Here is a 57671-nt window from a genome sequence, read left to right as displayed (position 1 = left end):
GAATATTTGCCGCTCCGAAAGCATATCATACATCATCTTTCGCCGTTTACTCAAGGATTTAGGGATTTTTTTACAGCGCCATATACCTTTGACATTCTATAAACCTAAAGACTTTTGATGATGAAAACGCTTGTTTTTTCGCTGTTATTGATGCTTACGTCCCTGACGGCTGGGTGGGCTCAGGATTGTATGGGCATGACGTTTAAAGCGGGCATGGGGTTCGAACTGAGCCATTTTAGTGCTAAAGATAAGCCTACAGGTAAGGTCATCTACCTTGTCAAGGATGTTCATAAAGAAGGGGGGGCAACTGTGATGGACATCACGGCGCAGTTTGAAGATGAAAAAGGTAAACAACGCACACCTTACTCCATCCATTACACCTGTACGGGTACCGAACTTGTGGCCGACATGTCGGGGATGATGCAAGCCGTGCAAACCAACGGCCCGAAGGATATGGAGATGAAACTCAAATCGAACAAGCTGGTTTACCCCGGAAAACTCAGCGTAGGGCAGAAACTGAGTGATGGCCAGATGGAAGCCGAGATGACCAGTAACGGCAACACCATGATGAACATGAATATGGTCATGGCTAACCGACAGGTAGAGAGCAAAGATCCGATCACGACCCCGGCTGGTACGTTCGATGCCTATAAAATTTCATCGGACATGAGTTTCGAAAATAAAGTTATGGGCATTCCCATCCGTAATAACATGCGTGTTGTCAGCTACAGAGCTGACAATCAGATTTTTGACATAAAGTCGGAAACCTACAACAAGAATGGCAAATTGATGGGGTACTCCGTTCTGAGTAAAGTGTATTGAACTGCTTCTATATGATATCTCAGCCAGGGTAGGTCTTTTACCTAACTAATTCGCAACTTTGTTGCAAAAAAGTGGGTTACGGAGAAGTACGTTTAGCGAAAGCCCCGTATTTTTGCAGTCATCCATGAAAACAGGTATTCTTTCCCGCAAAGCTGATTACATCGGCATTACTGGCTCCGTGCTGTGCATTATTCATTGCCTCATAACGCCTGTGTTGTTGCTAACGACCTCACTCATGCAGGATACCACGCTTCGAGTGGGCTATTTGAGTCTGGATTACGTTTTTATCGGGGTAAACATCGTGGCCGTTTATTTTGCAACGCGGCACTACGCTCCTCCCATCATTAAGCGCAGTCTGTGGGGTTTCCTGGGTTTGTTCACAATAGCCCTCCTGCTCGAAGATACTGATCCTGCTTTTGAATACCTGGCCTATGCCGCATCGGCCGGTCTGGTCATCACCCATTTATTCAACATCCGGCAACATCGGGCAAGTCACACGCACTGAACCGCATGGGCGGCCCCGCAGGATTTTTGTGATTTATTTGACCGACTATGATTTCTGTATTGAACTTTCTGCGAAAGTAAAATCAAAGTCAGTCAGTAAAATCAAAAAAATCCTGGTTCGGATTAGTTGGCGCTGAACGCCCGGTTGTTGATGAACGTATTGTCGGTCAAGGTTAGCAGAAAGGCGATTACCTGCTTCTTTTCCGTGTCCGACAGGGCGATGCCGAGGGCACCATTTACTTTCAGGGCAGGATCGAGCGAAGGGCTGTCTTTAACGCCAGTTGTGTAGTGAGTAAGCACCTGCTCCAACGTAGTGAATCGCCCATCATGCATGTACGGGAAGGTTTTTTCAACATTTCGCAAACTTGGCACCCGAAATTTCAGCCGGTCGGCTTCGTTCAGCGTGATCACGTAGCGACCCTGATCATTGATGGTACTGACTGGCAGGCCATTGTTGCGGTAACTCCGATCGGTAAATAAATCGGTAGCGTGGCAAGTTGAGCACTTCTGCTGAAACAACGCAAGGCCCGCCAGCTCATCGGGACTTAAATCACCCCCCGCTTCTTTCCTGACGTATTTATCGTAGCGCGAATCCGCCGACACAAGGGTCAGCACAAACTGCGAAATGGCTTTCAGAAAACGCGCCGTCGTCACCGTGTCCGAACCAAAAGCAGCTTTGAACAGCGACGGATATTTAGGACTTTTCTGAACCCGACTTAGCGCCGTAGCGAAGGCTAGATCCATCTCGACCGGATTCTTGATGGGTGATATGGGCAACTCATCTAAACTGGTCACGCCCCCATCCCAGAAGAACTCACGGCTCCAGCCCAGATTTTGCAAACCCGGTACGTTACGCGGTCCAAACTTGCCATCGATACCATGACTCAACGGATGGTCGGAATGGCCAAAACCCGCAAACTGCTGATGGCAGAAACCACAGCTAATGGTGCTGTCACGCGAAAGTTGCGCATCATAGAACAATGTCTTTCCTAACGCAACCCCTTCAACCGTCAGTGGATTCTGGGTTAAATCATACACCATATCCGGAAAATTGGCAGGCTTCTTAAATGAATAAGGTGTTGTTTGATACACCACTCCGCCCCCACCCGATGTACCAGGACCAGGCGTTGGCTCAGTGCTGCTGCTGGATTGACACGAAACCGCCACCCCAAACAAAACCACACTGGCTGCCAAGCCAATACGTTGTAGCAATATCGTATTGAGCCGTATCATAAATTGGCCTGAACCCCTTTGTAACTTATCATTTGCGCGTAGTTATTGGCGATGTTCGTCGAATAGGTTTCAAACATTACCGACGAATGCTGGGCAATACTCAGCTGCGTTGAGCCATTGAACACCTTCAGGGCATCGGTTGTGAGTCGGACAATTGGCGTAACACCCGTTTGAACGCTGGCAACGTCGCTCCCAAAAGGCAGCGTGACCGTACGTAGATTATTGATCGTTTTCTTGCCGTCATAGCCCCCGCCAAAACCACCGACGTGATAAAAGAACGTATTGTTCTGGGTAGCCGGGGCCAAAGTCGATATACCTTCCAGCTTCATGAAAATATAGCCTGAGTTCCAATCCCAGTACATGCCATCATTAATACCAGGATCGAGCACACCCGTTCGCTTGCTGATGTCGGCCAGGCTACGCAAACTGTCTACGCCAATTGTAAATGTCAGGCCCGTATACCTGCCGATCGGTATGTTGTTTAAGGCAATCGTCTGGGAAGTGGGACTAGCCTCCTGAACCAGAAAATAGCTGCTATCCTGCGGCACTACGTAGTCGGTGCCGTCGTCTTTCCGAAGCCGAATATTACTGACGAAATAGTTGAACTTTGTGACGGTAAACGATTCGCCAGCCGCATTTTGATACGTACTACTATTCAGTTTCAGGTCCGACGAGCCTACTACGTTATCGAAGGCGATTCGCATCTGCCCACTCTTTGTCACAATTATGGGATTCTCATCGGAAGTCTCGCAGGCAATAACGGTTAAGCCAATAACCAGCAGTACTAGTAAACCGGCAGTAATGGTCGTTTTCATGGTCGTTTCGTTGTACCTTCTGTCGTGTAGCGGATATAAGGATACGCTATTACGTAACGAACACGATCCCAATTTCATGTAAAAGGTTGGTATTAAATAAGGGTTAGAGACGGATTAGCTCAGGCTAAATCAATCCGTCTCTAACCCTTATTCAATCAGGTTTATTTACGCTTACAAACTCTTCAGATACGCTATACTCTTCGGTACCTGCTGTTCAACATCTTTGCTTTCATCTTCGATATAAAAGTGCTCAATCGACGATTTATTGGCGGCTTTAAGAACAGCAGGCCAGTCAATTTGCCCCGTTCCCAAGACAACTGATTTCTCATTCGGCATCCCTCCTTTATCGCTGTGTTCTACATCTTTCGCTACGTCTTTCAGGTGAATGAGCCGAAAGCGTTTTGGATATTTCGTCAGCAATGCCGCCGGGTCCTGTCCTGGCAAAAAAGTCCAGGTAACGTCCATCTCGTAGCTCACGTAGTCGGGGTTGGTTTCCTTCACCAGGTAGTCGAACAACGTACCGCCTTCGTAGGGCTGAAACTCAAATCCGTGGTTGTGGTAGCAAAACATCATTCCTTTGTCGTGCGCCTGTTTCCCAAAGCGATTGAACACGGCAGCGGCTTGCTTCATCATGTCCAGCGTAGCCGCAGTCTTGTGCGGGATCGAACCGATACGTATGTACTTCACGCCCAATATTTTGGCATTGTTTAGAATCGAATCCGGCTTTTGATCAATCGCGTCATAACTCACCCCGTAGCTACTGGCATGCAGCCCGCGCTGGTCAAGCAGGGCCCGTAGTTCAGGGGCCGTTTTACCGAACAGGCTCGAAAATTCGATGTCTGTAATGCCCCAGGCTTTAATCTTGTCCAGCGTACCGGGAACGTCCTTCCCGAAACTATCGCGCAGGGTATAGGAAACAATGCCGGGCGTTTTCTTGACGAGTTTGCCAAAGGGTTGCGCCTGACTGACCGACGTAGCGATCACGGATAAAATCAAAAATGCGGCTGTACGTATCATCTGGAGTAAACGAGGATTATTAAACGGAGGAATGTGCCCCCTATAGGCTGATCTATAATGAACGCTAAATTACGTTGTTGATACACTCATAAGGAATCAGTCATTGGGTTTCTACTTCATTCACTGCCTTTTCATAATGACAGGCGCCACAGAAGGCGAGTACGAAAAGATTTTTTCGGCCGGTTGCTTCCCTGATCAATCGCTATTCCGACTAAAGTATTAATCATGCTTCGGCCCCAGAAATTGGTCTGGAGCGCTACGTCCTTTTTCAGCTTAACGACTAAAATACGATGATAAAATACCAAACAGCACGCAAATCCAAGTTGTTATTGATAGCTTCAGTACTTATCAGTCATGCAACGCTTGTCAAACATCGCTCTTTCTTTGGCTGATGGCGGCTCAGTTTCTGGGTAGTCAGAGCCGTTGGCAGTTCCAAAATGGCTATTTGTAGTCCACTGAGTTGGGCATGTTCACTACGTTTTATAGTATGCCAGTTGCACCGAATCCGTCAGCGCAAAAACCGGTTACTGGTTCAGAAACCGCTCTTTCTGAAGGCTGATTCGGCCGTCTCTTTCTGAATTCAACGCCCATGAATAACTTAGTGGTTTCGGCACAGCAAGCCTATGTTGATGCTGGTACGTTTTTGTCTGCGATCCATATTTTGCTATGATTAAATCGGTCCTCCTCGTAGTTCTGACGGCAGGCAGCCTTATGGCTGTCGCCCAGCAAGTTCCAACATCAACAGAAGCGCCATTACTGGAACTGAACAAACCTATTGGACGCGATCTGAAAGCCGGTCAAACTCATACCTATACCATTAAGCTTAGCAAAGGGCAATTTCTGGGGGCGACCGTCAACCAGCAAGGCATCGACGTACTGGTACGCGTTTTCGAGCCAGATGGGACAAAAGTTGCGGAGATCGACTCGCCTAATGGCGATCAGGGTGATGAACCCATTGGGCTCGAAGCAAAAAATACGGGCTTATACCGCATCGACGTTAGCTCATTCGAAAAAGAGGCAAAACCCGGCCGTTATGAAATCAGAATCAATGAACTGCTTTCGCAAAAGGCCTATGCGGCCAGGGTTGTCGAAACACTCCGCAAGCAGAAAGCCGTAATTGGCTGGCTAAAAACCAACGCTATTCCGCTAAAAACCGTTGAAGCCGGCGCTGATTTTACGGATTTGCAACCGCTCAAAAAAACGTTTCAGGACGTACGATTTGTCGGTTTGGGTGAGGCAACGCACGGCACCCGCGAGTTCTTTCAGGTCAAACATCGACTACTCGAATTTCTGGTGCGCGACATGGGCTTTCGCGTGTTTGCCCTCGAAGGCAGTTACGCGGCCCTGCAACTTATCAATGCTTACGTAATGGGCACAAGGAACGACGGCGCCCAGGCCCTCGACAGTCAGGGTTTCTGGACCTGGAATACTGAAGAAGTACGGTCGATGATGGATTGGGCACGCCATTACAACGCCGATGCTCCGGCCGATAAGCGAGTCAAATTTGTTGGCTTCGATATTCAGTTTAATCAACCCGGCAAAGACAAATTACTGGACTATCTCAGGCGGGTTGCCCCAGAGCGCGTTGACACAACGGCCACCTTTTTCAGGACGAATCTTGACTCATTGAATTCCGCGCTTAGCACGTCCATTCAGCAGGAGAAGATGCAGAAAACGCTCAAGGAACTGCAAACCAATTACAATGATTTATTTGTATTTCTTGAGCTGAATGGACCGAATTTGACCGCAAAATCCAGCCCGGCCGAATACGAACAGATGCGGGAATATGCCCGCGTCTTGACGCAATACGTCGACTCATACAGTCGGCAGACTCCCGCAGGTGTTGCCATGCGTGATGTGTACATGGCCGATAACTTCAGGCGACTGGTTGACCGCGAACCGCCGGGCACACGCTTTGTGCTATGGGCTCATAACGGCCACATTGCGACAGACAACAATGGCCTTTTTATGCCCATGGGCGCTTATTTACGGCAATTCTACGGCAACGACTATTACGCGCTTGGCTTTAGTTTCAATCAGGGTTCGTTTCAGGCGCGGGAAGCCCAGCCGCGCGATTCGACAAAACGAATGCTTATGTCCTTTACGGCCAAACCCGCACCCGACGGGTCAGTTGACTGGTATTTTACCCAAACCGGCCTCAAAAATTTTATCGTTGACTTCCACCAAACACAAAAAAACGCCGACGTCAACGGCTGGCTCACAACCCCTTCTCCGATGCGCAGTATCGGTTCAGTATACGCCCCCCGTGCTGAGGAAAATTTTTTCTATCCCGTAACCATCGGTCAACGGTTCGACGGCCTGCTGTTTATCAACACAACAACACGGGCGCGACCGAATTCATCGGTCAAAAACGTGGCGGGCCGGAATGACAGGTAACGTATCGACCAGGCTAGATAATGTGTTTATTCTTATTGTAAGGTCCAAAAATCTGTATCTGCCATCACGCCTTACGCGTTACAGGTATATGAATTTATTTAATTTCCTTACAAGTGACATTGCCATTGATTTAGGCACAGCGAATACGCTGATTATTCATAAGAACCAGATTGTGGTAGACGAGCCATCAATTATTGCCATGGATAGAATCAGCGGTAAGGTGCTGGCCATTGGCCACAAAGCCATGCTCATGCATGAGAAAACCAATGAGAATATCAAGACCATTCGTCCCCTGAGAGACGGCGTTATTGCCGATTTCACGGCCGCCGAACTGATGATTCGGGGTTTAATAAAAATGCTCGAAACCGGCAGTAAATTGTTCTCTCCCTCCCATCGGATGGTGGTGTCCATTCCCTCAGGCATCACGGAGGTGGAGAAGCGAGCCGTTAAAGATTCCTGTGAGCACGCCGGGGCGAAAGAAGTGTACATGGTGTATGAACCGATTGCAGCCGCTATTGGCATCGGCATTGATATTACCCAACCCAATGGAACGATGATCGTTGATATTGGGGGCGGCACGACCGAAATTGCCGTCATTGCCTTGTCGGGGATTGTCTGTGAACAATCCATTCGAACGGCGGGCGACGTTTTCACCCGCGATATTGTGGATTACATTCGGCGCGAACACAACCTGTTCATTGGCGAGCGGTCGGCTGAGCAAATCAAACTGGTGGTGGGCTCAGCACTTACGGAGCTGACGAATCCCCCATCGGATTACGAAGTGCGTGGTCGCGACCTGATGACGGGCATTCCCAAAGAAATCAAGGTAACCTACAGCGAAATTGCCTATGCGCTGGAAAAATCAGTGTCGAAAATTGAGGAAGCTACCATGAAAGCGCTGGAAATGGCTCCACCCGAATTATCAGCTGATATTTATACCAACGGCATTCACCTAACGGGTGGCGGAGCGCTTCTGCACGGACTGGATAAGCGGCTGGCGTTAAAGACTAAACTGCCTGTTCATATCGCCGAGGACCCGCTCAGGGCCGTTGTGAAAGGCACGAGTGAAGTGATTAAAGATATGGAAATGTATCATTCCGTTCTGATCAGGTAGCGGTTATTGGTCTGATTAATAGTTCTGGTTATTATATTGTTTCCAGTTATTCAGGCCAGCACGACTAACCAGTATCCATACCACTTCCCTTTTTACTGAAACCGATGCGCATCCTGCCAGAACGGGCGGGGTACCAGCTAAGCTGGTACCCCGCCCGTTCTGGTTTACTACGTAATTTCTGCCCTACAATCGAAAGTCCTGCCGCTTGCTAAATACTTGAAAATCGTTCGATCCGCCTATACTACCTTTCTAGCCGAAAACCAGTTGAGCCCATTACGTCTAAATTAGTACACTTGGTTAATTTATTTTTTAATCACTCACACTCCTTTTATCATGTTCCACAAAATTACTTTCTCTCTTTGCCTGCTGGCCGTATTTTTAGTAACAGGTTGTCAGGATCATCAGATAGTTGCCCCAAGTGCATTCACGACAACACCCTTTGCAACGGGTCTGCTGAGTCCAATTGGCGTTGATACAGATCCCAGCGGACGTATCTGGGTAACGGAGGGCGGAACCGGCAACAACGACGGCCGGGTTTCGATGGTCACGCCCGATGGGGTGGTGCATCCTGTTATTACCGGCTTCGATTCGGAAATATTTCAGGGTGAGCCGAATGGATTAAATCACCTGCTCTTTGCCGATGGGTGGCTGTATATCCTTGGATCACACAGCAAATTCTACAAAGTCAATGTCGCTAATTATAAAGTCGGTGATCCAACCATCTCGGCCCAAAGTCTTCCTGTTGAAGACAAAAAACAGTGGATACTTGACTATAAATTTCCTGCAGGTCAGGATACAGAAGACACGCACCTATACAATATGACCATTGGGCCTGACGGCGATCTCTTCTTTACCGATGCCGGTGCCAACGCTATCATCCGCCGAACAAAAGCAGGTGTGTGGAGCGTCTTTTCGATTCTGCCTCCAGTTGCCAATCCAGCAGGAACAGTGCCTCCCATTCCGTTTAGCGAGAGCGTACCAACCGGAATCGTTTATGATGGGCAGAAACTCCTGGTCAGTACGCTTGTGGGTTTCCCATTTGCCGAAACATCATCTGTCATTTACCAGGTAGATGCGTCAGGCAATGCGTCTGTCTTTAAAAGCGGTTTTACCAGTATAGTTGATATTAATCTGGAGACCAATCTGGGATTACTGCTGCTGCAGCATGGCGTATTTGGTATGGGATTCGCTCATTCTACAGGTAAATTAATTCAGGTAGCGGGCAACGGAAACTCAGTGTTAGTCGATAAGCTGGACCTGCCCACCGACCTGAAACAGACCAGCGCCAACACCTATTACGTAACTGTCCTTGGGCCAAATGCTACCAGTGGTTCTTTATTGAAAGTTACGCGCTAGACACGTAGTAATTCGCAACGTTCATCTATTCGGGGTTAGTTTCAGCCTATTAGCGCTGACGCTAACCCCGAATCTTTATTTCCGGATAACGTTCTGATAGACAGTACGTCACGGGGCAACTTATCCGTAAACTAACCCAACTGCGCCATTCACTCAATAAACGAGTGCATTCCCTGGAAAAAATCTGACTCTTGTTCATTCTTTAGTCTAAGGAGCGCTCTAATACACTACTAAATCCTAAAAATGAACGAAGATGAATCCGAACAAAGCATTGTGGGAGAAAGGGGACTTCACCAGAATTGCCGAAACCATGCGGGAAAGCGGTGAGGCTCTAGTTGCTCAACTAGGCATCACCAAAGGTATGAACGTACTGGACCTCGGCTGTGGAGATGGTACTACGGCCATACCGGAAGCCAGACTTGGCGCTACCGTTTTAGGGGTTGATATTGCTAGCAATCTCGTTGAAGCGGGCAACCGTCGGGCCAAAGCGGAAGGGCTTACAAACTGCACCTTTCAGGAAGGTGATGCGACCGATTTGCAGGACTTGGAAGACGAGCGTTTTGATCTGGTCGTCAGCATATTCGGGGCCATGTTTGCCCCGAAGCCATTTGATGTAGCCAGAGAAATGGTCCGTGTTACCCGCCCCGGCGGACGTATCATCATGGGCAACTGGATACCGGGCGACCCAACGCTGGTGGCACAAATTTTAACGATCAGTTCGGCTTATACACCGCCACCACCAGAAGGTTTCATTAGTCCAATGCTGTGGGGTGTCGAGCGCCATGTGATCGAACGATTTGAGAAAGCCGGTGTGGCCAAAGAAAACATAACGTTTGTTAACGATGCCTTTACCTTTAACGCACCGTATACCCCATCCGAATTGGTCGACACGTTCAAAAACTATTACGGCCCAACCATGAATGCGTTTGAGGCCGCGGAAAAGAATGGCAAATCTTCGGAGCTACAGCAAGAATTAGAGGCATTGTTTACCAGTCAGAACAAGAGCTCCGACAAGAATACGACGTCTATATCCGCTACGTTCCTGCGGGTAACTGTAGTACGTTGACTGGAGGTCATGAAGTGCGTTCCCGTAGCTGCTTCGCGCTGGTTGCTACGGGGATGCTAAAATATTTCTTACTTGGTCTGAAAACCCCTAAATCCCCTGAAGGGGACTTTGTTAGAGAGGGAGAAAAGTCCCCTTCAGGGGATTTAGGGGTTTTCAGACAGCGCTAAGGTTTGGCATGACGCATTTCCAGTCCGACCGACATGCGGGGTTTGAAGCCGGTCCAGGGTCCGGTAGCGTCGGTTTCGGGGAGATCGAGGTACTTCGCATAATCGAGTTTCTTCAAATGAATCCCTAAAAACGCCGTCACAAAGTGCTGGTTGATATTGTTGATTCGGTGTTCGTTCCAGGCTGGCTCAGCATAGTGCATGTATTCATCAGCCGACACGCCGGGCAGAAGCGACGCCATCGGGGGCGGATTGGGCGCTACGTTGTGCCGGGCATTGACGTAAGTCAGCAAATGCCGATCGGCATTAACGGCCCCGTCATAAATAGCTTTTATACCTTTTTCGTAGCCCGATACGTCGTCTTTACTACCCGCCACAAACAACGTTGGCAACGTTAAACCCGCCAATCCAGTAGCATCCCAGACACCTCGTTCCATGCCCCAGGGCGCAAAGGCAACCACCGCCTTGATCCGGGGATCGAGGGAGGCTTTGTAGGCTGGTGAATCCATTGCACGAACAGCAAGAGCCGTACTCCCCCCGGCTGTTTGCCCGAACAGTTTTATCGCCTGAGGACTGTAACCGGCCCCTGCTACGTTGAGCGCTCCGTAGCCACCCATCGAATAGCCAATCAGGGCTGTGTTGTCGGCATTTAGCAATCCGGCCAGGAAGGTATTGCTGGTTTTAGCACCCAGCCGGGCCATTTCGTTTAGCACGAACAGGTCATCGAGCGAACGATTCAGCAACGTACTAGGAAATCCGGCCGCATCCCTGTATGTCGATTCGGTATGGTCAATGGCAACGACAACGTAACCTTTCGAGGCCAGATTCTCGGTCAGGTAGGTCAGCAGAAGGCGCGATCCGAGGTAACCATGCGAAACAATAACCAGTGGATAGGCCCCTCCGCCAGGATCTGGTTCGGCATCACGACTGGCTCGCCCGATGAACGTAAACGGAATAAGAGGTCGCTTGGGATCGTTGGCCCGGCCAAGGACGGATTCATACGTAACGATAGCTGGTTTGTTGGCCTCGCTGCGAGCTGGATACCAGATTTCAACGGTCAACGGGCGGTCATACAGCGGGTGCTTGCCGTCTTTCGTGTGCAAAACATCCACCTGCGCCGGGTGCACCAGTTTCATCGTTCGTACCCCTACGCTGTACGTTCCCCGAGCCGCCAGATCGGGGGAATTAGGCAACAGATCACCATTCGCAAAGGCATCGCCCGGTGTTTGGGCTACAGCCCGGATTACTGTCCCTGCAATAAACAGCAGGATAAATACGTAGCGACTTGAACTGATTCTCATGGATTTGAGGGAGCAGGGCTGTTCGTTGAATTACAGCACGAAAATTTAGACAATTAGATTGCACGGCTGTAAATAACGTGAATTTGGAATTGATTTGAGTGGGTTTTGGCCCGTTAGGTCGGCCGACCGATGCCGCCTTACCAGTGAAGCGTTGTCAATACGTTAGTCGCCGTTGAGTGCGAAGTACCAGAAGGTTTCCATGCCGCCCTGTGTATGGCCTGATTCTTGGACCCGCTTTGGGTTTTGTGCGCAGCTTTTTACCCATTCAGCCACTATCATGTAGCTGTGTCTGTAGTCTCTACCAAACGTGTAGGGCCGATCGAATTCAAAAACCGGAGCAGCCGAATTGATACGTGTTTCGGGCCTTGGACGGGCCCGTTCGGTCACAGAAGGACGAATAGGGGGAGAAATCGTCCTGCTACACTTTGCGGGCCGTGTTGATCACATTCACGCCGTTGAAGCGAGCCGTAGCACTCCCGTGCGACACGCAGCTTAGTTGGGGAGGTTGGCCTTTTCCATCGAAAAACGATCCTTCAACCCGGTAGTCGCGCTGGTCGCTTACCTTCACGCACGAATTCCAGAACTCCTGCGTGTTCGATTGGTAAGCCACATCTTTGAGCATACCCGCAATCTGGCCATCTTTGATTTCGTAGAATAGCTGACCGCCGAACTGAAAGTTGTACCGCTGTTGGTCAATTGAATACGATCCATAACCAATGATGTAAATCCCTTTTTTGACGTCCTTAATCAATTCATCCACCGACAATGGCTGAGCGCCGGGGGCCAATGATACGTTGGCCATGCGCTGAAATTGAACGGCGTTCCAGCTGTCGGCGTAGCAACAGCCGTGCGATTCGGTTTCGCCCAGCATGTGCACCTGATCGCGAATGGCCTGATAATTAACCAGAATACCATCCTTGATAAGATCCCATTTTTTAGTCTTTACGCCTTCGTCATCCCAGCCAACCGCGCCCATCGAGCCGGGCTGCACTTTGTCGGCAAACACATTGACCTGCGGGCTGCCGTACTTGAAGGTTTTTGATTTCCACTTATCCATAGTGGCGAAGGACGTACCAGCCAGATTGGCTTCGTAGCCCAGTACGCGATCCAGCTCCGTAGCATGCCCCACCGACTCGTGAATCGTCAGTCGAAGGTGAGACGGGTCCAGCACCAGATCGTACTTCCCCGCTTCTACTGATTTCGCCTTCACTTTTTCCTTGACCTGTCGGGCGGCTAACGTAGCATCGTCCATCATGTCGTAGTAGTTATTGAACAACGTCGTGGGGCGACCCGTAATGCGATCAGGCGGTGTGGTTTGCAGGTATTCGTAGCCCATTGCTTTGGCCGTTCCCAGTGAGTTTCGGGTTTGAAACTGGCCGGTTGCGCGGTCAATGCCGGTTACGGTAAACGTAGGCCAGATGCGATGAATATCCTGATCGATATACGAACCGTCGGTTGAGGCAAAGTATTTCTGCTCGTTGACCATGAACAGCACTGAGTTGACAAAGCTGGCGCCGTTGGTCATGGCAGCCCCATTCACCGACAGCAGTAAATCGACTTTCTCCTTGATCGGAATCTCGAACAGATTTTTCGTGAAGGGGGTTTTATAGCTTACGTCTCCAAACCCTTTTTGTGGTGCCAGTTGCACTGGTTCATCCAGTAAGGCTATGTTGGCTTTGGCAACCTGCACCGCCATTTCAGCCGTTTCAGCGACCTGCGCTTCAGTGCTGGCGTCGCCCAGGGACGCAAATCCCCAGCAACCGTTCACGAGCACCCGAACACCAACGCCAAACGATTCCAGGTTAACGATGCCCTGCACCTTGTCTTCACGCGTTGTCACGAATTGGTTGAGGTAGCGGCCAATTCGAACATCGGCATACGTAGCACCTTTCGCTTTGGCGGCATTCAGGCCAGCATCTGCCAACCGCTTTTTTACGGCCAGATCAAGACCAGGGTCCAGAAGCGCTTCAGCCGCAATGACTCTCCCACCGGCAGCCATACCAGGCAAAAGTAATACACCAGCACCGGCACTGGTAAGTTGAATAAAATCTCGACGATTCATGTGTTTTAGTCAAGAGTCTAAAAATAATTAGTCAAGAGTCGCTAGTCATAAGCCTTAAACAATTGACTAACAACGCTTGACTAGCGACTTTTAAACGGCATCAGATAAGCTGCTAAAGGTGAAATCACGAATTTTCATCGGAGGGATCAGGCTGCCATTTGTTCGGACGGCTTTGCCCATTGCTTCGATGTTATTGAGCATAACGATCGGGCTTTCGTTGAAGCGAAAGTTTTTGACGGGAAACTTGATCTGGCCATTTTCGATGTAGAACGTACCATCCCGCGTTAGACCCGTATACAGCAGTGTTTGCCGGTCAACATCCCGGATGTACCAGAATCGGGTAACCAGAATGCCGTTTCGGGTGCTTTTGATGAGGTCAGCCATTGATTCGTTGCCCCCCTCAATAATGATTCCATCGGGAGCCGGGATGGCTTTAACGCCTTTTTTCTCAGCCCAGAAGCGCGAATAAAACATGTTTTTAACCACGCCTTTGTCAATCCACACCACTTTTTCCTGGGGCCGCCCGTCGGTGCTGCTGCCACCTCCTCCGCCCCCACCCAGCAGATCGCCGTAACCAGGTCGACCACCGCCCGAAACAAACGGCGTTCCTGGAATCTCGGCATTCATGGGGTCGGAGTAAATGGTGATACGTTCGTCGAATAGTTTCTCACCAAGTCGCGTTCCTCCTCCTTTTTTACCAAGAAAACTGCGTCCTTCCTCGGCGCTGCGCGCATCCATGTTCGACATCATATTGCGAATCAGCTCCTGCGCGGCTGTGGGCTCCAGAATAACCGTATACTTGCCGGGTTCCAGCGCCTGCGCCTTGGCAGAAGCGATCGCTTTTTGAACAGCTACCTGCGTGAGCGGCCCGCTATTGAGTTTAGAAACATCATTATAATCCCGCACTACGTAGCCCGACCCTTTACCATCATCCGTCCTGACCGTTACCGAGAAATCAATGGATGTCGATTGATTGTATCCGAAAAGGCCCTTGCTGTTCCCTATGGCCGTAAAACCGGTAGAGTTTTCCAGAAACCCCGCCGAGTTGACCGAATTCTTTTTGCAGATGGCAATGCTATCTAACGCCAGTTTGGCCCGATAAGCAGGATCGATGGCGGCCGTTGCTTCGTTATACGTCTGGGTTTCGAGGTAGGTCTGCGGTCCCAGGAGCGGCACGTACTCCGGATTTTCGGGGGCCAGCCGCGCTACTTCTTCCGACCTTCTTACTGTTTTTTCGAGCGACTGGTCATCAAACACGTTGATCGTAGTGGTACCCGAACGCTTACCAAATATCGACGTAACAGCCAGCGACAAATTAGCCGATTGGCCACTGGTGCTTACCGAATTTCGTGCATAGCGAATGTTCCCTCCTTTGTCACCACTGATGCTGACACTCATTTCATCAGCTTTCGAAAAAGACAATACCCTGTCAATTAATTTCTTCGATTCTTCTTTCGATAAAATGGCCATTGATCTGCGGTTTGACTACCCTCAACAAGTATTTCGTAAAGTAAAGCCGAACGCTCAAATTCACAACTATTATTGGCCAAACTAACTAAATTCAATAGATTTATCCATCGCCAAGCAAATTTGACATTAGAAAATTCCGACTTATCGCAGGCAGAAAACAGTAAATAACTGTATGCCAGTGCACGTACTCAACAATGTCGAGACCTAACCGCAGCCTAACGAAATGCCTTTTCCTGAATTTCTCAAAAGAAGGTTGGGTGCGTTTTTAGTTGATCAGAAAAGGAATAACTATTTCTCGATCAACTCAACCGTTATGGATAGCATCAATCAACAACAACCCGAAGAAAATCACAAAGACCTGGCCGGCACTGAAGCCGGAAAGAAAATTAAAGAGCTGGTTGGCAAAAGCAATACGTGCTATTTCTGCACGAAGATTACAACCGGGGAGCCGTTGAAAACGAGGCCCATGTCGGTGCAGAAAGTAGATGAAGAGGGTAGCTTCTGGTTTTTGAGTGCCAGCGACAGTCACAAAAATGCGGATATACAAACCGACAGCCAGGTGCATCTCTTATTCCAGGGTTCGGATTATTCTAATTTTTTGAGCGTTTATGGAATGGCTACTATCTCCAAAGACAAAGAACTCATCAAAGAGCTTTGGGAACCGATTCTAAAAACGTGGTTTACGGAAGGAGTTGATGATCCACGTATTACGGTAATAAAAGTAGACACGCAGGAAGGCTATTACTGGGACAACAAACATGGCAACGCGGTGGCGTTTGTCAAGATGGCTGCGGGGGCTATTCTGGGAAAAACCCTGGATGATTCGATTGAAGGCAAGTTAACCGTGTAGTACTTCTTCCTGGCGCGGGTAAGTCACTGACATTGCCAATGACTTACTCGCGCCGAATGGCTTCTACGGGGTCGAGCCGGGCCGCTCGCATGGCCGGATACGTACCGAAGATGACGCCTATCAGCATGGCGATGACCAGAATGACGCTAAATGTATTCCAGGTATAGGCCATCTGAAACGGAATGTCGGTCAGGGCTTTTACAATCGGCACGAACGCCATTGTACTTAACAGTCCCAGCGCCAGACCAAGCAAACTGCCAAAGGTTGAAATGGTGATCGATTCCGACAGAAACTGCCATAAAATATCCCGTTTTTTGGCGCCCAAGGCTTTGCGAATGCCAATCTCGACTGTCCGCTCAGTCACTGAAATAAGCAGTACGTTCATCACACCAATACCGCCAACCAGCACCGAAATGCCAACGATCATGCCCATAATCAGCCGGAACAGCAGGAAACCTTTCGCCACCTGACTGACGCGCTGCTCGTTGGTGATGATCATAAAATCGGCGAGTTTCGTTTTCATATTGGCTTTCAACCAGGTTTCGATCTGCGTTTTAAGGACTGGCACGTCTTCTACGTTCCCGGCCTCAAGGACACACACGGGCGGATTTGCCTTGACGGTACTATCAGAAAATACCGTAATCGGCATCATTAACTGACCAACCTTTGCGTCCTTATCAGCGGAGATACCAATGATTTTCAGTACGTTCCCTTTATAAACAACTTGCTGGTTGATAGCGGTTTTCTGCGGCCTCTTACCCACCAGTTGTTTCGCCAGCCGCTGGTTGATAAAGGCCACATGACTTCTGTTTTTCAGATCAGTTTCACTAAAGGCTCTGCCATACAAAAGCTGTATGTCTGGATGCAGCGGCAGGCCCGTTCCGGTAACGATCGTGCCAATAGCTCGATTGGTTGCCTTCCCAGTAATTTCATCGGTCTGCCGGACGTAGAGATAACCCGTCGCCGGTTTCGTCAGTGACGACCGCATCCTCAAAAAGTCATTGTAATTTAAATAAGCATACGCTTGCTTCCGCACCCCTACGTCGTTTACAGATTTGTAGAGATTAGGCTGTATTATAATAGCTTTCAGCGAAGTCGTTTTGGTAATTTGTTCGCGGGCATACTGTTCCATGCCGTCAATCAACGACAGCATGGCCACCAACGCGGCTACCCCGATCACAATACCCAGTATCGACAAAATGGTGTGAAAAAATCGGGCACGAATGTTTTGCAGGGCATTCGCAAAGGAGAGTAGGATTTTCTTTCCCATAACAGTTTGGGGATGGTGAGTGATGGCTAGCAGTAACGGAGAATGCACAAGTTAGGGCACATTATCACCAGATTACACCACTTATGTGATAAGCGGACATACAAGGAGAAACCAGTCAGAATTCCGCTTCTCGACAGCGGGTATTTCCCCCAACTGATCTTGTCGCTGGCCCATTCGGCTCAGCCTGCTGGCTGGTACTGATCGATTGAACGGCAAGTTCATTCGTGGAGAAAACCTTGTCCTGATTCAACCCTATTGCGGATTCAATTGAGTTATGGCGTCTTCGGGATGATTTCCCCTAAAGCGCGGTTCTAAAAACATAAACTGAGCCTTTGGGCTTACTATACATGAGCCTATCGGATTAATTAGGGTCACCAGACAGCGGATCCGGATTGGTTCGTTTTGACAAATAACAAGCAACATATCGTATGACGAAAGCCATTTACATCGCGTCGGTAGAGTCCTATACCGGTAAATCCTTAGTAGCCCTTGGCCTGGTGAACTGGTTGCTGGGAAAAACAAAAAAGGTAGGGTATTTCAAACCCATCATTACCGAGCAACCGGCGGGTCAGAAAGAAATCCATATCGAAGCCATTCTGGATTATTTTGCTTTACCCATTCCCTACGAAGCCACCTACGCGTTCACCCGGCAGGAGGCTCTGCAACATATGGAATCGGCCGGGCGGGGCGACATGCTCAATACCATCATCAGCAAGTATAAAATCCTGGAAGAAAGCTGCGATTTTACCGTTATCGACGGCAGCGATTTTCTGGGCGAGGGCATTGCCTTTGAATTTGAATCGAATGCCGCCATTGCCAAAAACCTCGGAGCGCCCGTACTGATCGTCATTAGTGGCGACGCAAAATCCACGGCCCAGATCGTCAGTTCAGCCCAAAGTGCTTTGCAAGGATTTGTGAGCCGGGATGTACAGGTGCTGGGCCTGGTGGCCAACCGAGTGAAACCTGACCAGGTGGAAGACGTTCAGGCACTCCTCCGCATGCAGCTACCGGCCGATATTCTGCTCACGGTCATTCCCTGGGAAAAACAGTTGCAAAGCCCGACGATGAAAGAAATCAGGGACGCGCTGGGGGCCAAAGTCTTGTTAGGAGAAAGTCTGCTGGCTAATCCTGTCGACAATTTCGTTACGGGGGCGATGATGCTGCCTAATTTCCTGAATTACATCAAGGAGAACGTACTGATTGTCACTCCAGGCGATCGGGGCGACATCATCATCGGCGCCTTACAGGCTAATCTGTCAACGAACTACCCGAAGGTGGCGGGCATTGTGCTGACGGCCGATACCGTACCGGATGAGCCCGTTACCCGGCTTATCTCGGGACTCCAGACGGTATTGCCCATCCTGACCGTCAAACAGGGCACCTTCGGTACGACCACAGCCATTGGTGCGATCCGTTCCCGCATCACCGCCGATAACAAATCCAAAATTGAGCTGGCCCTGAACCTGTTCGAGGCCCACATGGATATGAAAGCCCTCGATGATCGGATTGTCACCTTCCACGCCGAAGGCATTACGCCACACATGTTTCAATACCAGTTGGTCAAAACGGCTAAGAGTCAGAAAAAGCACATTGTTCTTCCCGAGGGAAACGATGACCGCATCCTGACCGCAGCCGTCCGGCTTCTGGCGCAGAACGTAGTCACGATCACCTTGTTAGGCGACGAAACTGAAATTATGGCGTCTATCAAGCGATTAGGCCTTCTGGTGGATATGACAACCCTGACCATCATTAATCCGGCCACGTCGCCCCAGTACACGTCCTACGTTGAAACGCTGTATGAACTGCGCAAAGCCAAAAATGTGACCATCGATATGGCGCAGGATCTGATGCTGGACGTATCCTACTTCGGCACCATGATGGTCTACAAAGGGCATGCCGATGGCATGGTTTCCGGAGCGGTGCATACCACGCAGCATACCATCCGGCCCGCCCTGCAGTTCATTAAAACCAGGCCCGGTGTTTCGCTAGTTTCGTCCGTCTTTTTTATGTGCCTGCCCGACCGGGTTTCCGTTTTCGGCGACTGCGCCGTCAATCCCAATCCAACAGCTGATCAACTCGCTGACATTGCCATTTCCTCAGCCGAAACGAGTGCCCGCTTCGGGATTGAGCCCCGCATTGCCATGCTGTCCTATTCATCAGGTAGTTCGGGCGAAGGCGAAGATGTGGACAAAGTTAGGCAGGCAACGGCCATCGTGCGCCAGAAAAGGCCCGACTTACACGTGGAGGGACCCATTCAGTACGATGCCGCAGTAGACCCCCTGGTAGGCCATCAGAAACTACCGGACTCAACGGTAGCGGGTCGAGCCAGCGTATTGATCTTTCCGGATTTAAACACGGGGAACAATACGTACAAGGCCGTGCAGCGGGAAACGGGGGCGTTGGCCATCGGCCCTATGCTACAGGGACTTAATAAACCCATCAACGACCTGAGCCGAGGTTGCACCGTGGATGATGTGTTCAATACCGTCGTCATCACAGCCATTCAATGTCAGCAAAATCCGTAGCAGACACGCTACCAGCCAACTATGTACATTCTCATTATTAATGCGGGTAGCAGTTCGCTAAAGTATCAGCTTTTCGACATGCCCGCCACAGAACCCTTATGTACAGGATTGATCGAACGTATTGGTACGGATCAGTCCTTTATTCGCCATACGGTATTGAATCGACCGGCTAAGCCGGTCATTGAGCGCCGTGAACCGATTGCCACGCACGCCCAGGGCTTTGCGCAACTGGTGGCGCTACTATCGGATGCGGAAGTTGGCGTTATTGAGCAGCCGGACGAGATCCGGGTCATCGGCCACCGGGTAGTGCATGGCGGAGAAAACTTTACCAGGGCTACCCAAATCACCCCGGCGGTCAAAGAGAAAATCAGGTCGTATTTTCCACTGGCGCCCCTGCATACAATCAACTACGTGTGCATTGAAATTGCAGAACAAACTTTCCCCAACGCCAAACAGATCGCCGTTTTTGACACCGCTTTTCACCAGAGTCTGCCTGAATATGCTTTTCGCTATGCCATTCCAGAGGCCTTATACCGGCAGGAGGGCATTCGGGTTTACGGTTTTCATGGGACGTCCCATAAGTACGTCAGCGAGAAAGCGGCCGCCTGGCTGGGCAACCCGGACGCTAAACTCATCAGCATTCACTTAGGCAACGGGTGCAGTATTACGGCTGTTCAGAACGGAAAATCCTTGGATACGAGTATGGGATTTAGCCCCCTGGCGGGTCTGATGATGGGCACCCGGTCGGGCGATATTGATCCGGCTGTCATTTTCTATTTGATCGAGCATGGATACAGTCCCGAGCAGGTCAATACGTTGCTCAACAAACAGTCAGGCATGGCGGGCTTCACGGGGTTTAGTGATATGCGGGACGTACGGAAATTGCGGGAAGCAGGCGATCCCACCGCCGAATTAGCGACCGAGTTGTATGCTTACCGGGTTAAAAAGTACATTGGTGCCTATAGCGCTGTGTTGAATGGGTTGGATGCGCTGATTTTTACGGCGGGTGTAGGGGAAAACGATTCAGACGTGCGGACGCGAATCTGTCAGCACCTGGACTATCTGGGCATTCACCTTGACGCCGATAAAAACGCGGCCTTTTCACCCGGTATCCGGGCAATCAATTCGACCGGGTCACCGGTCAAGATCCTGGTGGTACCAACGAATGAAGAGCTGGAGATTGCTCAACAGAGTTATACCTTGCTACAGGCCGGATAGATTGATGGTAGCTGGAATAAGAAGCTGCTTTTGGTTGAACCAACCACTCATGAAACCGTCCGATTCTGACTAAAATCGAGTCCACTAATCTCCAGTCGGTATCAATTTCCGTCACTGCCCCACCGATTACCTACCGTTCAGTACAAACGGTTCACGAAAGGCCCAGCCTGGTTTTCCTGCTTTATCAATTGAGCAGGAAAACCAGGCTGGGCCTTTCGCAACAAAGCAAGATTAACGCTACTTGTTCCTTACATATCAGCGATAGAACCCTGCACCATTTTTTCTTCGCCCGATACGTGATCGGCGGTCAGCACTTCAGATTGGTCTACAATCGATTTGACAAGTTGCAGGGGGACGCGCACCCAATCAGGTCGGTTGTTGAGTTCATGATTTAAATCTGAAATGGTTTTTTCGAGCAGGTATGTTTCCAGCATCATTTGCAGGTCGTCAGGATTGTCGGGAATAAATGAGCTACCCTGAACCGTTTCCAGATAGGCTTCCATAAAAAAGTTACTCATACAGTGCGCCCAGAATCCAGCGTAAGGGAGCAATTGAGTGGTCGTGTCGGCCTGCACCTGATTGGTCGTCAAAAATCCCTCATACCCTACGTAGTAGAATGAGCGGATCATGGAGGCTACGTCGCGCAGGGGCGAGCGCTTGAGCCGGCGTTCGCTGTAGCTTCGGCTGGGGTCGCCACCGAAGTCCTGGATGGCGATATCTTTGCCGGTCAGCAGAATCTTTTCCAGTTGCAAATCGCCATGAATCCGGATTTTCGTCGTGTTCAGCTTTTTGCGGTAGATTCGCTTGAGCAGGTTCAGTACGTCATCTTTTCGACCCAACATCTGCTCAACATCCTGCCGTACGTCCTCAGGAAGGCGTTGTAGGTTCCGTCTCTGGCTCTGATAGCTTTCGCGAACCAGCGACTGAAAACTCGCAAACAGTGAACGCTGGTAGTGCAGCGAGAACTCTTCCGGCGCAAAATCTTTATGCATCGGATCAGAAGCCAGTGCCTGGTGCATCTGTCCGATACGTATGCCCAGAAGCCGGGCCTGTTGAGCGGCCCGATGCCCCACCAACTCCTGGGTTTCGAAGGGTAACGTACTAAACGAAACCGGCTGGCTCCATGTACCAAGCGCTACTTCCGTTGCCTGAGCTAATTGAACCTGATCGCGGGCCAGAATACGTTCGATAAAATTGTTGATCCGTTCCAGGACGTAGCTTTTTCCGTCGCCATGCTGACCAACCATTTCCTGCATGACACCCAGTATGATCGGCTCGCCCTTCGACGTCATTTCTACCGATCCGGCAAAGGGAGCAACGTTCGCAAAGCCAGCCAGATCGGAAAGAAACCGCGTAATTTCCGTATCTGGGTTTATGGCTAGATCGACCTTCCTATATAATTTGAGGAGATAACAGTGATCGTAGGAAATAGTGGCATAATCAGGTCTGGAAGCAATCAGCCTGGGTTTTATGCTGCTATGTTCCCGAACGTAATCCGCCAGCGCCGGTTTACTTTGAAAAACCAGATTGCCTTCGCTATGGCCACTTTCCTGCGCCACTTTTTGAAACAATGCCTGTTGAACGTCGGACAGATACAGCCCATCGCAGAGCAAGCCAGACTCATTGCCCAGTTTCAGCGTAGCCAGCACCGCCTGCGGACAACTTTGGCTAAGTTTAGCGGCCTGCACCTCATCTGCAAAGGCCAGGATCAACTGAAAGATTTCGGGTAGCCCCCGTTCATACGATACCTCAAGCAGGAGGATGTAAGCTGATCCAACCGGGAGTGTAAGGGGGGCCTGGTTCAATATGGTAACGCCCCGCATCGTCTGCTTCTTCTCACTGAACCAGTCGGATCTGAGCAGATAATCTGGCAACACCCTTGTTTCCAGCCGTTCGCGGGTCCCTTTGTTCATAATCTGCCCCCAGAGGTTTACCTGAATTTCAGGCAGTTGGAGCGCAGGCAGTACGTCTGTATGGGTTTTCTCTAGCACAAACCACTGGTAATCGTGCGGAGCCAGGGTGAAAAAGTACGTTTCATTTTCCGAAACCGCCGGGAACGAATTCTGGCTGAATGCTTCGACCGGTACGTAGCCGTTGAAACCTTTCAGTTCAATCTCGGCGGGCTGCGAATATTTCGACAGGTTAATAACGATCAGCAGGGTTTCACCTTCATAAGTGCGGGTGAAGGCCAGCACTTTAGGATTTTCGACGTTCAGGAATTTCAGATCGCCCCGGCCAAACGCTTTAAATCGCTTCCGCAGATTAATCATCCGCTTCATGAACCAGAACAGCGACGACGTATTGGTTCGCTGGGTTTCTACATTGACCGATTCGTAATGATATTCCGGATCGAGAATGGTTGGCAGGTAGAGTTTGTGTGGATTCGCAGACGAGAAGCCCGCATTCCGGTCCGGCGACCACTGCATGGGGGTACGAACGCCGTCGCGGTCGCCCAGGTACACGTTGTCGCCCATACCGATTTCATCCCCGTAGTAAATGACCGGGGTGCCCCGCAACGAAAACAGCAGACAGTTCATCAGTTCGATTCGCTTCCGGTTATTGCCCAGCAGGGGGGCCAGCCGATGGCGGATACCGAGATTGATGCGTGCTCTGGGGTCTTTGACGTAGGTTTTATACATATAATCCCGCTCCTCGTCGGTGACCATTTCCAGCGTTAATTCATCGTGGTTACGGAGAAAAATCGCCCACTGGCAATTTTCGGGGATGGCCGGTGTCTGGTCGAAAATGTCGGTGATCGGGTACCGGTCTTCCATTTGCAGCGCCATAAACAGGCGGGGCATCACCGGAAAATGGTAGTTCATGTGACACTCGTCGCCATCGCCAAAATAAGACGCTGAATCTTCGGGCCACATGTTGGCTTCGGCCAGAAACGCTACGCCAGGAAAATGGTCGTCAATGTGTTTGCGCAGTTTTTTGAGAAACGCGTGGGTTTCGGGCAGGTTTTCGCCGTTGGTACCTTCCCGCTCAAACAGATACGGTACGGCATCTAGCCGAAAGCCATCGACACCCAGCTCGCACCAGTAATCAATCATCCTGAACACTTCCGCCTGAACCAGCGGATTATCGTAGTTCAGGTCGGGCTGGTGATGAAAAAAGCGGTGCCAGTAATATTGCTGCGCTTCATGGTCCCAGGTCCAGTTGGATCGCTCAAAATCCTGAAAAATAATCCGAACATCCCGGTACTGGGTTGGATCGTCGGTCCAGACGTAGTAGTCCCGTTCGGGCGAGCCTTTAGGCGCTTTCCGCGCACGTTGAAACCAGGGATGCTGATCAGACGAATGGTTGATGACTAACTCCGTAATGACCTTCAGATTCCGCTGGTGGGCTTCGACGAGCAGGGTTTTAAACTGCTCGATGGTTCCATACGACGGGTTTATGGTGTAGTAATCGGCAATATCGTAGCCATCATCGCGCAGGGGTGATGGGTAGAAAGGCAGCAGCCAGATGGCTGTAACACCCAGTTCCTGCAGGTAATCTAACTTTTCGAGCAGCCCCTGAAAATCACCAATTCCGTCTCCATTGCCATCGCAGAATGCTTTTATATGAAGTTCATAAATAATGGCGTCCTTGTACCAGAGAAGCTTATCGTCTTGTTCTATCATATTGTCTGTCATGATTATCTGTGCATAAGGCGTTTTAATTTCCGGCCAGAAGACTACCCGTAATATGGTGTTGCTTATCTGGCAGCACTATCGAGCACCAATAGTGCTGGCGACTTACTTAACGTATCGTATGCGATTGAGTACGTTTAGTAGGTAGTAACCTGTTTTCACCAGTAGAGTTTGGGCATCAGGACAGAAGTTAGCGAAATCCTCCCATACGGCTTAGCCCATTTCGTCTACTCTTTTGGAAACCTGGCCTTGTCATAAATGCCTTCTTTACGAAGTACGCCCCGATTCCGTTACGGTAGAGGTTCCCAACAACGGCCTTTTTGTCAAGAGCAGTGGGCCAATCATTCAGGTGCAACCGTTCCAGATACGGTTGCCTATCCTGTTGGCTGGAACTTGTACAATTCTGTCCTGACTCAGCAGCTGGGCTATTGACAATTTTACTTTTTTAACGAACGACATGACGCGAATTACCCTGATTTTATCCGCATTGATGACCCTGCTGGCATTCAGCTGGAGCTGCCAAAAGCCATTGTCAACGAGCGCTGATACGCAGAAAAAAACGATTACAACAGGGGCGCCGGAATTTCACCGGCGGGGTGGTCTGCCGAATTTCTTTCAGAAAGTCAAAGAAGGCAAGGAAGTTAACGTAGCGTATATCGGTGGCAGCATCACCGAAGCCTCCGATGGGTGGCGTAGTATGACCTTCAATTATTTACGAGTTAATTACCCACATACGTCGTTCAACGAAATCAACGCTACGATCGGTGGAACGGGCTCAAATCTAGGCGTTTTCCGGATGGACCGCGACGTATTGGCCCTTAAGCCCGACCTGGTATTTGTGGAATTTGCCGTCAATGATTTCGGGCGAACGCCCCGGCAACTTTACCAGTCGATGGAAGGCATCGTTCGGAAAACCTGGAAGGCGTACCCCACCACCGACATCTGCTTTGTGTATACGCTGGCCGAAAATGTTTTGCCTGATCTGGTGAACGGGACGTATCAACCGTCGGCCAAAGCGATGGAAATTATCGCCGATTACTATAAAATTCCGTCCATTCATATGGGTGTGGAAGTAGCCCGGCTGTATAAAGCAGGCAGCCTGATATTCACCGGAAAGCCGGAAGAGAACCCTGGCAAAATTGTGTTCACTACGGACAAAACGCACCCGCTGTCGAAATCAGGGCATCCCGTTTATGCCAGCGTAGTACGTAAATACCTTGACGAAATGGCAAACGTCAGCGGGAACCAGCCCCATATGGTGCCAAAACCGTTCGTGGCCGATAATTGGGAAACGGCTCAGCTAATTTCCATTCCCGAAACGACAGCATCGGCGCACTGGCAGAAGCTACCGACCGATCATGAACTGGTCAAAAGCTTCTCCAAATTCATGCCCGCTCTCTACCGGGCCATTGCGCCAGATGCCGTCTTACGGGTCAGGTTCACCGGTACTACGTTAGGCTTTTATGATATAGTGGGGCCAAGAGCGGGCCTGCTGGAGGTGACACTAGATGGAGAGAAACAGGAGTTCCAGCGCTTCGACGCCTACGCTCACTATTACCGCAAGAGTAGCTTTTACCTGGAAGGGCTCAGCGATGGCCCCCACGAAGTTACGGTACGGGTGCCCGGAACGGCATTCGACAAAGCGGCCATTCTTCAAAAGAGGAACATTAACATAGACGACCCTGGCCGCTACGCCGAAAACGGCTGGTACCTCAGCAATCTTCTGGTAGTAGGAAAAATAACCTCTCTCCAATTGGACTGATTTACTTTTTTATTACATCAACTCATCACAAGCAACTTCCCCGACGTAGCTGAGCAAAGCGCCCCCCTTGCTGGCATAAATACAGTGCGTTACAGAGGTCTACCTGACTACTCTGGCCGGTCAGATAGCCGACCGTGGGCATGTGCCAGCCTTCCCTATTTAATCCTTTTGGCTTATTTCACATCACTGCCGCAAGGTCTGTAGTACTACCCGAAAAGTCTGTCAAGGCCACCAAACCTAGTTGGACACTTTACAAATCTGTATTATCTTTGTAACTAAGATACTTAGGTGATAAGATATAAAAATGGAAAACGAGGTGATCAAACGAACAAGAAAACTGAGCCAGTTGTATGCTTACACCTCTATACAGATGCACGAAGCCGTTGCCCGAAAGGCAGGACTCTCAGGAACAGACCATAAATACTTAGGATTTTTAATAGAAAAAGGGCAAATGACGGCCGGGGAGCTTTCAACGTTAACGGGTCTAACGACCGGTGCCGTTACTGGCTTAATCGACCGATTTGAAAAGAAAAACCTGGTTAAAAGACGGTTTGCTCAGGACGATCGGCGGAAGGTTATCATCGAACCAAACACCGAAATTATACTGGCGCTTTTGGTGCCGCTGTACGAAGAATTCCGAAGCAAGTCAGCAGAACTTATGGCTTCGTTTTCAAACGATGAAATCAAGGTTATCGAAACCTACTTTTCGAAAGCAATTGACATAATGACTGAAACAACCCATAAGCTCAACGGCAAGCAATCGTAAAAATGAAAATTATGAGCGCCTACGTACTTGATTTTCAAACTATTGACAAAACAAAACTCCAGCTTGTCGGGGGTAAAGGTGCCAACCTGGGAGAACTCACCCGAATTGAAGGAATCCACGTACCGGATGGCTTTTGTATAACTACGGACGCGTTTAAACGGATCCTGGAGGAAACGCCGTCGATCAATGAATGGCTGGATCAGTTATCACTGCTGAAGGTGGAGGATCGGGATAAGATCGGCGAACTTAGCGGTAAAATTCGTAGTGTCATCGAACGGATCACCATTCCTCAGGACATTTATTCAGCCATTACCCACCATATCGAACAATTTGGTGAACGAAATGCGTATGCTATACGCTCCAGCGCCACGGCGGAGGACTTACCGACGGCATCTTTTGCGGGCCAGCAGGATACATTTTTGAATAGCATCGGAAAGGAGGCCATCCTGAAGCATATCCGCCAATGCTGGGCGTCGCTGTTTACAGACAGAGCAGTAATTTACCGGTTGCAAAATGGATTTGACCACCACAAAGTCCAGCTCGCGGTGGTTGTTCAGAAAATGATTTTTTCGGACGTAGCGGGGATTATGTTTACAGCCGACCCGGTTACGTCAACTAGAAACATACTATCCATTGATGCCAGCTTCGGACTTGGGGAGGCCATGGTCTCCGGTCTGGTGAATGCGGATAACTACAAAGTACGGGATGGCAAGATCATCGACAAGAAAATATCCGCCAAGAAACTGGCTATTTATGCGGTGGAAGCGGGCGGTACGAAAGAACAGGCAATTGAGTTTGCCATGCAGAACAAACAGGCGCTGACGGATGAGCAGATTTTGCAGCTTGCCCGCCTGGGCCGAACAATTGAAGCCCATTTCGGCTACCCCCAGGATATCGAATGGTGTTTGGTGGACGATACGTTTTCCATTGTTCAGAGTCGGCCAATCACTACGTTATACCCCATTCCCGGAGCGGATGACGAGGAGAATGCCAGGCATGGCCAGGCCGATCGCGGCCCGCATATTTACGTATCCGTCGGTCATCAACAAATGATGATTGATCCCATGAAACCCTTAGGCCTGTCTTTTTACCTGATGACGACCCGGGCCTCGATGCACACAGCGGGTGGGCGGTTGTTTGTCGATGTGGCCCCCATGCTGGCTTCACCAGTCGGCAGACAAACACTAGTGGACACCCTCGGCAAGTCCGATCCGCTTATGAAAGACGCTCTTACCACCCTCATTGAACGGAACGATTTTATAAAACCAACAGTGGATGATGCCCCCCCCAAAGGCCATTCACTGGCGGATTACCAAACCCTACAGGACTACGATCCGACGCTTGTCAGCGATCTGATCAAGCAGAATGAAACATCGGTAGAGGCATTAAAACAAGCTATTCAGACGAAATCAGGTCTGGAGTTATTTGATTTTATTCAGGAAGACATCCTCCAGCTAAAGAAGATCATGGCTGATCCTCGGAGTTTTGGCATGATTATGACCGGTATGAATGCTTCCCATTGGATTAATGCCAACATGCAGGAGTGGTTAGGTGAAAAGAATGCAGCCGATATACTTTCACAATCTGTGCCGAACAACATTACGTCGGCGATGGGGCTGGCACTGATGGAAGTCGCCGATGTTCTTCGTCCTTATCCGGAGGTGATTGACCATCTACAACGGCACCAGGACGCCGGAGCAGGCCATGCGCAGGTTACAGTCGACACCTTTCTGCACGAACTAACGAAGCTGGAGGGTGGGCAGGAGGCCCACGATGCTATCCAGGCTTTTCTAAACAAGTACGGAATGCGCTGTGCCGGTGAGATTGACATCACAAGAACCCGCTGGAGCGAAAAGCCAGGTGCGCTTATCCCGATCATTCTCAGTAACCTCAAAAATTTTGAGCCGGGTGCCAGCAAGCGGAAATTTCAGCAGGGTCGGCAGGAAGCCATACAAAAAGAGCAGGAGTTATTGGATCGATTGCAACAGTTGCCCGATGGGGCACAAAAAGCCAAGGAAACCAAACGAATGATCGACCTGATCCGGAATTTCGCCGGTTATCGTGAATATCCAAAATATGGCATGATCAATCGCTACTACGTTTACAAGCAGGCTTTACTGAAAGAAGCGGAACAGCTCGTGCAAGCCACGGTCATCCGTGAAAAAGAGGATATCTATTACCTCAGTTTTGACGAATTTCGCGAAGTCGTACGCACAAATACACTGGATTACTCGCTTATCAGCCAACGAAAAGACGACTACAAACTCTATGAAAAACTGACTCCCCCACGGGTGATTACGTCGGATGGTGAGATCATTACGGGTGCCTACAAACGGGAAAATCTCCCGGCCGATGCCATTCCAGGCCTGGCTGTTTCTTCGGGGTTTATCGAGGGGCGGGCACGGGTCATCTTAACCATGGAAACGGCTGATCTGGAACCTGGCGATATACTAGTCACCTCCTTTACTGACCCCAGCTGGACACCCCTGTTTGTCTCCATAAAAGGCCTGGTTACCGAAGTAGGCGGCCTGATGACCCATGGCGCCGTTATTGCCCGCGAATATGGCTTACCAGCCGTTGTCGGGGTAGAAAATGCAACCAGGCTGATCAAAGACGGACAGCGAATTCAGGTGAATGGAACAGACGGATATGTAGAAATCCTGTAACAGGAAAACCACAACCAATAGAGGACACTCCTACGAATCGATTACAAGATCTGTACGATCTGAATATGATTGCCGCACGTATCGTCGAGTACGGCCAGCTTTGCCGGACCCATCTGCGTTGGTGGCATACTAAACGTAACTCCCAGCTTCATGAGCCGCTCATACTCCTTATCAACGTCGTTAACATGGAACATTGCCAGGGGAATACCAGCCTCAAAAAGGGCTTTTTGATACGTTTGAGCAGGTGCAAATCCCAGCGGTTCCAAAAGTAGTTCAACGCCATCCTGTTCTTCGGCGGATACAACTGTTAACCACTTGTGTTCGCCCATCGGGATTTCAGTTTTCTTGACAAAACCCAGGATCGTTGTGTAGAAGGCAAGGGCTTTGGCCTGGTCATCGACCATTACGCTGGTGAGCTTAATTTTCATTCGACGTCTTTTTACGTGTCGCCGGCAAATCTCCGCAATGATTTTTTGTCTCAATTCTTGAAAATTGCTTTTTTCTATCTCTATACACAGCGGGCGTTACACTGGTCATTTTTTTGAATAGGCTGGTGAATGACGTAACGCTTTCGAAACCCACCCGGTAGCAGATGTCGGCAATAGGCGCATCTGTTTCCAGAAATTGTCTGGCTGCTTCCATTCGTACCGAAATTAGGTGCTGATGTGGCGTCCTGCCATAAAGTGCTTTGAAACACCGGATAAAGTGAAATTTTGAATAAAAGGCTTCCAGCGCCATCGCATCCAGGTCAATAGGATCGGCGAAATGACGATCCATGAACTGTTTCGCTTTTATAACCTGCTGAATTATGTGGTCCTTCGGATACCAATCCCGACTGATTTTCGCTACTGTTTCGGCGTAATAGGTCATTTATTTTAAGGAAACTATTTTTTCATTATTCGGCAACGCTCACGCATAGCGGCTTCTGACCAGTACAGAAAGCTTTTTAGGTGCTACCTCGCAATAGGCCATTGCCAGAGCATCGACGAGTGTTTCTTCAGGCACTTTATGCAGGTTGATGAGCGTCCATCCCTGTTTGCCCCACTTGTTTGGAACAGGGTAAATAATGGATGTATCGAATGACGAAAAAACATCCTGATCTATTTCGGAAAGTTTAACGCAGACCCGATTCTCCTTTCCGTTATACGTAGCAAATATCTTTTTACCCACCTTGAACGAAGGCTTGTCAATATGAGTTTGCTCACTCGTTTCGGGAAGCGACAGTGCCATGTGGCGAATGGTTTCCAGGTCAATCATGCGTGTTTGTTCTAATTACGGCGATGTTGTTAAGATACGACTTTTTGCTGACGTACTTCCTTTAGTCGTTTCCTCAAGATTCATTGAACGATTCGATCAAGTTCTTGCACTAATCAATAAACTGTTGACTTTTAACGGTTTATTAACAAAAAACTTATCTGATTATAATCTTGTACCCGCAGGTTTGCTTCTGCGAACAGGCCATTATCAGGAAAACGAATGAAACACGAATACTAGTAAGCAGTCATATTCATCCCTTTACAATCAAGGCTGCGCACCCGTTTTTTTATTCATTTTTTGTTTCACTAATTCGTTCGATTCTTATGAAAACTATCATGCTGGTAGCCCTGGCTGCGCTACCTTTTTCGGCGCTCGCTCAACAAACCGATACGTTCACTCCCTATCCTGATAACGGCATCTATCTATCCTCCGCGGATTTCTCAAGCCGCAAATTAACCGACGGTTTCGACAGTAACCAGCCAGGCTACAGCTTACGAGAAGAGACCTTTCAACGAACGTTAAAAGTCGATCATCCCAACGCGCCAGAAGCCAAATTTCCACTTACTACGGTATGGGGAGAGCGAAAAGAAGGCGTCGATTACCGAAGCTTCGAGGGTGATTTATACCGCGTTGAACACACCGATCGGCTCTTTATATACAGCAGGCCCACGAATGTCTGGATACCCGGTGGCGGATCAACTTATGCCAATACAGTGTACTACGTTAGTCGGGAGGCAAATTCACCAATTCATCTGATCACCAGCACTAACCTGGACGATATTTTCTATGATCAGCCCGACAAACGGGCGGCATTTGACAGACTCGATGAGTTGAGTAATCGGCCGGCTGACCAGGCCCGGAAACTGATAACGTTGTTCTATAAACAGGATCAGCCAACCCACGCAGCGGAATAAAAACTCATTAATAAAATGACTTGCCTCCGGTTTAAACCGGAGGCAAGTCATTTTACCTTTCTGCCTTCTCAATACCCTTGGGTTGAAGAAAAAAATCACGAACCATTACCAATTGGTCGGTACTGATGAAATCGACCCCTGCTTCGCGCAGTTTAGCCCATACAACTGGATCTTCGGGGCTGGCCCAAAGGCGTAGTTTTTTCCCTTCCTTGTGCGCCTGTTCAGCCAGTTGACGCAATTTCTGGAACTCAGCAGCGGGCATCTTGGCTGTCCCACGCCAGGTCAACTGATTTTTATACGCATCGCTGATTATGGGCATAACCGCCGGGCTGTATTTTTTCCCCAGATCGTCAGGTCGCCCATCTATAGACAACAGCCGTTGGCCGGCCTTTTGTATGGTCGCTATGGGACGATTACCCGACAGCACAATGGATATAATCCCCGGTTTATTTTCCGTTCGGTTACCGGTTGTCAATAAGGAGTGATAGCGTTGCAGCAGCTTATCCAACGCCTGATACGTACTATCGGCCTGTGTTTTAGCATCGATCATCAGGTAGAATGGTCCCTTATGACCGGCTAGTGCCTGACCACCGTTCTGCCGGATTCGCTCGGCGAGTGGCTTGAGGTATAGATTTTCAAGCGTAGATGCCGGATTCTTGAACGTTGGGCGATCGTGCGCCACATATAACGTATCGTCTATCAGGTGTACATCTGCCTCAACACTGGCGAATCCATTATCGAGCGCATCCCAGAGCGGGCGCGACTGTTCGTAGTCATTATGAGCGTGACCGAAAGGCAATGGCACGACGCCAGCCAGTGGCTGTGGAACCAGCTTTTGCGCAATGGGTTGCGTCCAGGCCGTTTCCACCGCGTCGGCAGCCCGGTCAACCTGCATATATGGGTTGTATTTCGGTTTACTGGAAATGACCTTCGCCCGAACCAGCAAAACATCTTCCGATAGCGTATAGGCCGCTGCGGTATCGGCGACTTCCCGCAATAATTCAGCTTGTTGCCGGCCTTTTTTAATCCCAAAAAATTGAATCCGATACGTTATACCAGGCTCGGTTTTGACCCGCACCGTCAGTGTGTTTCCAGCTTGTGACAGTTGGGTCAACGTAACACCCGACGTAGTATAGAATCGCCCGGCTTCCATCGCTTCGATGAGGGCTTTAGGGGTCAATTCAGCCGCATTGACCATGACCCAACTCCGGCCCGAATTACTAAACTCTGGTCCGAAAAAGTAATAATTATGGCTATCGTCGGTACCCAGCCCGTACATGAGCGGGCGACCCTGTTGCAGAAAATGAAGGTTAATCTTATCCCACATCGACTCAGTGCCTTCGTGGGTGCCATCGCCGTAGTTGTTTACCAGGTGATGCCCGTTGAACACTTCAAAAAATCGCTCAAACCGAAGTTGCATCAGGTCCTGCGCCGTAACAGCGTAGTAAAAATTGGGATGGTTAATGTGGGGAAACATGGGCTGCCCTGTCAGCCGCCGTTGGGCAACCACCAGGTCAATGTTGTTCTGCATCACCTCAGCTACGCTGTTGCCCATTTGCGGACGAATGAGGTTCTTTACGTTCGTAACGTTAATATGAATTGGCTTACCCTTGTAGCTGGTCGAAAGTTCTTCATTCTTAAGAATCAGAAATTTGCCCGGCTCCTCAAACTGGCCTCGATACTCATCCAGCTTTTTCAGGCGGACTTTCAGCGAATCATTTGGCCCTTTCTGGTACGTTACCCAATCGGGGCCGAAGGTGCGCAGGTAGCGATCAAACGTTCGTCGGCGGTCTTTCTGGTGAGGCACAGTTACCCACTTCTCAACATCCTGCAAAATATTATGATCCGACAATCCAACGAAATGATAGCCTTCAGCCTTGTACCAATTCATGATCATTTCGGGATAATCGTCGCCATCGCTCCAGAGTGAATGCGTGTGTAAATTACCCTTATACCAGTTTTGTGCCTGTGTTCCAGAAACGAGCAAGCAGATTAAAAGCAGTGTTAAACAGACCTTTTTTCTCATAGAGCAGGAATTCGGCTGATGCAGACGGGCCGTCTATACGTCAGGTTACGCTTCTGAAAGGCTGGGACAAAAAAAACTACCCAACGACTACTCAACCAGCGCCTGTATTTCCTTCAGAATCACCGGCATTTTTTCGTCGGCGTTGTTACAAAGCAGGATGATGGTTCGATCGGCATCGATGTAGCGAATAATCTGATTTTTGTAGCCCGGGTTACTCCCACTGTGGCTTACGACTCGCCCAAGTGTGGCACTCTGCGCCAATTCCCAGCCAAACCCGTAGGGCGACAACGAACCGTCGTTCAATCGGGCCGCCATAAACGCGTCGCCCAGCGTTTTCTGGTTTACCAAATGATTGCCGTATAAGGCCCGATCCCATTTCAACAAATCGTCAGATGTAGCACTCATACGGCCCGGTCCTTTTCGATTACCCAGCCAGATCGCATAGTTGGATTCGGGAAATGTTTCGGCGCGCACGTAGCGTTTTTTTTCTGGCACGTACTGATGTCCCCACGCCATATCGGCCAGCTTGTTTTTTTCATCCTGGGTGCGAATGTCCGTATGCGTCATGTTGAGCGGCTTGAAAATACGTACCCGACAAAAATCAATAAAATCCTGCCCCGACACTTTCTCAGCAATACTGGCCAGCAGCATATAGCCCGTATTGCTGTAGGCGTATTTTGCCCCTGGTTCAGCTAATTTGGGTGGGTGGTATTGAATCAGATAGGCAATATTATCGGCGTTATTGGCCACTTTGGTCTTGTCCCAATGTTTGTCCATCACCTCCTGATAATCGGGTAAGCCCGACGTATGATTGAGCAGATGCCGGATGGTTAAGCCTGGATACGGCAGGCCCGGCAGGTATTTCTCGACCAGGTCATCATACGACAGTTTCCCGTCCTGCTTCAGCATCATGATTGTCATGGCGGTAAACTGTTTCGAAATAGACGCCAGTTCAAACACAGAAGCCGTTGTCATATGCTCGCGCGTCTGGAAGTTTTTGTACCCGAACGCCTTATCATAAACAGGCTTTCCTTTATCAGCAATCAGCACGACACCACTGAATTCAGGAAATTCTCTGAACAAAGAATCAAGTCGGCTTTCTCGTAAAACAAGCGAAATTGGCTGCTTAGCGGGCGGTCGACTGCACGTAGCGACAACGAGCGGTAAGCAAGCGAAGACGAGAGGTAAGTAGCGCATAGGTTAATTAGACAATATGTAGATGAGAGAGGTAACTAAAATAGCGATTCCCTCAGTACGTGCTTTCTACTTATCCTTATCTTCTTGGCTACTTTCCGTTCTTTGTAGATTTCGTCCTATTGGTCTGCTTCGCGGTGGCGTATCTCATGATAGGCATCCTCGTTCATGCCCAATTTCCAGTAGGCTGCTACGTGGAGTTCATGAGCCGCAAGCTGGTATCTCATCTTTAGGTAATCCCGAATTTCCTTAGCCGTCGATACTTCGGCAGCTACCCAAACAAAGCGGATTTCCGCCCGCCCGTCTGGCAAAGATGCCGAACGAATAGCCTCCTGCAGCAGCCTGCTTTTACCCGCTTCTACGCCATTTCGATGTAGCCACCGAACCTGAATATCGGCCTCGAAGTCGAGCGCCTGCTCCTCGGCTGCATCGGGAACTTCGATGAAGGCCACCCCTTTTGCCGAAGCGGGTAAAAGCTCCAGAATAGCACTGATGGCCGGTAGCGCCGTTTGATCACCCGCCAGCAAATACCAGTCCGCTTCACGATACGAAACACCAGGACGTAACGCGATACCCAGGAAATTGCCGAGCTGAGCGGTAGTGGCCCAGGCCGACGCCGGCCCTTCGTCACCATGCAGGACAAAATCAATGGTTAACTCACCCGTTTGCGGCTCAAATGACCGAACGGTGTACGTTCGAACTGTTGGACGGCCTTCTTCGGGGGGTGGCAAGGGCTGGCCAGAGGCATCGAAAATTGGTAACAAAGGCTTTTCCTGGCCAGGCTGGGGCAGCAGTATTTTGAGGTGAATGCCGGGCATTAACCCGTGTACGCCAACAAGTCCATCGGACGCCACCGTGATCCGGCGCATATGTGGTGTTATGTCCGTAATTTGAATTACTTGCACCATTTCAACTAAAATCTGTCGCGTCGGTCGATTCTGAGCCATGTTATATATGAATTGATTATTTAGAACAAATCTAAACAAATTTTGATAAATAAGCCGAAACAGTACAATCAGGATGGATATACCCTACTTCTTTAAAGTTTTAAGCTAAATTTTCTGCGGTACATTCAGTTGAGGTAAATACCTTTGACAAAGTTTAGACCTTTACAACTAGGACTTTCGCTCAGAGCCGTGCCACGGTTCACTAAGCGTCATTAGAAACCGTGGCACGGCTCTGAGCGGAAGTCCTAAACAATGTTTAACATTCTCCCCTTGTGTCTAGTCATCAACCTGAGCTCAGAACCGTCAATGTAACGCGCTACGTTACACCCCTGCGCGAAGGCGGCTCACTGCCGGCCATTGTCGAGGCAGACGACGACTTCCTATACGTAGTCAAGTTTCGCGGAGCGGGACAAGGCACGAAAGCGCTCATTGCCGAGCTTATTTCCGGTGAAATTGCCCGCGCACTTGGCTTGCGGGTACCCGAAATCGTGTTTATTAATCTTGATGAAGCCTTTGGACGTACGGAGCCGGATGAAGAAATCCAGGATTTGCTACGGGCCAGTGAAGGGCTGAATCTGGCACTTCATTACCTCTCCGGCGCTATCACGTTCGATGCCCTGGTCACAAAAGTCGATGCCAAACTGGCCTCACAAATTGTTTGGCTGGATTGCCTGATCACGAATGTGGACCGTACCGCCCGCAACACCAACATGCTCATGTGGCATAAAGAATTATGGTTGATCGACCACGGCGCATCGCTTTACTTTCACCATGCCTGGCAAAATTGGGAAGAACAGAGCCAGCGACCGTTTGTTCAGGTCAAAGACCACGTATTGCTTCCTCAAGCAACTGAACTTGAGGCCATTGACGCCGAGTTTCGTCAGTTTCTCACGCCCGAGCGTATCCAGGCCATTGTTTCAGTAGTCCCCGATGACTGGCTTATGGACGGCTCATCCACCGAATCGGCCGATGAGAAGCGGCAGGTTTATTTTCAGTTTTTAACGGCCCGGGTCGCCAACTCAGAAACGTTTGTCAAGTATGCTATCGATGCCAGAAAAGCACTTGTTTGAGTATGCGGTTATCCGCGTCGTGCCGCGCGTCGAACGCGAAGAATTTCTCAACGTTGGCGTTATTCTCTACTGCTCCGCACAAGGCTTCCTGCAGACCATGTTTATGCTGGACGAGAACCGGCTCCGTGCTTTTTCGAGCGGCCTGGACATGCTTGAACTACAGGAAAGGCTTCATGCTTTCGAGCGAATTTGTGCGGGTCGTGCCAAAGGTGGAACCATCGGTCAACTGCCCATAGCTTCGCGTTTCCGCTGGCTCACGGCCACCCGCAGCACCATTGTGCAAACCTCATCCGTGCACCCTGGCTTGTGCATAAATGCGGGAGAAACCCTCACCCGGCTGTTTGCTCAACTGGTTCAATAATTGTCTTCCATTTAACGGTTAGATAGCCCGATTTAATTTCCTTATCAGCAACGTCTGAGCAGTTACTAAAAGTTACTAAAAACAGATCGCTCCGAATCGGAGCGATCTGAACGCATTCTTAGCAAGTTAATACTGAGAGGCTACACAGCTTCCAAAGCATATACGGCAATAAGATATACAGCGATTGAATGGTATGTGTATATTATCAAAGCACCCTAGTTAATTACCATCAACTGACTGGTAATCGGCTTCCCCATCCAGGCGCATCCCTGCTTCAATCAAATTTCGACTACGTTTCGCTAGAGCAATTAGGGTTGTTCGAGACATTCTTAGCCAGGTTAGCGCCTGTCTTCATTCGGTTACTCGTACGTTTCGTTTTCTGGGAGCGTTATAGAACGTCTCCAATCAATCTTTGGCAAACTCGTGTAGTCCATCCGTTAAATCGCTATGTATGAGAGATTCGAGTTTGTTTAGTCTAAAAATTGCTTTTGCGGTCGAATCTTTTCAGTCGATACGTATCTTTAAGTGACAGAATTTCTTCATCTTAGCTCAAAAAAAGCCGTGGAAGCAAAAGACTATAATTTTGAAGAAAAGTGGAAACAATTTGAAGAAACGGGTAAGGAGTTATCCGGTACAATCGGTGCAGTGGCAGGTACGTTGGTTGGTATTTCCGTACTAGGCTTAAGCGCTCCCGTGCTGTACGTTACCAAGAGAGCTGCAGGTAAAGACGCTTCGGATGCCCTTAGGGAAACCGGGGCTAAAGTTGTGGAAAAGACCAAATGGATGAGCGAGTTTGGGCGGTTCACCGGCAAAAAGTTTGGCCCCAAAATTTTAGGAACCGTGCTGTTCGGTGTAACGGGCTTGCTTTCCAGCGAAGAATAACAGCACCAGGCACAAAGCACATGGGCTAGTTTCAGTCGCTTTCGTGTTGAAGAGCTGGTTCGTTGACTGGCAGCGCTGTCCAGATGGACGTGGCTCCGAAAGTTTCCCCGGTGACACGAGTCGATAGCGGTATACTTGCGATTCTTCGTGGCCGGTTGTACTTTGTCGACTATGCATCGATTCACCCAACGACTCCTCGTAATTGTATTCGTTTTGAGCATTATAGGCTGTGCACAAGCTCAGACAGATACGCTACTGACCAATTTATTATTCACAAATAAAAACGCTGTTTTTCAGCAGGTCTTAAAGGAGCCGGACACGTATCGACTGCAAATTATCTACACGCAAATAAACCGGGATCAGCACAACGTGCCTTCGTTTACGAATTATTATTTCCACGTAGACAGCACCAATTATTTCAATCCGGCGTCTACCGTAAAATTGCCGCTTGCCCTGCTTTCGCTGGAAAAACTGAACGCCCTAAAAATCCCTGGCGTGACGAAGTTCACGGCCATGCAATTCGATAGTGCCTACAGCGGCCAAACAAAAGAATGGAAAGATGCCACCGCCCAAAACGGGTATCCTTCCATCGCCCAGTTCATCCGGAAAGCCTTTTTGGTCAGCGATAACGATGCCTATAGCCGTATGTATGAGTTCGTTGGGCAGGGGCCAATCAATCGTAGCTTACATGCGAAAGGCTATCTGGATACCCGGATTACACACCGGTTTGTCCGGATGACGGCCGACGAAAATCGACATACGAATCCGGTCCGGTTTATTCAGGACGATGGCAAATTGATTTACGCACAACCGGCAGCCTACAATAAAGACCCGTTCGATTTCACTCGAATTGCCAAACTCGGCAAGGGCTATTATGCCAAAGACAGCCTGGTTTATGAGCCGTTTAACTTCACGGAACGTAATAAAATGCCACTGGAAGCTTTCCAGCAGATCCTGCAATCGGTCATGTTTCCGCTTTCTGTGCCAGCTACCCAACGGTTTAACCTGACAAAAGACGATTACGCGTTTCTGTACCAATATCTGTCGCAGTACCCCGGCGAAACCAATTACCCCAAATATGACGCGAAACAATACTACGACAGCTACGTGAAATTCTTTTTCATGGATAGCCTACACCACCAGATGCCAGCGGGTGTTCGGGTATTCAACAAAGTTGGCTGGGCGTATGGCTTTCTGACGGATGCCTCCTACGTAGTGGATTTCAACAACAAAATCGAATACATGCTCACGGCGACCATCTACGTCAACAGCGACGGCATTCTGAACGATGACAAATACGAATTCGAAAGCATAGGGAATCCGTTCATGTATCAGCTTGGCCAGACCATTTATCAATATGAAAAAAAGCGCAAGCGGAAATACAGCCCGAATTTGAGCCAGTTTCAGATACCGTATGAGAAACGCGTAAACGACAGTCGCCCAACGATCAAAAATGTTGATAATTAAAGCAGAACGAGTCACTCTGGATAAAAGCTGACCACCAGAAATCAATAATGCTCGACCGGCAGATCAGTACGACTCTTGAGGGGTCCAAAGCTGAGCCATTCCTTGACCCAGAATTTTATTTAAAAGCCGGAATGCCCGTAATGTCGGCGCCCAGAATCAACAGTTGAATGTCATGAGTACCTTCATACGTACTAACCGATTCGAGGTTCATCAGGTGCCGCATGATGGGATATTCGCCGGAAATACCCATGGCGCCCAAAATCTGACGCGCATCCTGAGCCACTTTTTGCGCCATCTCAACATTATTACGTTTGGCCAATGAAATCTGCGCATTAGTAGCCCTATCTTCATTTTTGAGCATGCCAAGTCGCCAGCACAACAGCTGCGCCTGCGTAATGCCCGTCAGCATTTCGGCCAGCTTTTTCTGAACCAACTGAAAGCTCGCGATTGGTTTGTCAAACTGAATACGTTCGAGCGCATACCGGCGGGCCACTTCATAACATTCCATAGCGGCCCCCAAAGCGCCCCAGCAGATACCATAGCGGGCCTGTTCCAGACATTTCAGCGCGCTTTTCAGGCCAAACGCATCGGGCAAAAGGTTTTCTTTTGGCACCTGCACATCCTGAAAAATCAGCTCACCAGTGCTACTGGCACGTAGTGACCATTTGTTCTTTATCTCATTTGCGGTAAACCCTTCCATACCGCGTTCTACAATCAGCCCCCGAACTTTACCCTGATCATTCCGGGCCCAGACAATGGCAATGTCGGCAATGGGTGCGTTGGTAATCCAGAGCTTCGAGCCGTTCAGCAAATAATAGTCGCTACGTTCGATGAAGTTGGTTTCCATACCACCGGGATCAGACCCGTGATTCGCTTCGGTCAGGCCAAAACAGCCCAGCAATTCACCCGTTGCCAGTTTGGGTAAGTATTTCCGCTTTTGTGTTTCCGAGCCAAAAGTCATAATGGGATACATCACCAGCGAACTCTGCACCGATACACACGAGCGCATGCCCGAGTCACCCCGCTCGATCTCCTGGGTCATCAGCCCGTAGGAAATCTGATCGAGACCTCCCCCACCGTATTCAAGCGGAATGGTGGCCCCGAATACGCCAATCTGTCCAAATTTCTGAACCATATGCATCGGAAACTCACCGCGCTGCGCGCAGTCCTCCACAATAGGCGTAATCTCGCGTTTCACAAAGTTGCGCACAGCCGACCGAACCAGTTTGTGTTCGGCCGTTAACAAGTCGTCGATACAATAGAAATCCGGTGACTCAAAGGAGTCCACCTTATTTCGGGGCGGAGAAAGAGTTGTGGCTTGCATAGTGCATGAACTCTAAAATAGGTCTCTTGTTACCAGAATATCGTTTTTTTGTCAAGTTACGGCAAAGTCTGAGGGTCAGTAGTCTGTCAATGCGAAGAGGTTTATAAAAGTCGGCCAAGGAAGGTTCTGAAGCGGGTGTGTGTCTGACAAAAATGATCGTTCGACCGGCATGCAAGGCTTTAAAGCATAAAAGCAAGCGTGACGCCTGGGCGATAGCTCCTAAAACGCTGTCCTACAACGTATACCATTGGCCTGTGTATTTAAAAAAGTAAACTAAGTTGTACAGCACAGGTTTATTTTCAGGACGTAGTAAATTTTGTTGATTGGTTAGACTGACGCCTTGACTGAGTGATTTTGAAACATACGTTATCTCAACATGGAAGAATTCATCGTACGGAAAAAGATAAGCCTCAATGCTGAACCTTCGGCGGTCTGGAATGCCCTGACCAACCCGGAAAAAACCCGACAGTATTTCTTCAGTTGCGAAGTCTTCTCGGATTGGGAAGTTGGCAGCACGATACTGTTCACCGGCCGACTGTTTCTCATCAAAAATATTGAGATGAAAGGCCAAATACTCAGGATTGAGCCCAATAAGCTTTTACAGTATAGCCTGACAAATGGAGACGATGTCGATGATCCTGACAATTTCTCAATCGTGACAGATGAATTAACGTATGAAAATGGCCAAACTATCCTGTCAATCACGGATAAAGTAGGGCAGGGAGAAGGCGCTCAGGAACGATACGACCGATCGGAGAAAGGCTGGGATAAAATTCTGGAAGGACTGAAAGAATTGGTGGAAAAACAAGAAGGACAACCCCGATCATAACCTATTGCTGGCCACACTGACACCTTTTGACATAACTACACAGCTCTTTATTTCCGCTGCTTCGTCAATAGCCAGTTATAGATGTCGTTTTTTTCGTAATAGTACTGAATACCATGCCCTTCGTTTTCCAATCGGGTAAACTTCACCTGCCCACCGCACTGCTCCAGTCGATTTACCAAGCGCTCGGTTTCGGAGATTGGAATAACGTTATCAGCACTCCCGTGGATGGTCCAGACAGGCACGCGCTTGATGCGGCAAATCTGGGTTGAATCATCACACCCCCCACACAAAGGGGCAATAGCCGCAAATACTTTCGGATACGCTACGGCCGTCTGCCAGGTGCCATACCCTCCCATGCTGACGCCGGTCAGATAGATTCGTTTTTTATCAATTCTGTATTTCGTTGTCAGCTCTTTGTAAAGCGCATCAAACCAGTTGTCAGTCGACCAGAATTTACCTTCGGGACACTGGGGAGCGGCAATAATAAAGTTGTAATCATGGCCCTTATCGACCATATAAGGTGGACCATATTCTTTGAGCTTACCCAGGTCGCTTCCCGTTTGCGAACCACCGTGCAGGTAAATGACCAGTGGATATTTATCCTTATTAGCGTCGTACTCTTTGGGCAGATAGAGCAGGTACTCATACTTTTCTTTGCGCTTAGCACGTGTCTGAGCTAACGTACTCACCCGAAAAGTCAGTACCAAAATGCAGATACAGGTAATAAATAATGTCAGACGCATTTCTTGATCATTAGCGTGTAAAGATGCGCAGGTTTGTACTAAATCAACCCTCTCTTTGTTCACCTCCTTTTCGTTTCTGTTCCTGCAGCCACAATCAGGACCTTTCCCTAACAAACGGGACATGTAACAGATCTTCTTAAACCATGTGTGTTTATCTGCGTTTTCGAGCTACCCAAAACAACGCTTATGAAACAATATCTCACAAAAACGGCAAGAGTCGGTTCAATCCGGCAATGTGTATTACTAGGTTTATTTATTGCGTTTGGACTATCCGCCTGCCAGGACCACAACACAATACCATTACCCGGGCAGGCTATTCAGCCGACAGGCCCCAAACCTGCCTACGCTCCTGATATTGATAATCAGATGCTGGCGGTTATTGAAGAATTAAATCGGCTCAATCCAACGCCACTTTATCTGCTTACGCCCCAGGAAGCCCGCATGAAGCCATCCGTTAAGGATGCGGTTAATTCGCTGCTCGATAAGAACCACATTACGCCCCCCATGGCCAATGTCAGTAGTAGCAAACGGTTCATTCCGGGCGCTGGCGGAGTCCCTATTGAAATCGCCGTTTACACGCCAAAAAACGTATCGGGAACGATGCCTGTCATTGTGTATTATCACGGGGGTGGCTGGGTAATCGCCAATTCTGATGTGTATGAAGCGTCGACACTCGCGCTGGCTCAGAATACCGGAGCCGTTGTCGTTTCAGTCAATTACCGGCTCGCACCGGAAAACAAATTTCCAACGGCTCATATGGATGCGTACGCGGCCTACGTGTGGGTTGTCAATAATATGTCGGTGCTGAACGGTAATGGCAAAGTAGCCGTTGCAGGCGAGAGCGCTGGGGGCAACATGGCGGTTACGACAGCCATAATGGCTCGTGACAACAATTTAGCGACTAAGCCACTACACATCCTGTCTGTCTATCCAGTGGCGAATAACGATCTCAACCGACCCTCGTACATCACTTACGCCAATGCTCAGCCACTAAGCAAGCCGCTGGTCGAGTGGTTTGTCGATAAGTATTTCAATACGCCCGCCGACGGTGACAGCCCGCTGATTTCCTTAGTCGACAAAGCGAATCTGAACGGTTTGCCCCCTACCACAATTATAGGTGCCGAAATTGATCCGTTGCAAAGTGATGGTATGGATCTTCGCGACGCGCTTACAAATGCCAAGGTTAACGTTACGTATCAGCTATACCAAGGCGTTACGCACGAGTTCTTTGGCACATATGCTATCGTGCCCAAAGCAGCGCAGGCCCAGGCATTTGCCGCTACTCAGTTAATCAATGCTTTTAAGTAGACGATGCATAAAGTAAAAACGGCCCGCAATTAGGTGATTGCGGGCCGTTTTTTTTGGAAATACTTTCCGGTCTACTGATGATCCATGCCGCCACCTTTTTTGCAGCAGCTTGGCAATTTATTATAGCCAGCTTCGTCAGCGGGGACTTCTTCGGCGTCGTAGCCGGTTTTGCTGATGTTGGCTTTCAGTTTGGCTACGTCCGTTTTAGCCGGGTTATATTTGATAGTAACGACCTTTGTTTTTACGTCCAGGTCGGATTCTTTCACACCTTTCTCAAACGCAAGATTACGTTCGATCCGTGCCTTGCACATGCCACAAATGGCCGACGTCTTAATTTTCACTTCCTTCTCTTTATCGTCGCGGGTGGGTGCGCTGGCGAAGGAGTTACCCAGGATCAGTAATGAGGTTAGGGCGGTCAAGAATAGGGTACGCAACATGGCTGTAGATGGTTTATAGTGAACTGATAACGAAATTTTTATTTAGATGGTGCCCGACAGGTAGGTGTTAATAATTCATTCCTTTCATCTGACCATGCCCCGAATGATTCATGCTCTTCATGGTCATCAGGCTGGGCGTTAGCCGCAGGTAAATTTCGCCGGAAATGGGCATATTTCCATAGAGAAATTGCAGCAAACGATCAGGTTTGCTGGCCGTTAGCTGTGCGCCCAGCACCAGGTCTGAATGATACCTCTGAACGATGCGGTAATTCGTACCCAGTGTCAAATTATTGATCGAGAATGGCCCAACACCGGAATTATCGGCAAAGGCCGTAATCCCTAACTCCTCCGTTGATTTCCTAACATTTTCATACCGTCCATAAATTGCCAGTTTGTCCAGTTGCAAACTACTTTCGGCCAGAAATGAATTTTCGCCTTCGCCATGATGGCTGTTACGTCCCCAAACAAACGCCGACGTAACGTAGCGACTGGGGCCGAGTCCTTTGCTGTGCAAAACGGAAGCGGTTGTGCGCGTTATGTTTTCGCCGGGATGAGCTTCTTCCGGGTCAGTCAGGAAGCCCTGTGAGAATTGCAAAGCCAGTGAAGGCGAGGGATTAACAGACAGCCGATACGAGTAACTGTCGAATTTCGGTTTGTCGAAATTATACCGGTTTTCATCGGGTTCACGGCCTGTAAAGGTCGACGCTTCCACTTTGGCCCACTTGTAGCGAAATCCGGCCGTGGCCACACCAAATAAAATATGTGTGGCATCCTGCCAGTGATGACTCAACGGTGCATCGGGGATATTGAACGACGAAATCCGGTGCATGAATGCGGGCGGCCCGAGCGCTGGTTCGCCGGGATAACCCACGTAGCCAAACAGATCAATGTCTTTGCTGAAGGCATGGCTGTAACTCACCGACAGTTCCGAAACCAGATCGTGCGGGTGCTGTCTGTCAATCAGGGGCTGACCTTTGTAAGTTTCGCCCGTTTGAAACAGCAACGGATACCCGCCATTTCCGACGGTCAAGGGATCGAGCGAGAGCATGGCCCGCACCTGAAACAGCCCTCGCTGACCAACTTTACGCTGGGCCATACCCATAAACCAGTTCGGTGCACCCAACTGCTGATCGTGTCCGCGCCCATTGCTGTTCGTAAAGTTCTGACTAGTGTAGCGCAGATTAATAGCGTAGTGCAGCATGTAGCTCCATTTGCTGCCCGTAGGCATACCCATGTAGGCATACATTGGCGTATTGTCCGGATGCCAGGACGTGCCAGAGCCATTGCGATTCATGGGCAGATTTCGCGACAGTGAATGCGTCATGCCCGGCATGGAAGTGCCCATGGTGGTATCCATCGTAAGGCCATAATTCAGCCTCTTCTGATCGGCCATCGAATGATCCATTGGCCGGGTCGTATCCGCTTTCGGCTTGCTACTCATGGGTTTGGACATATCCATTCCCTCATGGTGCTGATGCTGACCAAACGCGACTCCATTCAGACAGAGTAGCGCACTAATTAAAAATTTGTTCATCAGGTTGTCGAGTATCCTTATCGGATTATCTGTGCCCATACCGTACCCGTTTGCTCCCACAAACAGAGCACTTTATCATTTGGCAATAGCGCCAGTTTGGGGTACCCGCCCATGGCAAGTAATTTTGGCTGAGGTTGCGCTGGCGTGACTGCCATCACCTGGTTATCTTGCTGAAACACTACGTAGTCACCTTTCCTGGTTGAGACTATTTTAGCATTTTTACCGTCGGCCAGTTCGGTTTCGGCCTGTCCGGGTTTGGCCGTAAATAGTTTATGGTCCCGGCGCCAGACCGTAGTGATGGCCCCATTAGCGGTCATGAATACGCCCCCTCCATCCATGGGGCAGGCGTTGAGTTTCCAGGTGCCTTCCCCTAGTTTTTCCGCTTTCCCGAATGACGTTCCACCATCCGTCGATTGTAGCAGATACATATCCCGTGACCCGTTCAGAAAGTTTCGAAACATGACAGCCATGTGTTGTTGCTGAGCAACCACCGACAACTGACAGCACTCGCACACGGTACCATCCGGCGATTGGTATAACACCTGATTTGCCAGCCAGGTACGTCCGCCGTCCATCGATTGCGCGCGAACGATTTTGTTCCGTTTGTCGTTGCGCAGGTCAAGCCAAACGGCCGTATATGTGTTGTCGGCACTAGCCGTCAGGGCCACAAAGCCCTCTTTGGCGACGTCCGGCATGTCGGTTATACGCACCTTCGGTTGCCATTTTCCAGTAGCGCGGTCGAATGAATAGGCACACACATTTCCCAGCTTGTCAATGGCTGTAATCACAACGGACTGCGACGTAGCGGCAATCTGCGGACCGCGCGATGCCCCAAGATGAAGCCCTGCCAGGCTATCTATTCGTACGGGTGTATTGAACCGTTCGCCATCACTGGACGCTACGTAAAAAATAGTATTTCCCTGTCCATACACCACATGAACGCCCCCTGCCGGATCTGTAGCGACAGTTGGATGCCTACCCAAACCAATCTGCTGACTATCAGCCGGTTCCGGATTGGGTAGCCAGGTAATTAACAGTAAAAAACTGTACACAAGGTATAGCATATTAGTGGGTTCAGGGAAAGTGCCCGATCGAGTCATTTGCGACTTTTTCGAGCACTTTTGTTGCGTACGTTTAAGCGGCCATTGACCGGCATTCTTCAGCACATTTGCGGCAGGCTTCTGCGCAGGCTTTGCAATGGGCAACGTGATCGGCGTGTTTTTCGCACTCAGCCGCACACGCTTCGCAAGCCTCGGCGCAAACCTTCATAAACGATGCCATGAATTGTGAACCGCGCGCTGTCAGACGACCACACAGTGTACAGATATCGGCGCAATCGCGGCAGAGTTTGATACAAGCTGTCATGTCGTGACCTTTCCCGTCTTTGTCGCCCATTTCCAGGCAAGCCGTCAGGCAGCGTTCGCAGGCTTCGGCGCAATCAAAACAGGTATCGACGTGGGTGTTGGTGTGTTGCATCGTTTCCATACTCGTTGTTGTCGTTTAATCGACCACCATTGGTCTGACAAAATAACCAGGCTTAGTCGATAGAGTTTTTACATAATTATGGATGAGATTAAATCCTGTCTAAACTCCGTCGTTCGCCCTGAGTAGCTTTTCTAAACTGACCCGGTGTTTGGCCTGTCACCTGCCGGAACTGATTCGAGAGGTGCTGAACACTGCTATAATTCAATCGCCAGGCGATCTCGCTTAGCGTGAGTTCATCATAGCGTAGCCACTCTTTCACCTTTTCAATTTTGAGCGCTATAATGTATTTTTCCAGTGTATGGCCTTCGCTGGACGAGAAAAGTCCACTCAAGTACGAATACTCATAGCCAAGCTTGCGCTCCAGAAAGGCCGAATAGTTTTCAGCAGGCAGGCGCTCGTTTTTAAAATACTGGATTTCATTGATCAGAAACAGCTTCATGTGCTCAACCAGCGACTGTTTTTTATCGTCTATCAGATCGAACCCGTTGGTCTGTAATGTTTCCCGAACAGCATCAAGCGTTATGTTCGGCGGAAGCGTATCCACCTCCACTTCACCCAGTTCAACCCGGCCAACACTCAGACCGATCTTCTCCAGTTCTTCGCGCACGACCCGCTTGCAGCGATCGCACACCATATTTCGGATAAGTAGTTTCATTGCTGTCAGAACCGGGATTTAGCTGATTCATGGATTAAAAGGATTTTGCGTTCAATCTTTCAACAGGGACTAGTAACAAAATCAGATTAATCCTTAAATCAGCTAACTCCCGGTTTAGATTTGTGGTTTAAACCGTACTCCAGCATACACCATTTGCCCCGTGATTGGTCCCCACACCCGCGATCCTGCATCGAAACGGGTCCCAAACGGATCGTCGGCTCCAAGGATGGGATTTAGCTGACGAAAACCCGTTAAGTTTTCGCCCCCCAGGTACACTTCCCAACCGCTTCTGAACGCCCGACTAACCTGTGCGTTCAGGTTATAGAATCCCGGCGAAAAGTCAATCGGCATGTTCTGGTAGCTGGAATGAACGTACCCCTCCCGCAGGTAGGGAATCCGTCGGGGGCCGTTCCATTGCAACGTAGCATCGAACTTCCACTTGTCGAATGGAAGCGCATAGCCCGCATTGAGCAACACCCGGTCGCGGCTGACCATCATTTTGGGTAACAGCCGTTCTTCGCCAAACGGTCCACCCATACTTTGCTGGACATCGAAAAGTCGATAGGCGGCTTTTAGCTCAAATCGTTTGGCAGGTTGTACATTAAGTTCAGCCTGAAAGCTATTGGCAAACGACTGGCCACCCACACCCCGTTCGTTCGTCAGATTATAGAAATACAATTCACCCGGATGTTCAATGTCGACAACCAACTGATTCTGAAAATCGGTTCGGTGATAATCGAGGACAAGCGAGGCTTTTTTGCCAATCAACTGAAAATCATTGGTCAGACTTAGGCCGTAATTCCAGGACACTTCGGGCCGCAGGGCTTCATTTAAAAATACCGCTCTTGAACTAACCAGATAGCCGAAGTTTTCGGCGAAGGGATTCGGCACCCGGAAACCACGCCCGGCCGATGCCCGTACCGCTACGTTCTGACTGATGTTATATTTAAGGTGCGCTCTCGGCGTCCACTGCGCCCCAAATAGGTTATGGTAATCCAGCCGACCACCCAGCACTAAGGTCAATTTTTCAGGATATGTGTAGGTGTATTCTACAAAAACACCCGGCACCGACTCCGTGCGCCTGGTTTGAATATAACCTAATTGTTCGCGGTAATCGTCCAGTAAATAACTGATACCCGCTTTATAAGCATGGTTTGTATTGCCAAGTATCGACTGATAAATAAGGTTTGCATAGAACGTTCGCTGCTGTCCCGAATAAGGTCGGTACCCGAAATTAGCGGTCTGCTCATGGTGAACACCATTCAAAATCAAGCCCAGTCCTTTGTAGGGCGTATCGGGGTATAGTTTGGCCGTTTTCGAGAAAAATTCCAGCCGTTTCGTCGTGTTTCCAAAGCTATAGCGTGACGTACCAAAACGGGATAATTGGCCTCCGTCACGATCTTCATAAAGCGCTTTCACGCCAAACTGCGCCATGAATCGCTCACTGCTGTATTTGTACCGGTTAATGGCGTTGACTTGCGTGTAGAGCGGCAAATCACGGAAACCATCGTTATTCTGATCAATCTCGCGACGTAGTGTACTGGCATGACCCAACACGCCCATGTTCCACTTTTTGCTCAGCGTTTTCGACCAGTTAGCATTGCCCTCGATTCGTCCGAAGCTATTGACATAGCCATTCAGAAAAAGCTTGTTGACGTCATCTGGCTTTTGCAATTCAACGTTCATCTGACCGCTCATCGACTCGTAGCCATTCACAACCGAGCCTGCCCCTTTGCCCACGTCGATACTCGTGATCCAGGTACCAGGAATGTAATTCAAGCCGAACGTAGTGGCCAGCCCCCGCACCGTCGGAATATTCTCGACGTTCGTCTGGACGTACTGTCCACCCAATCCCAGAAACTGAATCTGTTTCGCACCCGTAACGGCATCACTATACGACACGCTCACCGACGCGTTGGTCTCGAAGCTTTCGGACAGATTGCAACAAGCCGCTTTTGCCAGTGTACGCTGGTTAATAAATTCGGTCTGAATGGGATTGATACGGTCAATCTGACCGGGTGCGCCAGACACGGTCACTTCCTGCAATGTCCGCTCGGCGCGAAGCGTAATCACAAGATTTTCGGTCGGACTACTGACGGTTACTGTATCAGGACGATAACCAACGTAGCTGATAACCAGCCGATTCGTTGATGCGTTAGCCGCTAATTGAAATCGGCCTATTGAGTCGGTTACTGTACCGGTAGACGTACCTGACCACAGGACTGTTGCGCCAACAAGCGGCATTCGCTTGCCATTAACAGTTTCCCCGACACTGCCGTGGATACTTATTGATTTGCCAGCCAGGGTTGAATCGGATTGCGCTAATGCGGGAGTCGTAATAGCCAGCAGGCTAATCCATATGAAAAGAAATCGCATGAGTTCATTAATTGAGATAAACACAATAGTCTCCGTATCAGGTAGATACAGCAAATGTGAATCAATTAATGTATCAGAGAAGAAGTGTACTGTCGAGCGTTAAAATATCTCGTCCAGACAGGGAGAGTGGTGCTGAAAAGGCCGAAATCGAAGACGCTTTTTCAGCAAATACCAGATCGATAAGCCAGGTCATTACACTCACAACGCCCGCAATGATCGTTTCGGTGATCGTTTTAACGATCTTGGCTACGAACTGGCTCAGCGAGGACGAAATATCGACGTTTTCGTAATGCTGTTGATCCTGGCAGCATTCCGTCTTTTTAATGATCGTCTGGCCAAGTGGCATCGGCTGCTTATTCGTAGCGCACCCTTGTGATTTCACCTCACTAAAGGCGACGACCATCGTTTTTTTATTACCGCGCATCTGGCACGAATGTTCAACCAGACCGAAGCCAGTACTGCTTAGCAGCACGACGCAGGCCATCAGGACGTTGAACAATTGGAACAGAGTACGTTTCATAATGGGTCAAATATCCGTATCTATCCAATTCAACGCAAGTGTAATTGAGTAAAAGGCGGGAATTATATAAAAATCAAATCCCATCCTGTAAAAACCAGTAACCCCTCAATCCCCTGAAGAAGACTTTGTCAAAATGTGAGCAAAGTCCCCCTCAGGGGATTGAGGGGTTAATCATATATTCTTAAACTGTTTCTGGCTCAGGGTTTACCAGTTCGCGGATTGGCCGAAGGTTCCGTTTCTCCTCTTCATTATACGGGAAGACTTCCAGAATTTTAGTGGTATTCACGTCTGTAATCTCGAACGGATCAAGCGCCGTTTTCAGGCTTATCTCCACATACTCATACGCCTGTTTGGGCGTTTCGGCATTCACGAGCATCACGCTCGGTGTTTTCTTCTGCTTACCCGATTTTTCATCTTCGGTAATGAACATAGCCTTTACCTTGAACCAGATTTCGCCCGCATCTTCGTTATGAAACACATCGGCAAGTTTCATACGCGAGATGTTCGTAATCTCGAAATCGGGCGTGTTGGCAGCAATTTCCTGATAGAGCCGTCCTTCGGCATCCGTATAACTTACAGCGTCGACTAAATAGGCTTCTGTTACCGTCTTTTGCTTGATAAACTCTTCGTTCCGGGTACCGACGTTCGAGTCGTCGATGGGCTGCTGATAGCGGATTTTTCCGAGAAACCAGTTAGGCATTGTAAAGGATTTTGGTACGTAAATAGAACATTTTTTGTGGAGCAAAGGTGCAGAATTAATGATGAATTATGAAGGATAAATGATGGGAAAACACGTCGAAAATCATCATTTATCCTTCATAATTCATCATTAGTTTTACTCTTTCTTACTCGCTTTATTCGCCTGTCGGACCGTCTGCTCGATCATGTCCCACTGCTCGGTTGTTACGTTCTCCAGGTGGCTGAATTCGCCCGCCATGAGCACTTCACCCCCGTCGATCGTGATGCTTTCACCAGTGATATAGCCGGAATAATCCGATAGCAGGAAAGCAGCCAGATTGGCCAGTTCGCCGTGTTCACCCACGCGGTGGAGGGGAATGCGGCTTGTCGGGTCCATCATGCTGGCCAGCGGTTCGGGAAAGAGCCGATCCCAGGCACCTTTGGTCGGAAATGGACCCGGCGCAATGGCATTGAGTCGAATACCATATTTCCCCCATTCAGCCGCCAGTGATTTTGTCATGATCAGCGCCCCGCCCTTCGCCACCGCCGAGGGCACTACGTAGCCTGAGCCCGTGGTGGCGTAGGTAGTTGAAATGTTCAGCACTGTACCGGGAATTTTGTTTTCAATCCAGTATTTCCCCACGGCCAGCGTGAAGTAATACGTTCCACGCAGAACGATGTCAACCACCGTATCGAACGCCTTGTAAGACAGGCGCTCGGTTGGGCTGATGAAGTTCCCGGCCGAATTATTGAGCAAGCCATCAATCTTCCCGAACTTCTCAATGGTTTGAGCGATGACGTTTTCGATTTCCACCGGATTGCGAACGTCACAGGCAACAGCGAGAACTTGCCCACTAGTCTCGTCCATCAACTCGTTCGCCGTGGCATCCAGCACCGTCTGTCGACGACTACAAATCGTGACATTAGCACCAAGTTGCAGCAAATACCGGCTTATTGATTTGCCGAGACCCGTGCCACCACCGGTTACAATAATGGTCTTTCCTTTCAGCGCGTCGTCGCGCAGCATGCCGGTTACGTTCATAGGTGTGAGTTTACGGTTTGCGGTTTACGGTGGGCTGACGCGTAAGCAACTGTGCGTCAGCCCACCGTAAACCGCAAACCGTAAACCAGTTAATATCCCCGATTGGTCTTTTTGTTGAATTCGGCTTTTCGTTTCTCCACCGTGGCCTGCATCGCTTCGTTGAAGTCGTGGGATTGGAGTTGACTGGAATTCCAGACGGCTACGTATTGTAGACCATCTTCAATGGATTTGTTGAGGCTATAGTTGAGCACTTTTTTGGCCCCCTGCACGGCGGTTGCCGGATTGTCGGCAATTTGGCGAGCGAGTGTCATGGCAGCCTCAAATAAATCATCAGGGGTGTTGTATACATGATTGACGAGACCAATACGTTCGGCAAAAGCTGCGTCGTAATCGGCACCGGTGAACGCCATTTCGCGGGTGAACCCCTGTCCGATGATCGGTGGTAGAAACTGTAGACCGCCAATGTCGGGCGTTATGGCAAGTTTAGCTTCGCGCAGGCTGAATTTTGCGTCGCGGGAACAGAGCCGGATATCAGCGGCCGCAATCATGTTGACCCCTCCGCCGATGCACCAGCCATGTACCGCTGCAATAATCGGTTTGGGCGACTCATGCATTTTCTGAAAACCAGACTGCATCTGTCGAATCTGCGCCATCAGATCGACCCGTTGGTGAGCCAGCACCGTACCGGTCGTCATCGTACCCAGCAGCGGCATCATCTGCTGCACATTGAGCCCGTAGCTGAAATGATCGCCACTACCCCGAAAAATAATACACCGAACCTCAGGCATCCGGTTGATGGCGTCCATTACCTTGGGCAGTTCTTCCCAGAACTCCGGCCCCATCGCATTTCCCTTGCCGGGTCCAAGTAGCGTTACAGTTAACACGCCGTCGGCCTGCTCAACTGACACGGATTGATACGTCTGATCCATAACCTATAGTATGCTTGCATACGGTTTGCGTAAAAGTAGTAGATTAACCGAATACAACGCAAGGATCAAACTATCTAGCCCGTCATTTTGATTGAATAAGGACCGGTAAAATTCAGTTTGCCTTCCAGCCGAATATTTTTAACCATAATGGTCTGGTCGACCGTCATGGTGTGACCGGCATTCACTTTAACGAGTTCATTAGCAAACGGCATTCGTCCAACCGTCCATACGTTTTTGTCTTTCCAATTGCCGGATGCCACGGTCTCGACAGTGTCAGAAAATAAGGAAACGGTCGGAAATTCACGAAAGAGTAACGAGTTGGTTGTTGCGTGCGCCGTACCGAACCAATCATTGAGAATGTCGGAATAAACCCGCCGGAAATCAATCTGCATACCAATGTCTTTGTTACCCGATTGGCCTACCAGGTTGGACAGATCTGGGTTTTGACCAATAGTACGGTGTTTCAGACCGTTACCGAATACAAACATGGGGGCGGCTACTCCATGGTCGGTGCCTTTCGAATTATTGGAGTTTGCCCGCCGACCAAACTCTGAAAATGTCATCCCTACCACTCTGTCTTCTGTTCCCTGTAACTTCAAATCCTGCTGAAACGTGGCGACAGCCGTGGAGAGTTTACCGAGCAACGAAGCATGGGCTCCCTGCGTTACGTCCGTTTCGACCTGACCGGAGTGGGTATCAAATCCGCTGAGCGACACAAAATAAATTTTGGTTTTCAGACCGCCATGAATGAGCCGGGCTACAATTTTCAACTGGTCGGCCAACGAGTTTTTGGCCGTGGAATCGGGATAGACGGCCAGATTCTGACCCGCGTCGGCAGCTTTCTTTATTTCTAATGCATACCCAACCGACAGCGCCTGTTGCTTGCGAATGAAAGCGACCAGATCACCGGCATCGCAGCAGGGAAGATCGCCGGGTGAGGGTCCATTGCCCGAACCAACCAGTTGATAAAAACTGTTCGGATCGCTCAGTGCAATGCCCATTGACTGCTGGCTTCCCAGCAAGGCCGTCGATGTAAGATAGCCGATCTGAATCGCCAGCGGATCTTCCATCTGTGCATTTGGGTATCCAGCCGGATAGCCCGGAAACTGATTTTCGAGATACCGTCCGGCCCAGCCCGAGTTAGAAGTCTGATTGGCATCGACGGCTGTCATCCAGATGTCAGTAGCGCGGTAATGCGACTGGTCGGGGTTAGGATACGAAACTGAGTGCAGTATGGATAACTTGCCATTGTTATACAGGTCGCGCATGTCCGTCATGGCGGGGTGCAGGCCCGTTGCCGGATTACCATCTAACCCAAGAATTGATCCTTCCGGAATGGCGATATTGCTACGTAGTCCATTATACAACGAGTACTGGTCACGCGGAATGACCATGTTAAGCCCATCGTTGCCCCCATTGAGGTAAACAATGACCAACACCCGATCGCTGGCGAGCGCCGTTGTTCCTAACAGCGACTGCACCAGCACCGACTGGCGCGACATGGCTTTCAGCCCAAATCCATCAAGCATCACCGGCAGTAAACTCGCCGAGGCCGCCGTTAAAAAGTCTCTTCGTTTCATAAAAAGAGTTGATAGTCGTCAGTCGGTAGTGATCAGTCAATAGTTGCCGGTCGATACGTTCTTTCTATCAACGACTACCAACGGATGACTATCGGCTATTACGAAATATGGTATTCAGCCATGCGGAGCATGTATTTCATCAGGTTCTGCAAGCGCCAGGTCACCCCGTTCCGTTTGTTGGTATCGGTTGGTGCCGTGCGATACGCATTCCATTCAAACGTCCAGGATGAGCGGGGAATGCCCTGCATCATGATGGTATCAATCAGGAAATCCTTCTGCGATTGAAACAGGTCGGTAGCAAACAGATTTTTAGAAAAAGCCGTTTGCACATCGACGCAGGAGATGGGAGCCGTTCCCCCTACATCCGAAAAATTAGGTTGTAACGAAGTTGCCCAGGCCAACACATCGATGCCCATTTTGTAGCCCGGCTTAACCTCAAGCCATCGCCAGATGTACGCATCGGTGTAGTCACTACGTAGTGCAATGGTAGTCGTGTTCATCCAGATTTTCGAGTAGCCCGTCTGATAGTAAGCTTCATACCCAAATACTGACGGCTGATCGATGAGCGCCATTTGCAGGTCGCGCATGCGCCAGAACATAAAGTCGAAATAGGTTTTAAAAGCCGCGTAATCCGTCGTCATATCCGGCACCGGCTGATTAAAAAAGCGCATGGTCCCAACAGCGAGTTCGGCAGGTGATTTGACAATGGCGCCCCGGTTCGAATTGTCGAAAAAGATCTGACTCGTCAGCAACTTTACAATCACCGGCTGAATCGCGTAGTTATTTCCAGCACTGGCAAAAAACTGCGCCAGTGGAATAATCACGTTATCTTCAATAGTTTGCGTAACGTTCGGGTTAACGTACCAACGGTATAATTTCCGGCAAATGAATCGGGGCGTCTGCGGATGATTTAAAAGCATTGTCACCAGATCATTCAATTCGAGGTCACCGGCAGTAACTGTATCTGATTGATTACTGGTTCGACCTTTAATGACGGTATTGCTATAACTGGCCGAGAAACTTTTGTCCGCCGTATCGTGCTTGGAAAGCGTGAATACAGTGCCAAAACTCGTTGAACCCACCACCCACGAATTGGTATTTTTCCATCCTGTCAGCACTCTGGCGACAGCTTTTACATCATCTTCACTATAATTTTTATTACCCGCAAAATCAAAAGCGCCCACCGTAAAGAGTTCTTGAAGTTCGCGAGCGTAATTTTCATTGGGTTTACCTACCTCATTTTCATTCCCGTTCAGGTAGGCCAGCATAGCTGGTTCTTTACTAATTTTGGTAACTAAGGTTCGAAAATTTCCCAGCGCATTGTTACGCAATAGTTGTAAATACTGATACACATATCGATAATCACCAACTATAGTAAAGGTGGTCACAAAATGATTCTGCCAAAACAGTGTCAGTTTATCAAGCAAACTGGGTGGGGCAGTTTGCGATGTCATCAAGCCCAACCACCAATGGCGTAAATAATTTCCAAAATCAAAAGCTCGGTCGCCGTTGAAGGGTTTGTCAAGATACGTCTGCCCGGCCGTTGGTTGTGTATTATCCAGATCAACGGGGGGCGGGGGCGAATAGTTAGCGTTACTAATGAGTTGCTGCACCGCCTGAGCAGCCGTCAGGCCCGTAAAGTTGGTAATCTCTGTTTGTGTAGGCCCGAAGGTTGCCCGTCGAAGTAAATGCGCAGCGGTAGCAGCGGTAAGTGGCTGAGTGTACTGGTCCAGATAGGGCATTTAATCAGTACGTTAGCGTTATAATGGATTAGTAAATAATTATTTCAGGCGACATGCCGCTTAATCAACAAAAGAGAGAAAAAAACGGAACTTTATCAAGCCGTATCTGACAAAACTGCTTAAATAAGTTTACATTATATTTAAAATAAAAATTAATAATTAACACTCTTGACATTTTCATTCTTCCGGTAAAAATATAGGTTCAGCTACTTTCTTATATAGTGGTACTATCTGATAACTTGCCTAGAGATTAAATCAGACAATGCGCTGATTATCAGATCTATATCCCTATTTTGTAAACAATTTGATTCGTCTATTGCACTATTATCAGCAGAAACCATGACATTCGACTGCTAATAAA

47 protein-coding genes are annotated in these 57671 nt (G+C 49.3%); 19 read left to right on the top strand and 28 right to left on the bottom strand.

What is annotated here, in order from left to right; genetic code table 11:
* Positions 1-120: 120 nt before the first annotated feature.
* Positions 121-822 carry a TapB family protein gene (locus tag ACYVEA_RS11010; protein ID WP_461113475.1) on the top strand — a complete coding sequence of 234 codons (702 nt, stop codon included), beginning with the start codon at positions 121-123 and terminating at the stop codon, positions 820-822.
* A 124-nt stretch (positions 823-946) separates the two neighbouring features.
* Positions 947-1327, top strand: coding sequence for a MerC domain-containing protein (locus tag ACYVEA_RS11005; protein WP_461113474.1), 381 nt, complete (start codon positions 947-949; stop codon positions 1325-1327).
* Between the two features lie 122 nt (positions 1328-1449).
* Here ACYVEA_RS11005 and ACYVEA_RS11000 read toward each other — a convergent pair whose 3' ends face one another.
* The 3 genes from ACYVEA_RS11000 to ACYVEA_RS10990 all read right to left on the bottom strand — a co-directional run bounded on the left by ACYVEA_RS11000 (position 1450) and on the right by ACYVEA_RS10990 (position 4391).
* The gene (locus tag ACYVEA_RS11000) at positions 1450-2559 is read right to left on the bottom strand and encodes a cytochrome-c peroxidase (RefSeq protein WP_461113473.1); all 1110 of its coding nucleotides are present in this window, start codon (positions 2557-2559) and stop codon (positions 1450-1452) included.
* Positions 2556-3374 (bottom strand): MbnP family protein, encoded by an 819-nt coding sequence (locus ACYVEA_RS10995; protein WP_461113472.1) that lies wholly within the window; start codon positions 3372-3374, stop codon positions 2556-2558. Before ACYVEA_RS10995 ends, ACYVEA_RS11000 begins: the two co-directional genes overlap by 4 nt.
* A 171-nt stretch (positions 3375-3545) precedes the next feature.
* Complete coding sequence (locus ACYVEA_RS10990) at positions 3546-4391, bottom strand: sugar phosphate isomerase/epimerase family protein (protein WP_461113471.1); 846 nt, start codon at positions 4389-4391, stop codon at positions 3546-3548.
* A gap of 666 nt (positions 4392-5057) precedes the next feature.
* Between ACYVEA_RS10990 and ACYVEA_RS10985 the strand changes: the two genes are divergently transcribed.
* The 4 genes from ACYVEA_RS10985 to ACYVEA_RS10970 all read left to right on the top strand — a co-directional run bounded on the left by ACYVEA_RS10985 (position 5058) and on the right by ACYVEA_RS10970 (position 10324).
* The gene (locus ACYVEA_RS10985) at positions 5058-6788 is read left to right on the top strand and encodes an erythromycin esterase family protein (protein ID WP_461113470.1); all 1731 of its coding nucleotides are present in this window, start codon (positions 5058-5060) and stop codon (positions 6786-6788) included.
* An 88-nt stretch (positions 6789-6876) separates the two neighbouring features.
* Positions 6877-7902 carry a rod shape-determining protein gene (locus ACYVEA_RS10980; protein WP_093823667.1) on the top strand — a complete coding sequence of 342 codons (1026 nt, stop codon included), beginning with the start codon at positions 6877-6879 and terminating at the stop codon, positions 7900-7902.
* Between the two features lie 333 nt (positions 7903-8235).
* Complete coding sequence (locus ACYVEA_RS10975; protein ID WP_461113469.1) at positions 8236-9258, top strand: ScyD/ScyE family protein; 1023 nt, start codon at positions 8236-8238, stop codon at positions 9256-9258.
* 253 nt (positions 9259-9511) lie between these two features.
* A complete protein-coding gene (locus ACYVEA_RS10970; RefSeq protein WP_461113468.1) occupies positions 9512-10324 on the top strand; it encodes a class I SAM-dependent methyltransferase in 813 nt (270 codons plus the stop codon).
* Between the two features lie 163 nt (positions 10325-10487).
* Here ACYVEA_RS10970 and ACYVEA_RS10965 read toward each other — a convergent pair whose 3' ends face one another.
* The 3 genes from ACYVEA_RS10965 to ACYVEA_RS10955 form a co-directional block, all read right to left on the bottom strand.
* A complete protein-coding gene (locus tag ACYVEA_RS10965) occupies positions 10488-11789 on the bottom strand; it encodes an alpha/beta hydrolase family protein (protein WP_461113467.1) in 1302 nt (433 codons plus the stop codon).
* Between the two features lie 418 nt (positions 11790-12207).
* Positions 12208-13851: a TldD/PmbA family protein gene (locus ACYVEA_RS10960; RefSeq protein ID WP_461113466.1), complete on the bottom strand. Its 1644-nt coding sequence runs from the start codon at positions 13849-13851 to the stop codon at positions 12208-12210.
* A 90-nt stretch (positions 13852-13941) separates the two neighbouring features.
* Positions 13942-15321, bottom strand: a complete 1380-nt coding sequence (locus tag ACYVEA_RS10955) for a TldD/PmbA family protein (RefSeq protein ID WP_461113465.1) — start codon at positions 15319-15321, stop codon at positions 13942-13944.
* A gap of 313 nt (positions 15322-15634) precedes the next feature.
* Between ACYVEA_RS10955 and ACYVEA_RS10950 the strand changes: the two genes are divergently transcribed.
* Entirely contained in the window at positions 15635-16171 is a 537-nt protein-coding gene (locus ACYVEA_RS10950; RefSeq protein ID WP_461113464.1) for a pyridoxamine 5'-phosphate oxidase family protein, read from the top strand.
* Positions 16172-16214: 43 nt separating this feature from the next.
* Here the strand turns inward: ACYVEA_RS10950 and ACYVEA_RS10945 are convergent, their stop codons facing one another.
* Complete coding sequence (locus tag ACYVEA_RS10945; RefSeq protein WP_461113463.1) at positions 16215-17441, bottom strand: ABC transporter permease; 1227 nt, start codon at positions 17439-17441, stop codon at positions 16215-16217.
* Positions 17442-17869: 428 nt separating this feature from the next.
* Here ACYVEA_RS10945 and pta point away from each other — a divergent pair, with 428 nt between their 5' ends.
* Together pta and ACYVEA_RS10935 are read left to right on the top strand one after the other, a co-directional pair.
* Positions 17870-19966, top strand: coding sequence for a phosphate acetyltransferase (gene pta, locus ACYVEA_RS10940; protein WP_461113462.1), 2097 nt, complete (start codon positions 17870-17872; stop codon positions 19964-19966).
* A gap of 21 nt (positions 19967-19987) precedes the next feature.
* Positions 19988-21184 (top strand): acetate/propionate family kinase, encoded by a 1197-nt coding sequence (locus ACYVEA_RS10935; RefSeq protein ID WP_461113461.1) that lies wholly within the window; start codon positions 19988-19990, stop codon positions 21182-21184.
* Between the two features lie 248 nt (positions 21185-21432).
* On the opposite strand, the gene treS is transcribed toward ACYVEA_RS10935, so the two are convergent.
* Positions 21433-24807: a maltose alpha-D-glucosyltransferase gene (gene treS, locus ACYVEA_RS10930; RefSeq protein WP_461113460.1), complete on the bottom strand. Its 3375-nt coding sequence runs from the start codon at positions 24805-24807 to the stop codon at positions 21433-21435.
* Between the two features lie 466 nt (positions 24808-25273).
* On the opposite strand from treS, the gene ACYVEA_RS10925 reads away from it, so the two are divergent.
* The 3 genes from ACYVEA_RS10925 to ppsA all read left to right on the top strand — a co-directional run bounded on the left by ACYVEA_RS10925 (position 25274) and on the right by ppsA (position 30010).
* Complete coding sequence (locus ACYVEA_RS10925; RefSeq protein ID WP_461113459.1) at positions 25274-26578, top strand: SGNH/GDSL hydrolase family protein; 1305 nt, start codon at positions 25274-25276, stop codon at positions 26576-26578.
* A gap of 304 nt (positions 26579-26882) precedes the next feature.
* Positions 26883-27344, top strand: coding sequence for a MarR family winged helix-turn-helix transcriptional regulator (locus ACYVEA_RS10920; RefSeq protein WP_461113458.1), 462 nt, complete (start codon positions 26883-26885; stop codon positions 27342-27344).
* Positions 27345-27355: 11 nt separating this feature from the next.
* Entirely contained in the window at positions 27356-30010 is a 2655-nt protein-coding gene (gene ppsA, locus ACYVEA_RS10915) for a phosphoenolpyruvate synthase (RefSeq protein ID WP_461113457.1), read from the top strand.
* A 41-nt stretch (positions 30011-30051) separates the two neighbouring features.
* Here ppsA and ACYVEA_RS10910 read toward each other — a convergent pair whose 3' ends face one another.
* The 3 genes from ACYVEA_RS10910 to ACYVEA_RS10900 are packed head-to-tail and all read right to left on the bottom strand — an operon-like array spanning position 30052 to position 31267.
* Complete coding sequence (locus ACYVEA_RS10910) at positions 30052-30438, bottom strand: VOC family protein (protein ID WP_461113456.1); 387 nt, start codon at positions 30436-30438, stop codon at positions 30052-30054.
* Positions 30428-30880 carry a helix-turn-helix domain-containing protein gene (locus tag ACYVEA_RS10905; RefSeq protein ID WP_461113455.1) on the bottom strand — a complete coding sequence of 151 codons (453 nt, stop codon included), beginning with the start codon at positions 30878-30880 and terminating at the stop codon, positions 30428-30430. The genes ACYVEA_RS10910 and ACYVEA_RS10905 overlap by 11 nt, the downstream gene beginning before the upstream one ends.
* 39 nt (positions 30881-30919) lie before the next feature.
* On the bottom strand, positions 30920-31267 hold the full coding sequence (locus ACYVEA_RS10900; RefSeq protein ID WP_461113454.1) for an MmcQ/YjbR family DNA-binding protein: 348 nt from the start codon (positions 31265-31267) through the stop codon (positions 30920-30922).
* Between the two features lie 323 nt (positions 31268-31590).
* Between ACYVEA_RS10900 and ACYVEA_RS10895 the strand changes: the two genes are divergently transcribed.
* Positions 31591-32181, top strand: a complete 591-nt coding sequence (locus ACYVEA_RS10895) for a hypothetical protein (RefSeq protein WP_461113453.1) — start codon at positions 31591-31593, stop codon at positions 32179-32181.
* Between the two features lie 52 nt (positions 32182-32233).
* Here ACYVEA_RS10895 and ACYVEA_RS10890 read toward each other — a convergent pair whose 3' ends face one another.
* From ACYVEA_RS10890 to ACYVEA_RS10880, 3 genes are all read right to left on the bottom strand, one after another.
* Entirely contained in the window at positions 32234-34207 is a 1974-nt protein-coding gene (locus ACYVEA_RS10890) for a histidinol-phosphatase (RefSeq protein ID WP_461113452.1), read from the bottom strand.
* 87 nt (positions 34208-34294) lie between these two features.
* Entirely contained in the window at positions 34295-35404 is a 1110-nt protein-coding gene (locus ACYVEA_RS10885; RefSeq protein ID WP_461113451.1) for a serine hydrolase domain-containing protein, read from the bottom strand.
* Positions 35405-35520: 116 nt separating this feature from the next.
* Positions 35521-36348, bottom strand: a complete 828-nt coding sequence (locus tag ACYVEA_RS10880) for a siderophore-interacting protein (protein ID WP_461113450.1) — start codon at positions 36346-36348, stop codon at positions 35521-35523.
* 272 nt (positions 36349-36620) lie between these two features.
* Between ACYVEA_RS10880 and ACYVEA_RS10875 the strand changes: the two genes are divergently transcribed.
* The 4 genes from ACYVEA_RS10875 to ACYVEA_RS10860 all read left to right on the top strand — a co-directional run bounded on the left by ACYVEA_RS10875 (position 36621) and on the right by ACYVEA_RS10860 (position 40128).
* Positions 36621-37418 (top strand): HipA family kinase, encoded by a 798-nt coding sequence (locus tag ACYVEA_RS10875; RefSeq protein ID WP_461113449.1) that lies wholly within the window; start codon positions 36621-36623, stop codon positions 37416-37418.
* Complete coding sequence (locus ACYVEA_RS10870) at positions 37396-37779, top strand: DUF3037 domain-containing protein (protein ID WP_461114070.1); 384 nt, start codon at positions 37396-37398, stop codon at positions 37777-37779. Before ACYVEA_RS10875 ends, ACYVEA_RS10870 begins: the two co-directional genes overlap by 23 nt.
* A 561-nt stretch (positions 37780-38340) precedes the next feature.
* The gene (locus ACYVEA_RS10865; protein WP_461113448.1) at positions 38341-38661 is read left to right on the top strand and encodes a hypothetical protein; all 321 of its coding nucleotides are present in this window, start codon (positions 38341-38343) and stop codon (positions 38659-38661) included.
* A 171-nt stretch (positions 38662-38832) separates the two neighbouring features.
* The gene (locus ACYVEA_RS10860; RefSeq protein ID WP_461113447.1) at positions 38833-40128 is read left to right on the top strand and encodes a serine hydrolase; all 1296 of its coding nucleotides are present in this window, start codon (positions 38833-38835) and stop codon (positions 40126-40128) included.
* Positions 40129-40243: 115 nt separating this feature from the next.
* On the opposite strand, the gene ACYVEA_RS10855 is transcribed toward ACYVEA_RS10860, so the two are convergent.
* Positions 40244-41452, bottom strand: a complete 1209-nt coding sequence (locus ACYVEA_RS10855; RefSeq protein ID WP_461113446.1) for an acyl-CoA dehydrogenase family protein — start codon at positions 41450-41452, stop codon at positions 40244-40246.
* A 376-nt stretch (positions 41453-41828) separates the two neighbouring features.
* Here ACYVEA_RS10855 and ACYVEA_RS10850 point away from each other — a divergent pair, with 376 nt between their 5' ends.
* Positions 41829-42281 (top strand): SRPBCC family protein, encoded by a 453-nt coding sequence (locus tag ACYVEA_RS10850; RefSeq protein ID WP_461113445.1) that lies wholly within the window; start codon positions 41829-41831, stop codon positions 42279-42281.
* Between the two features lie 47 nt (positions 42282-42328).
* Here ACYVEA_RS10850 and ACYVEA_RS10845 read toward each other — a convergent pair whose 3' ends face one another.
* Positions 42329-43024 carry a carboxylesterase family protein gene (locus ACYVEA_RS10845; RefSeq protein WP_461113444.1) on the bottom strand — a complete coding sequence of 232 codons (696 nt, stop codon included), beginning with the start codon at positions 43022-43024 and terminating at the stop codon, positions 42329-42331.
* Between the two features lie 186 nt (positions 43025-43210).
* Between ACYVEA_RS10845 and ACYVEA_RS10840 the strand changes: the two genes are divergently transcribed.
* On the top strand, positions 43211-44332 hold the full coding sequence (locus ACYVEA_RS10840; protein WP_461113443.1) for an alpha/beta hydrolase: 1122 nt from the start codon (positions 43211-43213) through the stop codon (positions 44330-44332).
* A gap of 71 nt (positions 44333-44403) precedes the next feature.
* Here ACYVEA_RS10840 and ACYVEA_RS10835 read toward each other — a convergent pair whose 3' ends face one another.
* The 12 genes from ACYVEA_RS10835 to ACYVEA_RS10780 form a co-directional block, all read right to left on the bottom strand.
* Positions 44404-44769, bottom strand: a complete 366-nt coding sequence (locus tag ACYVEA_RS10835; RefSeq protein ID WP_461113442.1) for a heavy-metal-associated domain-containing protein — start codon at positions 44767-44769, stop codon at positions 44404-44406.
* Between the two features lie 67 nt (positions 44770-44836).
* Positions 44837-46303 (bottom strand): hypothetical protein, encoded by a 1467-nt coding sequence (locus tag ACYVEA_RS10830; protein WP_461113441.1) that lies wholly within the window; start codon positions 46301-46303, stop codon positions 44837-44839.
* 17 nt (positions 46304-46320) lie between these two features.
* Positions 46321-47355, bottom strand: a complete 1035-nt coding sequence (locus tag ACYVEA_RS10825; RefSeq protein WP_461113440.1) for an exo-alpha-sialidase — start codon at positions 47353-47355, stop codon at positions 46321-46323.
* Positions 47356-47437: 82 nt separating this feature from the next.
* The gene (locus tag ACYVEA_RS10820; RefSeq protein WP_461113439.1) at positions 47438-47788 is read right to left on the bottom strand and encodes a four-helix bundle copper-binding protein; all 351 of its coding nucleotides are present in this window, start codon (positions 47786-47788) and stop codon (positions 47438-47440) included.
* An 88-nt stretch (positions 47789-47876) separates the two neighbouring features.
* Positions 47877-48443, bottom strand: coding sequence for an AraC family transcriptional regulator (locus ACYVEA_RS10815; RefSeq protein WP_461113438.1), 567 nt, complete (start codon positions 48441-48443; stop codon positions 47877-47879).
* 114 nt (positions 48444-48557) lie between these two features.
* A complete protein-coding gene (locus ACYVEA_RS10810) occupies positions 48558-50819 on the bottom strand; it encodes a TonB-dependent receptor (protein WP_461113437.1) in 2262 nt (753 codons plus the stop codon).
* 73 nt (positions 50820-50892) lie between these two features.
* Positions 50893-51339, bottom strand: a complete 447-nt coding sequence (locus tag ACYVEA_RS10805) for an HYC_CC_PP family protein (protein WP_461113436.1) — start codon at positions 51337-51339, stop codon at positions 50893-50895.
* Between the two features lie 181 nt (positions 51340-51520).
* Entirely contained in the window at positions 51521-52039 is a 519-nt protein-coding gene (locus tag ACYVEA_RS10800; RefSeq protein ID WP_461113435.1) for a DUF4494 domain-containing protein, read from the bottom strand.
* Between the two features lie 135 nt (positions 52040-52174).
* Entirely contained in the window at positions 52175-53059 is an 885-nt protein-coding gene (locus ACYVEA_RS10795; protein WP_461113434.1) for an SDR family oxidoreductase, read from the bottom strand.
* Between the two features lie 89 nt (positions 53060-53148).
* Positions 53149-53988 (bottom strand): crotonase/enoyl-CoA hydratase family protein, encoded by an 840-nt coding sequence (locus tag ACYVEA_RS10790; RefSeq protein WP_461113433.1) that lies wholly within the window; start codon positions 53986-53988, stop codon positions 53149-53151.
* Between the two features lie 74 nt (positions 53989-54062).
* A complete protein-coding gene (locus ACYVEA_RS10785; protein WP_461113432.1) occupies positions 54063-55568 on the bottom strand; it encodes a DUF1501 domain-containing protein in 1506 nt (501 codons plus the stop codon).
* A gap of 98 nt (positions 55569-55666) precedes the next feature.
* On the bottom strand, positions 55667-57310 hold the full coding sequence (locus ACYVEA_RS10780; RefSeq protein WP_461113431.1) for a DUF1800 domain-containing protein: 1644 nt from the start codon (positions 57308-57310) through the stop codon (positions 55667-55669).
* Positions 57311-57671: the final 361 nt, after the last annotated feature.

The sequence above is a fragment of the Spirosoma jeollabukense genome, from assembly GCF_054777855.1.
This window is presented reverse-complemented; position numbering and strand designations above follow the sequence as displayed.

Excerpts from the sequence above, each read along its gene's own strand:
- ACYVEA_RS10790 (WP_461113433.1), bottom strand. The coding sequence starts at position 53,988 with ATGGATCAGACGTATCAATCCGTGTCAGTTGAGCAGGCCGACGGCGTG.
- ACYVEA_RS10910 (WP_461113456.1), bottom strand. The coding sequence starts at position 30,438 with ATGAAAATTAAGCTCACCAGCGTAATGGTCGATGACCAGGCCAAAGCC.
- ACYVEA_RS10840 (WP_461113443.1), top strand. The coding sequence starts at position 43,211 with ATGAAACAATATCTCACAAAAACGGCAAGAGTCGGTTCAATCCGGCAA.
- ACYVEA_RS10955 (WP_461113465.1), bottom strand. The coding sequence starts at position 15,321 with ATGGCCATTTTATCGAAAGAAGAATCGAAGAAATTAATTGACAGGGTA.
- ACYVEA_RS10895 (WP_461113453.1), top strand. The coding sequence starts at position 31,591 with ATGAAAACTATCATGCTGGTAGCCCTGGCTGCGCTACCTTTTTCGGCG.
- ACYVEA_RS10815 (WP_461113438.1), bottom strand. The coding sequence starts at position 48,443 with ATGAAACTACTTATCCGAAATATGGTGTGCGATCGCTGCAAGCGGGTC.
- pta (WP_461113462.1), top strand. The coding sequence starts at position 17,870 with ATGACGAAAGCCATTTACATCGCGTCGGTAGAGTCCTATACCGGTAAA.
- ACYVEA_RS10820 (WP_461113439.1), bottom strand. The coding sequence starts at position 47,788 with ATGGAAACGATGCAACACACCAACACCCACGTCGATACCTGTTTTGAT.
- ACYVEA_RS10980 (WP_093823667.1), top strand. The coding sequence starts at position 6,877 with ATGAATTTATTTAATTTCCTTACAAGTGACATTGCCATTGATTTAGGC.
- ppsA (WP_461113457.1), top strand. The coding sequence starts at position 27,356 with ATGAGCGCCTACGTACTTGATTTTCAAACTATTGACAAAACAAAACTC.
- ACYVEA_RS10935 (WP_461113461.1), top strand. The coding sequence starts at position 19,988 with ATGTACATTCTCATTATTAATGCGGGTAGCAGTTCGCTAAAGTATCAG.
- ACYVEA_RS10925 (WP_461113459.1), top strand. The coding sequence starts at position 25,274 with ATGACGCGAATTACCCTGATTTTATCCGCATTGATGACCCTGCTGGCA.
- ACYVEA_RS10800 (WP_461113435.1), bottom strand. The coding sequence starts at position 52,039 with ATGCCTAACTGGTTTCTCGGAAAAATCCGCTATCAGCAGCCCATCGAC.
- ACYVEA_RS10985 (WP_461113470.1), top strand. The coding sequence starts at position 5,058 with ATGATTAAATCGGTCCTCCTCGTAGTTCTGACGGCAGGCAGCCTTATG.
- ACYVEA_RS10945 (WP_461113463.1), bottom strand. The coding sequence starts at position 17,441 with ATGGGAAAGAAAATCCTACTCTCCTTTGCGAATGCCCTGCAAAACATT.
- ACYVEA_RS10900 (WP_461113454.1), bottom strand. The coding sequence starts at position 31,267 with ATGATTGACCTGGAAACCATTCGCCACATGGCACTGTCGCTTCCCGAA.
- ACYVEA_RS10950 (WP_461113464.1), top strand. The coding sequence starts at position 15,635 with ATGGATAGCATCAATCAACAACAACCCGAAGAAAATCACAAAGACCTG.
- ACYVEA_RS10920 (WP_461113458.1), top strand. The coding sequence starts at position 26,883 with ATGGAAAACGAGGTGATCAAACGAACAAGAAAACTGAGCCAGTTGTAT.
- ACYVEA_RS10810 (WP_461113437.1), bottom strand. The coding sequence starts at position 50,819 with ATGCGATTTCTTTTCATATGGATTAGCCTGCTGGCTATTACGACTCCC.
- ACYVEA_RS10830 (WP_461113441.1), bottom strand. The coding sequence starts at position 46,303 with ATGAACAAATTTTTAATTAGTGCGCTACTCTGTCTGAATGGAGTCGCG.
- ACYVEA_RS10835 (WP_461113442.1), bottom strand. The coding sequence starts at position 44,769 with ATGTTGCGTACCCTATTCTTGACCGCCCTAACCTCATTACTGATCCTG.
- ACYVEA_RS10795 (WP_461113434.1), bottom strand. The coding sequence starts at position 53,059 with ATGAACGTAACCGGCATGCTGCGCGACGACGCGCTGAAAGGAAAGACC.
- treS (WP_461113460.1), bottom strand. The coding sequence starts at position 24,807 with ATGATAGAACAAGACGATAAGCTTCTCTGGTACAAGGACGCCATTATT.
- ACYVEA_RS10975 (WP_461113469.1), top strand. The coding sequence starts at position 8,236 with ATGTTCCACAAAATTACTTTCTCTCTTTGCCTGCTGGCCGTATTTTTA.
- ACYVEA_RS11005 (WP_461113474.1), top strand. The coding sequence starts at position 947 with ATGAAAACAGGTATTCTTTCCCGCAAAGCTGATTACATCGGCATTACT.
- ACYVEA_RS10880 (WP_461113450.1), bottom strand. The coding sequence starts at position 36,348 with ATGGCTCAGAATCGACCGACGCGACAGATTTTAGTTGAAATGGTGCAA.
- ACYVEA_RS10995 (WP_461113472.1), bottom strand. The coding sequence starts at position 3,374 with ATGAAAACGACCATTACTGCCGGTTTACTAGTACTGCTGGTTATTGGC.
- ACYVEA_RS10890 (WP_461113452.1), bottom strand. The coding sequence starts at position 34,207 with ATGAGAAAAAAGGTCTGTTTAACACTGCTTTTAATCTGCTTGCTCGTT.
- ACYVEA_RS10885 (WP_461113451.1), bottom strand. The coding sequence starts at position 35,404 with ATGCGCTACTTACCTCTCGTCTTCGCTTGCTTACCGCTCGTTGTCGCT.
- ACYVEA_RS10785 (WP_461113432.1), bottom strand. The coding sequence starts at position 55,568 with ATGAAACGAAGAGACTTTTTAACGGCGGCCTCGGCGAGTTTACTGCCG.
- ACYVEA_RS10965 (WP_461113467.1), bottom strand. The coding sequence starts at position 11,789 with ATGAGAATCAGTTCAAGTCGCTACGTATTTATCCTGCTGTTTATTGCA.
- ACYVEA_RS11000 (WP_461113473.1), bottom strand. The coding sequence starts at position 2,559 with ATGATACGGCTCAATACGATATTGCTACAACGTATTGGCTTGGCAGCC.
- ACYVEA_RS10870 (WP_461114070.1), top strand. The coding sequence starts at position 37,396 with ATGCCAGAAAAGCACTTGTTTGAGTATGCGGTTATCCGCGTCGTGCCG.
- ACYVEA_RS10845 (WP_461113444.1), bottom strand. The coding sequence starts at position 43,024 with ATGCGTCTGACATTATTTATTACCTGTATCTGCATTTTGGTACTGACT.
- ACYVEA_RS10990 (WP_461113471.1), bottom strand. The coding sequence starts at position 4,391 with ATGATACGTACAGCCGCATTTTTGATTTTATCCGTGATCGCTACGTCG.
- ACYVEA_RS10860 (WP_461113447.1), top strand. The coding sequence starts at position 38,833 with ATGCATCGATTCACCCAACGACTCCTCGTAATTGTATTCGTTTTGAGC.
- ACYVEA_RS10850 (WP_461113445.1), top strand. The coding sequence starts at position 41,829 with ATGGAAGAATTCATCGTACGGAAAAAGATAAGCCTCAATGCTGAACCT.
- ACYVEA_RS10905 (WP_461113455.1), bottom strand. The coding sequence starts at position 30,880 with ATGACCTATTACGCCGAAACAGTAGCGAAAATCAGTCGGGATTGGTAT.
- ACYVEA_RS11010 (WP_461113475.1), top strand. The coding sequence starts at position 121 with ATGAAAACGCTTGTTTTTTCGCTGTTATTGATGCTTACGTCCCTGACG.
- ACYVEA_RS10960 (WP_461113466.1), bottom strand. The coding sequence starts at position 13,851 with ATGAATCGTCGAGATTTTATTCAACTTACCAGTGCCGGTGCTGGTGTA.
- ACYVEA_RS10855 (WP_461113446.1), bottom strand. The coding sequence starts at position 41,452 with ATGCAAGCCACAACTCTTTCTCCGCCCCGAAATAAGGTGGACTCCTTT.
- ACYVEA_RS10780 (WP_461113431.1), bottom strand. The coding sequence starts at position 57,310 with ATGCCCTATCTGGACCAGTACACTCAGCCACTTACCGCTGCTACCGCT.
- ACYVEA_RS10970 (WP_461113468.1), top strand. The coding sequence starts at position 9,512 with ATGAATCCGAACAAAGCATTGTGGGAGAAAGGGGACTTCACCAGAATT.
- ACYVEA_RS10805 (WP_461113436.1), bottom strand. The coding sequence starts at position 51,339 with ATGAAACGTACTCTGTTCCAATTGTTCAACGTCCTGATGGCCTGCGTC.